Annotated in this window: 56 protein-coding genes (2 of these 56 running past the window's edge); 28 read left to right on the top strand and 28 right to left on the bottom strand. The window is 63.7% G+C overall.

All coding sequences use genetic code 11. The annotated features are described in order from the left end of the window. On the top strand, positions 1-236 hold the 3' end of the coding sequence (locus HGP13_RS02915) for a hypothetical protein (RefSeq protein ID WP_172221266.1). The gene continues 538 nt to the left of window position 1, outside the view; the window shows 236 of its 774 coding nt (coding positions 539-774); the start codon falls outside the window, past its left edge; its stop codon occupies positions 234-236. Here HGP13_RS02915 and HGP13_RS02910 read toward each other — a convergent pair. Continuing rightward, positions 139-1,179, bottom strand: coding sequence for a 2-dehydropantoate 2-reductase (locus HGP13_RS02910; RefSeq protein ID WP_172221263.1), 1,041 nt, complete (start codon positions 1,177-1,179; stop codon positions 139-141). The genes HGP13_RS02915 and HGP13_RS02910 overlap by 98 nt on opposite strands. A 125-nt stretch (positions 1,180-1,304) precedes the next feature. Here HGP13_RS02910 and dapE point away from each other — a divergent pair, with 125 nt between their 5' ends. After that, positions 1,305-2,498, top strand: coding sequence for a succinyl-diaminopimelate desuccinylase (gene dapE, locus HGP13_RS02905; protein WP_172221260.1), 1,194 nt, complete (start codon positions 1,305-1,307; stop codon positions 2,496-2,498). A 5-nt stretch (positions 2,499-2,503) separates the two neighbouring features. Further along, positions 2,504-3,136, top strand: coding sequence for a transporter (locus HGP13_RS02900; RefSeq protein ID WP_172221257.1), 633 nt, complete (start codon positions 2,504-2,506; stop codon positions 3,134-3,136). A 65-nt stretch (positions 3,137-3,201) separates the two neighbouring features. Here HGP13_RS02900 and truA read toward each other — a convergent pair whose 3' ends face one another. The 4 genes from truA to def all read right to left on the bottom strand — a co-directional run bounded on the left by truA (position 3,202) and on the right by def (position 6,064). Further along, the gene (gene truA / locus HGP13_RS02895; RefSeq protein WP_172221254.1) at positions 3,202-3,948 is read right to left on the bottom strand and encodes a tRNA pseudouridine(38-40) synthase TruA; all 747 of its coding nucleotides are present in this window, start codon (positions 3,946-3,948) and stop codon (positions 3,202-3,204) included. Between the two features lie 122 nt (positions 3,949-4,070). Beyond that, entirely contained in the window at positions 4,071-4,577 is a 507-nt protein-coding gene (locus HGP13_RS02890) for an N-acetyltransferase (RefSeq protein WP_172221251.1), read from the bottom strand. Next, positions 4,574-5,527, bottom strand: coding sequence for a methionyl-tRNA formyltransferase (gene fmt, locus HGP13_RS02885; protein ID WP_172221248.1), 954 nt, complete (start codon positions 5,525-5,527; stop codon positions 4,574-4,576). The genes HGP13_RS02890 and fmt overlap by 4 nt, the downstream gene beginning before the upstream one ends. Before the next feature lie 6 nt (positions 5,528-5,533). After that, entirely contained in the window at positions 5,534-6,064 is a 531-nt protein-coding gene (gene def / locus HGP13_RS02880; protein WP_172234597.1) for a peptide deformylase, read from the bottom strand. A gap of 103 nt (positions 6,065-6,167) precedes the next feature. Here def and HGP13_RS02875 point away from each other — a divergent pair, with 103 nt between their 5' ends. Continuing rightward, positions 6,168-7,439, top strand: coding sequence for a DNA recombination protein RmuC (locus HGP13_RS02875; RefSeq protein ID WP_172221245.1), 1,272 nt, complete (start codon positions 6,168-6,170; stop codon positions 7,437-7,439). 14 nt (positions 7,440-7,453) lie between these two features. Here the strand turns inward: HGP13_RS02875 and HGP13_RS02870 are convergent, their stop codons facing one another. The 4 genes from HGP13_RS02870 to HGP13_RS02855 all read right to left on the bottom strand — a co-directional run bounded on the left by HGP13_RS02870 (position 7,454) and on the right by HGP13_RS02855 (position 10,815). Continuing rightward, complete coding sequence (locus HGP13_RS02870) at positions 7,454-8,266, bottom strand: methyltransferase domain-containing protein (RefSeq protein ID WP_172221242.1); 813 nt, start codon at positions 8,264-8,266, stop codon at positions 7,454-7,456. A gap of 82 nt (positions 8,267-8,348) precedes the next feature. After that, the gene (locus HGP13_RS02865; RefSeq protein ID WP_172221239.1) at positions 8,349-8,753 is read right to left on the bottom strand and encodes a GFA family protein; all 405 of its coding nucleotides are present in this window, start codon (positions 8,751-8,753) and stop codon (positions 8,349-8,351) included. Between the two features lie 176 nt (positions 8,754-8,929). Further along, positions 8,930-9,883 (bottom strand): cation diffusion facilitator family transporter, encoded by a 954-nt coding sequence (locus HGP13_RS02860; RefSeq protein ID WP_172221236.1) that lies wholly within the window; start codon positions 9,881-9,883, stop codon positions 8,930-8,932. Between the two features lie 122 nt (positions 9,884-10,005). After that, positions 10,006-10,815 (bottom strand): transglutaminase family protein, encoded by an 810-nt coding sequence (locus HGP13_RS02855; RefSeq protein ID WP_172221233.1) that lies wholly within the window; start codon positions 10,813-10,815, stop codon positions 10,006-10,008. Positions 10,816-11,029: 214 nt separating this feature from the next. On the opposite strand from HGP13_RS02855, the gene HGP13_RS38505 reads away from it, so the two are divergent. Both HGP13_RS38505 and sugE read left to right on the top strand, forming a co-directional pair. Next, on the top strand, positions 11,030-11,155 hold the full coding sequence (locus tag HGP13_RS38505) for a hypothetical protein (protein WP_023772267.1): 126 nt from the start codon (positions 11,030-11,032) through the stop codon (positions 11,153-11,155). A gap of 197 nt (positions 11,156-11,352) precedes the next feature. Next, entirely contained in the window at positions 11,353-11,667 is a 315-nt protein-coding gene (gene sugE, locus HGP13_RS02850) for a quaternary ammonium compound efflux SMR transporter SugE (protein WP_064990686.1), read from the top strand. Positions 11,668-11,822: 155 nt separating this feature from the next. Here the strand turns inward: sugE and HGP13_RS02845 are convergent, their stop codons facing one another. Continuing rightward, positions 11,823-12,251: a DUF6481 family protein gene (locus HGP13_RS02845; RefSeq protein WP_027032379.1), complete on the bottom strand. Its 429-nt coding sequence runs from the start codon at positions 12,249-12,251 to the stop codon at positions 11,823-11,825. A gap of 221 nt (positions 12,252-12,472) precedes the next feature. Here HGP13_RS02845 and HGP13_RS02840 point away from each other — a divergent pair, with 221 nt between their 5' ends. The 5 genes from HGP13_RS02840 (at position 12,473) to HGP13_RS02820 (ending at position 17,608) form a co-directional block, all read left to right on the top strand. Beyond that, on the top strand, positions 12,473-13,534 hold the full coding sequence (locus HGP13_RS02840; RefSeq protein WP_172221230.1) for an LLM class flavin-dependent oxidoreductase: 1,062 nt from the start codon (positions 12,473-12,475) through the stop codon (positions 13,532-13,534). A gap of 121 nt (positions 13,535-13,655) precedes the next feature. Then, on the top strand, positions 13,656-14,825 hold the full coding sequence (locus HGP13_RS02835) for an AI-2E family transporter (protein WP_172221227.1): 1,170 nt from the start codon (positions 13,656-13,658) through the stop codon (positions 14,823-14,825). Further along, a complete protein-coding gene (locus tag HGP13_RS02830) occupies positions 14,743-15,732 on the top strand; it encodes an arylamine N-acetyltransferase (protein WP_246707264.1) in 990 nt (329 codons plus the stop codon). The genes HGP13_RS02835 and HGP13_RS02830 overlap by 83 nt, the downstream gene beginning before the upstream one ends. Next, entirely contained in the window at positions 15,729-16,730 is a 1,002-nt protein-coding gene (locus HGP13_RS02825) for an LLM class flavin-dependent oxidoreductase (RefSeq protein WP_172221221.1), read from the top strand. Before HGP13_RS02830 ends, HGP13_RS02825 begins: the two co-directional genes overlap by 4 nt. A gap of 83 nt (positions 16,731-16,813) precedes the next feature. Further along, positions 16,814-17,608 (top strand): inositol monophosphatase family protein, encoded by a 795-nt coding sequence (locus tag HGP13_RS02820; protein WP_172221218.1) that lies wholly within the window; start codon positions 16,814-16,816, stop codon positions 17,606-17,608. A gap of 62 nt (positions 17,609-17,670) precedes the next feature. Here the strand turns inward: HGP13_RS02820 and HGP13_RS02815 are convergent, their stop codons facing one another. Genes HGP13_RS02815 through HGP13_RS02790 form a run of 6 tightly spaced genes read right to left on the bottom strand, consistent with a single transcriptional unit; the run spans position 17,671 to position 24,840 of the window. Further along, positions 17,671-18,132, bottom strand: coding sequence for a MarR family transcriptional regulator (locus HGP13_RS02815; protein WP_172221215.1), 462 nt, complete (start codon positions 18,130-18,132; stop codon positions 17,671-17,673). After that, on the bottom strand, positions 18,129-18,713 hold the full coding sequence (locus HGP13_RS02810) for an amino acid synthesis family protein (RefSeq protein WP_172221213.1): 585 nt from the start codon (positions 18,711-18,713) through the stop codon (positions 18,129-18,131). Before HGP13_RS02810 ends, HGP13_RS02815 begins: the two co-directional genes overlap by 4 nt. After that, the gene (locus HGP13_RS02805) at positions 18,706-19,590 is read right to left on the bottom strand and encodes a UPF0280 family protein (RefSeq protein ID WP_172221211.1); all 885 of its coding nucleotides are present in this window, start codon (positions 19,588-19,590) and stop codon (positions 18,706-18,708) included. Before HGP13_RS02805 ends, HGP13_RS02810 begins: the two co-directional genes overlap by 8 nt. Then, positions 19,590-21,131, bottom strand: a complete 1,542-nt coding sequence (locus HGP13_RS02800; RefSeq protein ID WP_172221209.1) for a 6-hydroxynicotinate reductase — start codon at positions 21,129-21,131, stop codon at positions 19,590-19,592. Before HGP13_RS02800 ends, HGP13_RS02805 begins: the two co-directional genes overlap by 1 nt. Continuing rightward, positions 21,128-23,962 (bottom strand): molybdopterin-dependent oxidoreductase, encoded by a 2,835-nt coding sequence (locus tag HGP13_RS02795; protein ID WP_172234596.1) that lies wholly within the window; start codon positions 23,960-23,962, stop codon positions 21,128-21,130. The genes HGP13_RS02800 and HGP13_RS02795 overlap by 4 nt, the downstream gene beginning before the upstream one ends. Positions 23,963-23,979: 17 nt before the next feature. Then, positions 23,980-24,840, bottom strand: coding sequence for a xanthine dehydrogenase family protein subunit M (locus HGP13_RS02790; protein ID WP_172221207.1), 861 nt, complete (start codon positions 24,838-24,840; stop codon positions 23,980-23,982). A 288-nt stretch (positions 24,841-25,128) separates the two neighbouring features. Between HGP13_RS02790 and pncA the strand changes: the two genes are divergently transcribed. Together pncA and HGP13_RS02780 are read left to right on the top strand one after the other, a co-directional pair. Then, on the top strand, positions 25,129-25,743 hold the full coding sequence (gene pncA / locus HGP13_RS02785) for a bifunctional nicotinamidase/pyrazinamidase (RefSeq protein ID WP_172221205.1): 615 nt from the start codon (positions 25,129-25,131) through the stop codon (positions 25,741-25,743). Between the two features lie 49 nt (positions 25,744-25,792). Beyond that, on the top strand, positions 25,793-27,202 hold the full coding sequence (locus tag HGP13_RS02780) for a sodium:proton antiporter (RefSeq protein WP_172234595.1): 1,410 nt from the start codon (positions 25,793-25,795) through the stop codon (positions 27,200-27,202). Here HGP13_RS02780 and HGP13_RS02775 read toward each other — a convergent pair whose 3' ends face one another. The 8 genes from HGP13_RS02775 to gcvA form a co-directional block, all read right to left on the bottom strand. Next, positions 27,203-27,937: an ABC transporter ATP-binding protein gene (locus HGP13_RS02775; RefSeq protein ID WP_172221203.1), complete on the bottom strand. Its 735-nt coding sequence runs from the start codon at positions 27,935-27,937 to the stop codon at positions 27,203-27,205. Further along, positions 27,934-28,659 carry an ABC transporter ATP-binding protein gene (locus tag HGP13_RS02770; protein ID WP_172221201.1) on the bottom strand — a complete coding sequence of 242 codons (726 nt, stop codon included), beginning with the start codon at positions 28,657-28,659 and terminating at the stop codon, positions 27,934-27,936. Before HGP13_RS02770 ends, HGP13_RS02775 begins: the two co-directional genes overlap by 4 nt. Further along, a complete protein-coding gene (locus HGP13_RS02765) occupies positions 28,656-29,618 on the bottom strand; it encodes a branched-chain amino acid ABC transporter permease (protein ID WP_172221199.1) in 963 nt (320 codons plus the stop codon). The genes HGP13_RS02770 and HGP13_RS02765 overlap by 4 nt, the downstream gene beginning before the upstream one ends. Further along, positions 29,615-30,496 carry a branched-chain amino acid ABC transporter permease gene (locus tag HGP13_RS02760; protein ID WP_172221197.1) on the bottom strand — a complete coding sequence of 294 codons (882 nt, stop codon included), beginning with the start codon at positions 30,494-30,496 and terminating at the stop codon, positions 29,615-29,617. Before HGP13_RS02760 ends, HGP13_RS02765 begins: the two co-directional genes overlap by 4 nt. Positions 30,497-30,658: 162 nt before the next feature. Continuing rightward, positions 30,659-31,963 carry an ABC transporter substrate-binding protein gene (locus HGP13_RS02755; protein WP_172221195.1) on the bottom strand — a complete coding sequence of 435 codons (1,305 nt, stop codon included), beginning with the start codon at positions 31,961-31,963 and terminating at the stop codon, positions 30,659-30,661. A gap of 154 nt (positions 31,964-32,117) precedes the next feature. After that, on the bottom strand, positions 32,118-33,557 hold the full coding sequence (locus tag HGP13_RS02750; RefSeq protein ID WP_172221192.1) for a hypothetical protein: 1,440 nt from the start codon (positions 33,555-33,557) through the stop codon (positions 32,118-32,120). A 171-nt stretch (positions 33,558-33,728) separates the two neighbouring features. Further along, a complete protein-coding gene (gene pncB, locus HGP13_RS02745) occupies positions 33,729-35,033 on the bottom strand; it encodes a nicotinate phosphoribosyltransferase (protein WP_172221189.1) in 1,305 nt (434 codons plus the stop codon). Positions 35,034-35,169: 136 nt separating this feature from the next. After that, positions 35,170-36,144, bottom strand: a complete 975-nt coding sequence (gene gcvA, locus HGP13_RS02740) for a transcriptional regulator GcvA (protein ID WP_172221186.1) — start codon at positions 36,142-36,144, stop codon at positions 35,170-35,172. A gap of 198 nt (positions 36,145-36,342) precedes the next feature. Between gcvA and speB the strand changes: the two genes are divergently transcribed. The 6 genes from speB to HGP13_RS02710 all read left to right on the top strand — a co-directional run bounded on the left by speB (position 36,343) and on the right by HGP13_RS02710 (position 41,553). After that, a complete protein-coding gene (speB, locus tag HGP13_RS02735; RefSeq protein WP_172221183.1) occupies positions 36,343-37,404 on the top strand; it encodes an agmatinase in 1,062 nt (353 codons plus the stop codon). An 82-nt stretch (positions 37,405-37,486) separates the two neighbouring features. Further along, a complete protein-coding gene (locus HGP13_RS02730; RefSeq protein WP_172221180.1) occupies positions 37,487-38,296 on the top strand; it encodes a transporter substrate-binding domain-containing protein in 810 nt (269 codons plus the stop codon). Between the two features lie 6 nt (positions 38,297-38,302). Beyond that, positions 38,303-38,959 (top strand): amino acid ABC transporter permease, encoded by a 657-nt coding sequence (locus tag HGP13_RS02725; protein ID WP_172221177.1) that lies wholly within the window; start codon positions 38,303-38,305, stop codon positions 38,957-38,959. Beyond that, entirely contained in the window at positions 38,956-39,603 is a 648-nt protein-coding gene (locus tag HGP13_RS02720; protein ID WP_172221174.1) for an amino acid ABC transporter permease, read from the top strand. The genes HGP13_RS02725 and HGP13_RS02720 overlap by 4 nt, the downstream gene beginning before the upstream one ends. Positions 39,604-39,889: 286 nt before the next feature. Further along, positions 39,890-40,492, top strand: coding sequence for a sulfotransferase family protein (locus tag HGP13_RS02715; protein ID WP_172221171.1), 603 nt, complete (start codon positions 39,890-39,892; stop codon positions 40,490-40,492). Between the two features lie 197 nt (positions 40,493-40,689). Beyond that, a complete protein-coding gene (locus tag HGP13_RS02710; RefSeq protein ID WP_172221168.1) occupies positions 40,690-41,553 on the top strand; it encodes a dienelactone hydrolase family protein in 864 nt (287 codons plus the stop codon). A 53-nt stretch (positions 41,554-41,606) separates the two neighbouring features. Here HGP13_RS02710 and HGP13_RS02705 read toward each other — a convergent pair whose 3' ends face one another. Further along, positions 41,607-42,569: an AraC family transcriptional regulator gene (locus HGP13_RS02705; RefSeq protein ID WP_172221165.1), complete on the bottom strand. Its 963-nt coding sequence runs from the start codon at positions 42,567-42,569 to the stop codon at positions 41,607-41,609. A 209-nt stretch (positions 42,570-42,778) separates the two neighbouring features. On the opposite strand from HGP13_RS02705, the gene HGP13_RS02700 reads away from it, so the two are divergent. From HGP13_RS02700 to HGP13_RS02690, 3 genes are all read left to right on the top strand, one after another. Then, on the top strand, positions 42,779-43,549 hold the full coding sequence (locus HGP13_RS02700; protein WP_172221162.1) for an alpha/beta hydrolase: 771 nt from the start codon (positions 42,779-42,781) through the stop codon (positions 43,547-43,549). A 137-nt stretch (positions 43,550-43,686) separates the two neighbouring features. Continuing rightward, the gene (locus HGP13_RS02695) at positions 43,687-44,547 is read left to right on the top strand and encodes an alpha/beta hydrolase (RefSeq protein WP_172221159.1); all 861 of its coding nucleotides are present in this window, start codon (positions 43,687-43,689) and stop codon (positions 44,545-44,547) included. Positions 44,548-44,615: 68 nt separating this feature from the next. Next, positions 44,616-45,110, top strand: coding sequence for a DUF302 domain-containing protein (locus HGP13_RS02690; RefSeq protein ID WP_172221156.1), 495 nt, complete (start codon positions 44,616-44,618; stop codon positions 45,108-45,110). Between the two features lie 188 nt (positions 45,111-45,298). Here the strand turns inward: HGP13_RS02690 and HGP13_RS02685 are convergent, their stop codons facing one another. Next, positions 45,299-46,702: an MATE family efflux transporter gene (locus tag HGP13_RS02685; protein ID WP_172221153.1), complete on the bottom strand. Its 1,404-nt coding sequence runs from the start codon at positions 46,700-46,702 to the stop codon at positions 45,299-45,301. A gap of 251 nt (positions 46,703-46,953) precedes the next feature. Here HGP13_RS02685 and HGP13_RS02680 point away from each other — a divergent pair, with 251 nt between their 5' ends. From HGP13_RS02680 to ugpC, 6 genes are all read left to right on the top strand, one after another. Further along, positions 46,954-47,871: an AraC family transcriptional regulator gene (locus HGP13_RS02680; protein ID WP_172221150.1), complete on the top strand. Its 918-nt coding sequence runs from the start codon at positions 46,954-46,956 to the stop codon at positions 47,869-47,871. Positions 47,872-48,112: 241 nt separating this feature from the next. Continuing rightward, on the top strand, positions 48,113-49,387 hold the full coding sequence (locus tag HGP13_RS02675; protein WP_172221147.1) for a sugar ABC transporter substrate-binding protein: 1,275 nt from the start codon (positions 48,113-48,115) through the stop codon (positions 49,385-49,387). 195 nt (positions 49,388-49,582) lie between these two features. Further along, positions 49,583-50,449, top strand: coding sequence for a sugar ABC transporter permease (locus HGP13_RS02670; RefSeq protein ID WP_172221144.1), 867 nt, complete (start codon positions 49,583-49,585; stop codon positions 50,447-50,449). Further along, positions 50,446-51,258 (top strand): carbohydrate ABC transporter permease, encoded by an 813-nt coding sequence (locus HGP13_RS02665; protein ID WP_172221141.1) that lies wholly within the window; start codon positions 50,446-50,448, stop codon positions 51,256-51,258. The genes HGP13_RS02670 and HGP13_RS02665 overlap by 4 nt, the downstream gene beginning before the upstream one ends. A gap of 15 nt (positions 51,259-51,273) precedes the next feature. After that, on the top strand, positions 51,274-52,320 hold the full coding sequence (locus HGP13_RS02660; protein WP_172221138.1) for an NAD(P)-dependent alcohol dehydrogenase: 1,047 nt from the start codon (positions 51,274-51,276) through the stop codon (positions 52,318-52,320). 2 nt (positions 52,321-52,322) lie between these two features. Next, positions 52,323-53,408, top strand: coding sequence for a sn-glycerol-3-phosphate ABC transporter ATP-binding protein UgpC (gene ugpC, locus HGP13_RS02655; protein WP_172221135.1), 1,086 nt, complete (start codon positions 52,323-52,325; stop codon positions 53,406-53,408). A gap of 114 nt (positions 53,409-53,522) precedes the next feature. On the opposite strand, the gene HGP13_RS02650 is transcribed toward ugpC, so the two are convergent. Together HGP13_RS02650 and HGP13_RS02645 are read right to left on the bottom strand one after the other, a co-directional pair. Then, positions 53,523-55,109 (bottom strand): FGGY-family carbohydrate kinase, encoded by a 1,587-nt coding sequence (locus HGP13_RS02650; RefSeq protein ID WP_172221132.1) that lies wholly within the window; start codon positions 55,107-55,109, stop codon positions 53,523-53,525. Further along, positions 55,106-55,455 carry the 3' portion of an HAD-IA family hydrolase gene (locus HGP13_RS02645; protein WP_172221129.1) on the bottom strand. It continues 334 nt past the right edge of the window, so the window shows 350 of its 684 coding nt (coding positions 335-684); its start codon lies beyond the right edge, outside the window — the gene reads right to left on this strand; it ends in the stop codon at positions 55,106-55,108. The genes HGP13_RS02650 and HGP13_RS02645 overlap by 4 nt, the downstream gene beginning before the upstream one ends.

Below are 55,455 nucleotides of genomic sequence, written 5' to 3'. Positions count from 1 at the left end.
ATTGCTCCGAAATGCTGTCGATCACCGGCAAGATCGCCGCACTCTTCGCCCAGTCCGTCAATGACGACGTCGTCATCGACGGCGTCAACGACATCGAGAATTTGAGTTCAAACCTGTCGCGCAAGATCTGGCAGAAGATCACGCTGATCGAGAACCACCCTGCGGCGCTACCTGTTCCGACGCCAAGCCTGGCGAGCCCAGCCGCGCCGCTTCCGCCGCGCGCACCAAAGCGGTAACGCTTTTCAAGAGCGGCGCCGGCGTACCCGTTCTCTCGGCGAGGCCGATCACTGCCCCTTGCAGCTCGCCGATTTCCGTCGGCCGGCCGCGCTGCAGATCGTCCCACATCGACGAGCGTGCCTGAGGATCGATCGCCAGCATGCGTCGCGCCAGCAGTTTGAACAGCCAGTCCGGCAGCCGGAGCACTTTCGGCAACAGCGCCGGCCGCAGCCCGGCGATCCGCGCCGGCTCGATGCTGGAGGCTTTCATCGCCAGCAAGGCCTCGTCGATCTGGCCAGCCAGGATCAGCCGCCAGCGGCGGTCGGCGAGTTCGCTCGCCAGCGGCAGGCCGGAAAGCGCCACCAGCGCGTTGTTGAGGTTCATCAGAAGCTTGCCCCACAGCACGGCCTTCATGTCGCCATGGGCCTCGACAGCGAACCCTTCGACGGTGAGAAGGCGGACTAGGCCGGTGCCGCCGTCCTCGATCATCACCTTGCCGTCGCTGGCGCGGTGGACGTGCAGCGGCAACTCGCCGTCCGGTGACTGCACGACATTGAACGGCACCATGCCGGCCAGCACCGTTCGCGGGCCAAGCTCGGCGCGCAGCCTGTCGGCATTGTCGACGCCGTTCTGCAGGCTGATCACCACCGCATCGGGGCGGGCATGGGCGTCGATTAGCGCCGCCATCTCCTGCGTCGCGCCGCTCTTGACGGTGACCAGGATCAGGTCCGCTTCAGGCAAGGCGACAGCCGGATCGGCGGTGATCCCGAGCCCGTCCGGCTTGACCAGGCGATCACGGCCTTCAAGGTCGCTGATGCGCAATCCGCTTTGCCGCAGCGCGGCCTCGATGCGCGGCCGGGCGAGCAGAATCACCTGTCGCCCGGCAAGCGCCAGGCAGCCGCCGACATAGCAGCCAATGCTGCCGGCGCCGGCGATGACAATGCTTTTTCCCCCGTTTGCCATCTCTCACTCCGCACCGGCCCGACTATACGACATGAAAACCATAATGTCGGCGGCATCGTCTGCCATTGGCCTGGCCTCTATGTCGGGCCGTGACAGGCCCTCAGCTTTCGACTATCGCTTTTGCCATGACGCTGCCGACCGACCCCGCCGAAAACCTTGCCGCCCTCATCCGTTGCGCCTCGGTGACACCAGCCGAAGGCGGCGCGCTGAGCGCGCTGGAAACGATGCTGAAACCGCTCGGCTTCCTGGTCGACCGGCCGGTGTTTTCGGAAGACGGCACTCCCGACATCGAGAACCTCTATGCACGGCGGTCCGGCACTGGCCCGCATCTGATGTTCGCCGGCCATACCGACGTGGTGCCGGTCGGCGATGAAGCAGCCTGGACGCATCCGCCCTTCGCCGCCGAGATCGCCAATGGCGAGATGTATGGCCGTGGCGCGGTCGACATGAAGGGCGGCATTGCCTGCTTCATCGCCGCCGTGGCGCGCTGTGTCGAGACGCATGGCGGTCCCAAGGGTTCGGTCTCACTGCTGGTCACCGGCGATGAGGAAGGCCCGGCAATCAACGGCACGGTCAAGCTGCTCGAATGGGCCGCTTCGAGGGGCGAAAAATGGGATGCCTCGATCGTCGGCGAACCGACCAACCCGGATGCGCTCGGCGACATGATCAAGATCGGCCGCCGCGGCTCGATGTCCGGTTCGGTCACCGTCAATGGCCGCCAGGGCCATGCCGCCTATCCGCAACTTGCCGACAATCCGGTGCGCGGGCTGATGGGTCTCGTCGATGCCTTGCTGCACCCCGCCTTCGACAAGGGAACCAAGGATTTCCAGCCGACCAATCTGGAGGTGACCTCCATCGATGTCGGCAACCCGGCTACCAATGTCATTCCGGCAAAAGCCACTGCGATCTTCAACATCCGCTTCAACGATACCTGGACGGCCGAGACCGTGCAGGCCGAAATCCACAACCGGCTCGACCAGGCAGCCAAACGCAAGAAGTACCGGCCGGGCAAGAAGACGCCGGTCGACTATGATCTCATCTGGCGCGACCGGCCGAGCCATGTCTTCCTGACCCGTGACGACAAGCTGATCGAGACGCTTGCCGGCTCGATCAAGGCGGCGGTCGGCAAGGAGCCGACGCTGTCGACCTCCGGCGGCACGTCGGATGCGCGCTTCATCAAGGATTATTGTCCGGTGGTCGAGTTCGGCCTGGTCGGCAAGACCATGCACATGGTCGACGAGCGTGTCGCCATCGCCGATCTCGAAGCGCTGACGCGGATTTACCAGCGCTTCATCGAAGACTGGTTCGGACAGGGTTGAGCAGCATGCTTACGGCGGACGAGACCCAAGCTTCGCTGACCGGCGCCTGGCGACTGATGCTCGGCAAGGTCGACGGCCTGCGGCTGCTCGACCTTTCGGCCGATGGCTTCTGGAATTCCTTTTTCGCCATCGTCGTTGCCGCGCCAGCGCTGATCGTCGGCTGGGTCGGCATCGCCAACGAGATCGGCGATCCCGATGCCTTCGCCGGCCGCTTCAGCATGCTGATGCGGCTGGCGACGGTCGATATCGGCTCCTGGGTGCTGCCGCTGGTCGCGCTCGCTCTGGTCGCCCGGCGCGCCGGCATTGGCGGGCGCTTCGTCCACTATGTCGTCGCCAGCAACTGGGCCTCGGCCATCACCGCCTGGCTGATGCTGCCTTCGGCCCTGATCCGGCTTTTCCTGTCTTCGGCGAGCCAGGTCTCGAGCCTTGTGTCGCTGCTGCTGTTTGCCCTGTCGATGGTGCTGACCTGGCGCATGACCAACGCCACGATCGGCAAAGGCGCGGCAGTCGGCACCGCCGTTTTCGCCGGCATGTTCATCGCTTCGTTATTGGTGCTGTTCGGGTTGCAGATGCTCCTTGGCATCACTGTCCCCGACGATATCGGGGCTCAAAGCCTTTCCGGGCTGTCTCCGGGGTAGAGCCTCCAAACTCTATTCCGAATAGAGCCTTCATCTCTATTCCGAATAAAGCCTCCGGACTTTTTTCAGGGATAATCGACGTCAATGAGGAAAAGGCCGTCGGGCGGCGCCACCTGGCCGCAGGCGGCGCGGTCGCGTGCTTCGAGCGCCGCCTTGAGGTCGGCCTCGGTCCAGCCGCCATCGCCGACGCGCTTGAGCGAGCCGACCATGGAGCGCACCTGATTGTGCAGGAAGGAGCGCGCCGAAGCCCTTACTTCGATCAGATCACCGTGCCGGCTCACATCGAGCCGCTCCAGCGTCCGGATCGGACTGTTGGCCTGGCATTGGGTCGAACGGAAGGTGGTGAAATCATGCCGGCCAAGCAGGATTTTCGCTGCCTCATGCATGGCGCCGGCGTCGAGCCGCTTCGGCACCCACCACACCTTGCCCTTGTCCAGGGCCGCCGGCGCGCGGCGGTTGAGGATGCGGTAGAGGTAGTGGCGGCCGGTGGCCGAGAAGCGCGCATCGAAATCGTCCGGGACGATTGTCGCCTTCAGGATGGCGACATGCGCGGCGGCCGCCTGCAGATGCGCGTTGATCGCATCGCGCACCTTGTCTTCAGGCCACGCCTTGGCGAGGTCGACATGCGCCACCTGGGCGGTCGCATGCACGCCGGCGTCGGTGCGGCCGGCGGCGCGCATCCGCACCGCCTCGCCGCTGAATTTTTCGATCGCCTGCTCGATCGCCTGCTGCACCGAAGGCTGATCGGCCTGGTGCTGCCAGCCGGCAAACAGGCTGCCGTCATATTCGATGTCGAGGCGAAAACGCGGCATTTGCGGCTACAGCTCTCGCCTCGAGCAATTCCAGGAAAAGTGTGAAACGGGTTTCCGTCCGGAATTGCGTTAAAACAAAGAGGTAGAGCAGGTCACCGTTTCCATGAAAACGGTGGACTGCTCTACGCGGCGAGAGCGGTGAAGGCCGAAGCGTAGACCAGCCTGCCGGCCTCCGGAGCGTCGCCCCAGGCCAGCGCCTGCAGCGCCTCACCCTGGTATTCGCTCTCGAACTTTTCGGCACGCGCATGGCTGTAGCCGAAACGGCCGTAATAGGCCGGGTCGCCCAGCACCACGGCCAGCGTCTCGCCGGCATCCCTGAGACGGATATGCGCCTCGCGGATCAGCGCGCCGCCAATACCGCTGCCATGGAACGAAGGCTCCACAGCCAGCGGCGCCAGCGCCACGGCCGCAAAGCTCTTGCCGCCATTGCTGACGAACAGCCGCGAAAACAGGATGTGGCCGACCACCTGGCCGTCTTCTTCTGCCACCAGTTCGACGACCGCGTCGCCGCCGGTGACCAGCGCGTCGACCAGCCCGGCCTCCGCCTGCTGGCCGAAAGCGTGTTCTTCGACGAGGCGAATGGCCTCGCGATCCCGCGGCGTTGCCGCGCGTATCGACATCATGCTCATGAGAACTTCATTCCTTTTACGATCTTGGCTCCGCGCAGGAATTCCGACGCGGCGGCGGGCTTTCCACCCGCACGTTGAACTTCGACCAACCTGACCGCACCTGCCCCGCAGGCGACCGTCAGCCGGTCATCGAGAATTCCTCCCGACTCGCCCGAATCTTCCAAAGGCGACAGGCCTTGGGACAGCGTCGAGCGAAGCAGTTTCAGCCGCTCCATGCGGCCGCCAATGTCAATTTCGGACCAGGCGCCGGGAAAGGGCGACAGGCCGCGAATATGGTTATGGACCTCGGCCGCAGGCCGCGTCCAGTCCACATGCGTCTCGGATTTATCGATTTTTCTGGCGTAAGTCACCCCTTCCGCCGCTTGCGCGGTAAATGTCAGGGTGTTCCTTTCCAGCCGCGCCAGCGCTTCCACCATCAGGGCAGCACCGACACTCATCAACCGATCATGCAGATCGCCGGCTGTCATATCGGGGTCGACAGCGCATTTTTCAAGCAAGCCCACCGGTCCGGTGTCCAGGCCCTCTTCCATGCGCATCACCATCATGCCGCTTTCCAGGTCTCCAGCCATGATGGCGCGCTGCATGGGGGCGGCACCGCGCCAGCGTGGCAGAAGCGACGCATGGCCGTTGATGCAGCCAAGCCGGGGCGCGTCGAGAATAGCCTTCGGCAGCAGCAAACCATAGGCGACGACCACGGCGATATCGGCCTGCAGGGCATGGAACGCGGCCTGCTCGGCCTCGCTTTTCAGCGAAGTCGGCGTACGCACCTCGACGCCCAGCCGCTCGGCCTCGCGCTGCACCGGCGACGGCGTCAGCTCCAACCCGCGCCGTCCGGCGGCCCGCGGCGGCTGCGTGTAGACGCCGGAAATCTCATGTCCGGCTTCGGCGATGGCGCGCAACGTCGGCACCGAAAACTCCGGCGTGCCCATGAAGATGACGCGAAGGGGCATTTTCCCCTATCCCACCAGCTTGCCTTGCGCCTTGTCCTTGGCGAGCTTCTTGAATTTCTTCACCACCATGTCGCGCTTCAGCTTCGAGATGTGGTCGATGAACAGCACGCCGTTGAGATGGTCGATCTCGTGCTGCAGGCAGGTCGCCATCAGGCCCTCGGCCTCCATCTCCTGCAGCTTGCCGTCGCGATCGAGATATTTCACGCGAACGGAAGCCGGGCGTTCGACCTCGGCGTAATAGTCGGGGATCGACAGGCAGCCTTCCTCGTAAACCGAACGCGCGTCGGCGCTGCTCAGCACCTGCGGGTTGATGAAGACATGCGGCGCCGGCGTTTCGTCTTCCTTGGCGAGGTCGATCACCAGCATGCGCACAGGCTCGCCGATCTGGATCGCCGCCAGCCCGATGCCGGGCGCGTCATACATGGTCGCCAGCATGTCGTCGGCCAGCTTGCGCAAAGGCGCGTCGACGCGCTCCACCGGCTTGGAAAGCTGGCGCAGGATGGGATCGGGAAGGATGATGAGCGGCTTGATCGGCATGGCGTCCCACGTAAGACGTCCAGCGAAAAGCGTCAACCGGGGCATCCAAGCCGTGTTCTTGTTTTGATCTGTGCGATCAGGCCGAATCGGCTATGCTGTCCACATGAATGATCTGAGTAGCATCCTTTCGCAGCCCATCGCACGGCTTGGCGCCTCGACAATCACGCTCGGCCACGCGCTGGCCTTCGGCGCTTTGCTGTTTCTCGGCCTGTTCGTGGCGCTGGTCATCGCGCTGTGGCGGTCGGCCAAGGCGCGCGCGGTCGCTGCCGCGGAAGCCGCCGACCATGCCCGCGATGCCGAGGCACGGATGGCCGGCATATTGCAAAGCCAGGCCGAAATGCAGGGCCGCATGGGCGCCATCGCCGAAGTGTTCGGCGCACGCCAGGCGGAGCTGACGCAGTCGATCGGCCAGCGGCTCGACGCCATGACAGGCCGACTCGGCCAGACCATGACCGAGCAGACCAAATCCACGCATGAGAGCCTGGCCAAACTGCAGGAGCGGCTGGCGATCATCGATGTCGCACAAGGCAACATCCAGTCGCTTGCCGGCCAGGTCGTACAGCTGCAGGCCATACTCTCCAACAAGCAGACGCGCGGCGCCTTCGGTCAGTCGCGCATGGAGGCGATCGTCGCCGACGGCCTGCCGATGGGCGCATACGAATTCCAGGCGACCCTGTCGAACGGCAGCCGGCCGGATTGCCTGGTGAAGATGCCGAACGGCGCGCCGTCGCTGGCCATCGACGCAAAATTTCCGCTGGAAGCCTGGAATGCCATCCGCGCCGCCGATGGCGCCGACCTGCAGAAGGTTGCTTCGCAGGCCTTCCGCCGCGACATCGAGATCCATGTCCGCGATATCTCGGAAAAATATCTGATCCAGGGCGAGACGCAGGACACCGCTTTCATGTTCGTGCCCTCGGAATCGGTGTTCGCCGAGATCCACGAGAATTTCGAGGCTATCGTCCACAAGGCGCACCGCGCCCGCATCGTCATCGTCTCGCCGTCGCTGCTGATGCTGTCGATCCAGGTCATCCAGGCGATCCTCAAGGATGCCCGCATGCGCGAACAAGCGCATCTGATCCAGGGCGAGGTGATCCGGCTGATGGAGGATGTGCAACGTGTCGACGAGCGCGTGCGCAAGCTGCAGGTGCATTTCGGCCAGTCGGCCAAGGACATCGACGACATCCTCGTCTCGACCTCGAAGGTGACCAAGCGCGGCCAGAAGATCGAGGCGCTGGAGTTCGGCGTGCAAGTTGAAGGCGATGCGCATCCGGAGACGCCGTCACGTGCACCGGCCGCGAAACTCGAACCCGGCCCGCGCGTAGCCGATTCAAAGACCGGCCAGCTCAGGCTGCGGGTCGTTGAAGGCGACGACTAGAGGGCAGTTCCCACCTAGGCCACAGCCACGATGACATGTGCCTGAATTTTGGCGGCAACCGCGCCGCTGCCATGCCTGGCAGCAATCGCGGCTGCTGCATAGTCCGTTGCAGCGTCGAGTTTGCCCGGATCCCGGGCCTCGATTTCGGTGCGGAGCACTGTTCCCTGGCAATAGGCAACGGCCGGAATGCGCGGCGAGGGTGCCCGACTTTGTTCGGCCTTCGTCTCGATCGCCACACCGGAGAAACCTGCCTCCTCGAGGTCTCTGCGGATCAGTGCCGTATCGTGGTAGCCGTGCGGCGTGCGGGCCAGGAAGCGTGGTGGATCGTTCGGAAAAATCCTGGCCAGGGCATTGGTCACATCATCGGCAAACACATTCTCTTCGATGCGATCCCATACGTTGAACAGAAAATGCCCGCCGGGTTTCAGCACCCGCCTTGCTTCGCGGTAGGCGGAGGGGCGGCTGGGAAAGAACATCGCGCCGAACTGGCAGCAAACCAGATCGAAGGCCGCGTCTTCAAACGGCAGCGCCATTGCATCGGCCTGGCGCCATTGGATGCGACTGTCCTGCGCTTGTCGCGAAGCGGCGTAGTCGAGCATCGGCTGATTGAGGTCGGACACGACATAACTTGCGTCAGGGGATAATTTTGGCGCCAGGGCGCGGGTGACGACGCCGGTGCCGGCGGCCACTTCCAGGACGGCGCTGGGCGAGAAGGACGCGGCTCTGGGTGCAAGGTCCGCGGCGAACGGTTCGAAAATCAGCGGCACCATATAGCGGTCGTAGTTTTCCGGGATCGAGCCGGCAAACAACTTGTCCGTTTCCAACATGGCTATCACCCGCCTGTTTGATGGCAAGCCACGCTAGCACACAATTGTTTGTCCTGGGCGGCTTTCGACCGAGAGGCAGCTGCTACTGCTCTTCCACGATCTTGGTGCCCTCGAATTCAGGCAGCCAGTGCAGCGCCGAGCGATGCCAGTATTGCGTCTGCGGGACCAGTTCGTCACGCTGCCGTGCCGTACCGACCCGGATGCCGTAAACCTTTGGCCCGTCACCGACCGACGTCGCATAGAGATGCGAACCGCACTCGCCGCAAAAGCCCTGGGCGCGCTTGGCGCCGCTGGCTCCGGTCTTGATATAGACCTTGGGTGTGCCCCTGGTGATCCGGTAGTTCTCCTCCGGCACCCGCACCGAGACGCGAAAGGCCGTGCCCGTCAGTTGCTGGCAGTCCGTGCAATGACAGATCGAAGTCTTTGCCGGGTCGACTTCCGCTTCATAGGTGATGGCGCCGCAATGGCACCCGCCATCGATCTTCATGGTTGTTCCTCCGAAATCCATCGACTGATCTTAGCGGGACCAGGTGGTGGGGCCAACACTGCAGTGCTGGTCCAGGACTGGCAATTCCAGGAAAAGTGTGAGCGGTTTTCCGTCCGGAATTGCGTCAAAACCAGGAGTCAGAGCGGTTCGCCGTTTCCATGAAACGGTGAAGCGCTCTAGTTGGACGCCGCTTCGATCAGCTTGCGCCGCTGCTCCCAGGTGCCTGTCGTCTGCGGCTTGACGAACAGCCGCGTGATCTCCGGCATTTCCTGCTTCAACCGGGCCTCAATGCGCTCGACACAGGCCTCGATCTCCGGCGCCGTCAGATGGTCCTCGAATTCGATGCTCAAGCCGGCAACGATCTCTTGCGGTCCCATGTGGACGGTCAGCACGCCGTTGGCCCGCTGCACCGCCGGATCCTGCTGGGCGATCGCCAGCACCTTTTTCTGCACCTCGGGCGAGGCCGGCTCGCCGATGAGCAGGCCCTTGCTTTCGCGGGCCAGGAAGATCGCCGTTGCGCCCAGGATCAGCCCGATGCCGATCGAGGCGGCGCCATCGAGCTCCGGCATCTCCAGCAGCTCCGCCGCCAATATGCCGGCAAAGGCGACGATCAGGCCGAGGAGCGCCGCACTGTCCTCGAACAGCACTGTATAGACGCTCGGATCCTTGCTTGATTGCACCGCTTGCAGCCAGCTCTGGTTGCCTTTCTCTCGGCGGAATTCCTTCAGCGCCACCATCCAGGAACTGCCTTCGAACAGGAAGGACAGGCCGAGAACGACATAGTTCACCTTGACGTTGGCGACCGGCTCCGGCGCCATGATGTGGACGATGCCCTCGTAGAGCGACACGCCGGCGCCGAGCGCGAAGACCAGCAGGGCGACGATGAAGCTCCAGAAGTAAAGTTCGCGGCCGTGGCCGAGCGGATGCGTGCGGTCGGCCGGCCGCGCCGCTCGATGCATGCCGTAGAGCAGCAGGCCGCCATTGCCGGTATCGACCAGCGAGTGCACGCCTTCCGACAACATCGCCGAACTGCCGGTGAAGAATGCGGCGGCGAATTTGGTCAGCGCGATCGCCAGATTGCCGGCCAGCGCCGCGTAGATAACCGTTTTCGAGCCGCCACGCCCGGCCATGCAATCTTGCCCTCGTCAGGATACCCATTGTAACGGCCCTGCCGCCGAAGCTCCACAGGCAGCAAAACGCGCGAACCGCCCAGCCGCTCAGACGGTTGAAGACTTGCGAGCAGGAAAGCCTTCTACTCGACGATCTCGTCGGTCCACACCTTGAAACCGGCGAGTAGCCCTGGTCCGAAAATATGGGTCAGCGGCACATCCGCCGCGTCGCGTCCGGAGGCGATCAGGATACGGCCGATGCGCGGCGCATTGTTGCGCGGGTCGAAGACGTGCCAGCGGCCACCGAGATAGACTTCCATCCAGGCAGCAAAATCCATGCTCGACCACGGTTTCGGCATGCCGATATCGCTGATGTAACCGGTGCAGTAACGTGTCGGGATATTGAGCGCCCGGCAGAAGGTGACGGCGAGATGCGCGAAATCGCGGCACACGCCGCTCTGCTCGCGATAGGTTTCCGCCGCGGTGCGTGTCGGCCGCGCGTTGCCGTAGCTGAAGACGATGTGGTTGTGGACGAAATCGCACACCGCCTGCACGCGCGGGATGCCGAGCGGCGTATGGCCGAACAGCCGCCACGCTTCGCTGGCCAGAAGGTCGCTCTCGCAAAACCGGCTGGGCAGCAGGAACAGCAGCGTTTCCGCCGGCAGGTCGCGCACCTCGTGCTGCCATGCCATCAGCTCGCTCATCTCGAAGGTGCCGGGCGCGCGGATGACCGCATCGGTGCCGAATGTGAACCGGCCGGGCGGAGCCACGAAGCGGTTGCACCAATTGCCGAAACTGTCGCGATAGCTCTCGATCGGCACCGGCGGATTCGAGGTCAAAAAATCCGGGCGCTCGAGATCGGAGGCGCGGGAATAGTGGACATTGAGCATCGCGATAAGCGGCGTTTCCTGCGGGAAGTCGAAACTCATCTCGCAGCCGATGTGGATCCGCATTGTCGTCCTGACCGGCCTGCCTGACGATCACCCGGCGAATGCGCGGGTCGATGCTGCAGTGCGAAAATGAGAATGGCACGGACCGGGATGGTTTACGAGCAAATTAGAAACCGGTTGAAAGCCGTCGACCGGCAGTCGCGACAGACGCGCTGCCCCCTTGCAGCAAAGCGTTTCTCTTGTTTCACTCTGCATCCCGCAACTGGAGGAACGAATCATGGCTAAAGGTGCGATGAAGGCAGGCAAGGAAGCCCGCAAGCCGAAGAAGGATGCCAAGAAGCCTGTAGCCGCTCCCGCCCTGAAGGCGCCGCCGGTCAAGGCGATGCGCATCAAGGAAAAGTAGGCCTCGGCAGGTCACGAAATCCCACCGGCGGTGTCAGTCAATGCCGCCGGGTTGATCGGGCGTTTGGACAGCCCTATATTTGTGGTGCGGGGACGACCCCGCGCCACCCGGAAAATTCGGTCGGGACGACCCGCCACTATGATCAGCATCCGAGGAGCGGATTTGTCTCCGGACCGGTGCTGGATGGAGCGTTCCCGATGTCATGGATTCTTCTGTTTTTCGCCGGCTTGTTCGAAATCGGCTGGGCGATCGGCCTCAAATATACCGATGGTTTCTCGAAACTGGTGCCGACGGTCCTGACCGTCGCCTCGATGATCGTCAGCCTTACTTTGCTTGGACTGGCGCTAAAGGCGCTTCCCGTCGGCACCGCCTATGCGGTGTGGACCGGCATCGGCACCGTCGGCACGGCGCTGCTCGGCATCTGGCTGCTCGGCGAGCCCGCCACCGCGATCAGGCTGGCCTGCATCGCGCTGATCGTCTGCGGCATTATGGGGCTGAAGTTCGCGGCCTGAATGCGTCCAAGCGTCCGTCCTCGGACTTGGTCCGAGGGCGGGCCGCTGGCACGATCTGCCTCGGAGAGGCTCAGAGCCTTGCGTTCACGCAAACGCCTTCAGGGCCGCTGTAAGGCGACCCTGGTTCCAAATTTCGAAGCTTGGCCGCTAAGACGTTAGCGGGCTGAGAAGCCTGGGGGCGTTCTGCCGGTGCGCTGCTTGCGCGCCGCGTAGCGTGCGTCGCGTTTTGCCTTGCGCTCGGCTTCGTCGGCCAGCAAGCGAGCAATGCGCTCGGTCTCTTCGGCCTCCTTGATCTTCGCTTCAGCCTGTGCCGCCTCTTCGGCCGCAATGCGCGCCGCTTCGGCCGCTGCCTCGCGCTCGGCCTTCTCGACCGCCTCGCGTGCCAGCTTCTCCTGCTTCAGCCTTGCCTTTTCAGCTTCGCGAATCTCGCGGGCCTCGAGGATTGCCTTGCGTTCGGCCTGTCGCGCCACGACTGCAGGATCATCTGCCGCCGGCTTCGACTTGAAGCGCTCCAGAAGCGCCTTCTTTGCCTCGTTCGCGGCATTGCGCCGCTCGAAAATATCTTTTTCCCTGTAGATAGCCAAGTCCACTTCCCTGAAGTCAATTCGCGACGCTTACATACGCGCGAATGCCGAGAGTTCAAGCGCCAAAACGGTATGCCAGCCATGAAATTCCACGATGTTGCACGCGGGAGACGCCCTGACGGCCGAAATCCGACATGCACTGTTCACCGTCAGCCTCTCTGGCGGCGAGGCTGTACCGTCGCTACGTCTAGCGGCAAAACCCAACACCAGGATGACATCACATGGAACTCGGTCTCTACACTTTTGCCGACGTCAGCCCGCGGCCGGGCCCCGGTGCCATCGGGCCGCATGAGCGGCTGCGCAACCTGATCGAGGAGGTCGAACTGGCCGACCAGGTCGGTCTCGACGTCTTCGGCCTGGGCGAGCATCACCGGCCTGACTACGCCGCCTCAGCGCCGGTCGTGGCCCTGGCGGCGGCTGCCGAGCGCTCGAAACGCATCAAGCTGACCAGCGCGGTCACCGTGCTCTCCTCGGACGATCCGGTCCGCGTCTTCCAGCAGTTCGCCACGCTCGATCTTCTGTCGGGCGGCCGTGCCGAGATCATGGCCGGGCGCGGTTCGTTCATCGAATCCTTCCCGCTGTTCGGCTACAATCTCGAGGACTACGACGAACTCTTCGCCGAAAAGCTCGATCTGCTGCTCGTCATCCGCGATCAGGTGAACGTCACCTGGTCCGGCAATCTGCGCGCGCCGATCAACGATCGCGGCGTCTATCCCCGACCGTTTCAGGACAGGCTGCCGGTCTGGATCGCCATTGGTGGGACGCCACAGTCCGCCGCCCGCGCGGGCGCGCTGGGCCTGCCGTTGGCGCTCGCCATCATCGGCGGCGAGCCGGCGCGCTTCGCGCCGCTGTTCGACCTCTACCGCGAGGCGGCCAAACGCGCCGGCAGTGACCCGGCCGATCTCGCCACCAGCATCAACGTGCACGGCTTCATCGCCGAGACGACCGAGCAGGCGGCCGACGATTTTTACGGTCCGCAGGCCGAAGTGATGAACCGCATCGGCCGCGAGCGCGGCTGGGGCCCGACATCGCGGGCGCATTTCGACCAGTCGCGTGGTCCCAACGGCGCCCTGTTCGTCGGCGGTCCGGAGCAGGTGGCCGAAAAGATCGTCGCCCAGCACAAGATCTTCAACAATGATCGCTTCCTGCTGCAGATGGCGATCGGCACCATGCCGCACGCCAAGATCATGAAGGCGATCGAACTCTACGGGACCAAGGTGGCGCCGATCGTGCGCAAGGAAACGGCGAAATCCGCTCCTGTGGTAGCAGCGCCCGTAGCTTGAGTGAGATCAGCAACGGCTAGGCCCGCGGAAGCGGGCCCGCCGGCTAACGGAACCTTGCGGCCACGCCGGCGTTTTCGCTCAACGGTTTGCACCAATTGCGGTGCGCCGATGAGGGACCGTGATGAAAGCCGAACCCGCCGCTTTGGGCGCAGGCGTTGCCGAGGTTGAAGACGCGCGAACCGAAACGCGCGCGGACACGCATCTGATGCGCTCGCTGCTGGTCGGCATCTTCATTTTCATGACCATCTATGCGCTCTATTTCGCCCGCGCCTTCTTCATGCCGGTCATGCTGGCCTTCCTGCTGGCGCTGACATTGACGCCGATCGTGCGGCTGCTGCGCAAACGTGGCATTCCCGAAGTGGTGTCGGCGACCTTGCTGGTGCTGCTCTCCATTTGCGTCTTCGCCAGCGCCGGCTATTTGCTGTCAGGCCCGGTCATCGATCTGCTCAACAACACCTCGTCGATCGGCCAGCAGCTCACCGAGCGGCTGGCGCAATTGCGGCGTCCGCTGGAAAGGATCATGCAGGTCTCGCATCAGATCGAGCAAATGACCGAGACCTCGCAGGAGCCGGGCATCCAGAAGGTGGCGGTCGCCCAGTCCGGCATCCTGTCGGCGGCCGCCAGCAACATCCTTTCGGCGGGCACGAGCCTCACCATCATCTTCGTGCTGTCGCTGTTCCTGCTCGCCTCGGGCACGATGTTCTACGAGAAGATCATCCAGTCCTTCGCCAGCCTCAGCGAGAAGAAGCGGGCGCTGCGCGTCGTCTATGACGTCGAGCGCGAAATTTCGCACTATCTGCTCACCGTCACCATCATCAATGCCGGTCTCGGCACGGTCATCGGCCTTGGCTTGTGGGCGCTCGGCATGCCCAACCCGCTGGTCTGGGGTGTCGCCGCCGCCCTGTTCAACTTCCTGCCCTATGTCGGCGCGCTGCTGACCATCGTGCTGGTCGCGGTGATGGCGCTGATCAGCTTCGACACCATTTCCTACGCGCTGCTGGCGCCGGCCTTCGTACTTTTGTGCGATATTGTCGAAGGCCAGTTCGTGACACCGATGGTGGTCGGCAGGCGCCTGGAGATCAACGCCGTGGCGATCTTCATCGCCATTGCCTTCTGGTCATGGCTGTGGGGTTTCGTCGGCGCGCTGATGGCGGTGCCGCTGCTGGTCGTCATAAAAGTGTTCTGCGACCATTTCGAGGGGCTCGGCCATGTCGGCAATTTCCTCGCCGCGCAGCAAACCGCCGTGGTGGAGGACGAACCCGTCGAAGAGAACGGCAAGGCTGCCGCCTGACCGGCTCGCCGTGTTTGCGGCGCCCGGATCGAATGCCTATATCCGGCCGGACAATGGCCGGTGCCCCTTCCCGATGAACGACGTTCCCTTCGACCTCGACGCCTATCTCGCTCGCATCGGTTACGCCGGTTCGCGGGACCCGTCGCTGGATACGCTAAAGGCACTGCATTTCCTCCACCCGCAGGCGATCCCGTTCGAGAACATCGATCCTTTTCTTGGCCACCCGGTCCGGCTCGATCTTGCCGCGCTGCAGGACAAGATCGTCCTTGGCGGGCGTGGCGGCTATTGCTTCGAGCACAACCTCCTCTTCATGCATGCTCTGATTGCACTTGGTTTCGAGGTCGACGGCCTGGCCGCGCGCGTGCTCTGGGGCCAGAGCGAGGACGCCATCACCGCGCGCAGCCACATGCTGCTGCGCGTCGAGCTCGATGGTCGGACCTATATCGCCGATGTCGGCTTCGGCGGCCTGACCCTGACGGCGCCGCTGCTGCTGGTTTCCGGCGCGGAGCAAAAAACCCCGCACGAGACATTCCGCCTCGTCGAGGCCGACGATCATTTCCGCCTGCAGGCCGCCATCGGCGGCGACTGGCGCTCGCTCTACCGCTTCGATCTGCAGCCGCAATACGAGGTCGACTATTCCGTCACCAACTACTTCCTGTCGACCAGCCCGGCATCGCATTTCCTCTCCTCCGTCATAGCGGCACGCGCTACGCCCGACCGGCGTTACGCATTGCGCGGCGTCAGGCTGTCGATCCATCACCTTGGCGGCCGCACCGAGCAGACGGAGATAGCCACCGCCGCCCAACTCGCCGACACGCTGGAAGGCCAGCTCGGCATCATCATTCCCGACCGCACGGCCTTCGAGGCCAAAGTGCGTGAAAAGAAGATCGTGGAGACCAACGCATGACCGAACTGTCCGTTCTCGACCTGTCGCCGATCGTCGAAGGCAGCAATGCCTCGCAGTCGCTGGCCAACTCGCTCGATCTCGCCCGCCATGCCGAGCGGCTGGGCTACAAGCGCTATTGGCTGGCCGAGCACCACAACATGCCGGGCATCGCCAGTGCCGCCACATCCGTGGTCATCGCCCATGTCGCCGGCGGCACCAAAACCATTCGCGTCGGCGCCGGCGGCATCATGCTGCCCAACCATGCGCCGCTGGTCATTGCCGAGCAGTTCGGCACGCTGGCTGCCCTGTTTCCCGGCCGCATCGATCTCGGCCTCGGCCGGGCGCCCGGCACCGACATGAACACCGCGCGCGCCTTGCGCCGCAACCTTGAGGCCGGCGTCGACAATTTCCCGCAGGATGTCGTCGAGCTGATGGGCTATTTCCTGCCGGCCGAGGAAGGCCAGCGCCTCAGGGCTGTGCCCGGCGAGAGCCAGAACGTGCCGGTCTGGATTCTCGGCTCCAGCCTCTACGGCGCGCAGCTCGCCGCCATGCTCGGCCTGCCCTATGCCTTCGCCTCGCATTTCGCGCCGGCCGAACTCGATCACGCGCTGGACATCTACCGCTCGCGCTTCCAGCCGTCGGAACAGCTCGACAAGCCGCATGTCATGCTCGGCCTCAATGTCTTTGCCGCGCCCACCGATGCCGAGGCGCGGCTGCTGTTCACCTCGCTGCAGCAGGCCTTCGTAAATCTGCGCACCGGCCGGCCGGGACGACTGCCGCCGCCGGTCGAGAATTACGAGCGCGATCTCGACCCGATAGCGAAAACCATGCTCGGCCAGGCGCTGTCCTGCGCCGTCGTCGGCTCTCCCGAAACGGTCCGCCAGGGCATCGATGCCTTCGTGCGCCGCACCGGCGCCGACGAGCTGATGGTCACCGCGCAGATCTTCGATCACGCGGCGCGGGTGCGGTCGTTCGAGATCCTGGCCGACGCGCACAAATCGCTGTCGCAGGCGGCCTGACGTTTTGTGTCTCGCCGGGTCCTTTTGCCGGTAGCGATGCTCTGCTAAGTGCGGAGCATCCAGAGGCAAGAGCGAGCTTTCCCGTGACCCATGATCTTGACGCCCGTACGCAGTTTGCCATCGACCTGGCGCGGCGGGCCGGCGAACTCGGTCTCAAATATTTCCGCGATCTGGAAAGCCTGACCATCGAGAGCAAGGGCCATCAGGACCTGGTCTCGCAAGCCGATCGCGAAGTCGAGTTGTTCATCCGCGCGGCCATCGCCGCCGACTACCCGCAAGACGGCATCGTCGGCGAGGAACATGCCTCGGTCACTGGTTCGACCGGCTATGTCTGGGTCATCGATCCCATCGACGGCACCGCCAATTTCGTGCGCGGCATTCCGGCCTGGTGCGTGGTGATCGCTTGTGCACGGGACGGGGAGACGGTCGTCGGCGTCATCCACGAGCCATCGACCGGCGAAACCTTCCACGGCAGGCTCGGAGGCGGCGCCTTCGTCAACGGCAGGCCGATCAGGACAAGTGCCGCGACCAGCCTGGAAGAGGGCTCGGTGGGAACCGGATTTTCAAACCGGGCCGAGGCCGAGAATATCGCCGTGCTGATCAGCAGGATACTGGCCGAAGGCGGCGTCTTCTTTCGCAACGCGTCCGGCGCCCTGATGTTGGCCTATGTGGCCTCGGGCCGGCTGCTTGGCTATGTGGATGAGCATATGAACGCCTGGGACTGCCTGGCCGGCATGCTGTTGATCGAGGAGGCCGGCGGCACCGTTCTGAAGGCAGACCCAAAGACGGTGCTGCAGAGCGGGACACAGGTCATATCAGGCGGCAAGGGTGTCTTTTCGAAACTGCAGGCGCTTTGTTCGGGCGTGTTCGCGGCTTAAGCGCTCGCGCCCTGCGCTATTGCCGCGACCGGTCGGCACGAATTGCGGATCACCAACCGGCTCTACGCCAGCTTCGCCAGCAGCTTCGTGAAGGTGGCGATCTCCTTGGCCGAGAGCGGCGCCAGCGTTTCCCTGGTGATCTCGCGCGCCAGCGGGATCAGGCGCTCGATCGCATCGCGGCCTTCGGGGGTCAAATTGACCAGCAGCCGCCTTTTGTCGACCTCGTGCTTGGAAAGCTCGACCAGGCCGCGCGCCTTCAGCCGGTCGATGACGCCCTTCACCGTCGCCGCATCCATGGCGATCAGCGTGCCGAGCTGGTTCTGCGAGGTCTCGCCGACATCGCGCAGCTTGGCCAGTGCGGCGAATTGCGGCGGCGTCAGGTCGCCAATATGCGCGGCGAAGATCGAGACATGGCGCTGGTGCGCCTTGCGCAGGATGAAGCCGACCTGTTCCTGCAGGAGGTAATCCTGATCGTCCGGCGCCTCGACCTCGACCAGCTTGAGCAGATTGTCCTCGCCGCTCACCGCAGCCCATCCCAGGCTCTTATGCCATCGGCCGCAAGCCCACCCATGCGGTTGTGGATGCGCGGCCCGCAGGTCATGGCCAGACAAAAAAGAATCTCGTCGGGACGCGGCCCGTCGCTGATGCCGACTTCCATGGCGTCGAAATGGCTGCGCACATAGGCGGCGTTGATGTGGCCGAGCGGCACGTCGAGCTTCGAGCCGAAAGCACCGACCTTCTTGGCCGAGGGCACGATCGCCTTGGCGTCGCCGAGCCGCTCACGCATGGCGTAGCCACCCGGCACATGCCAGAGCGCGCCGTGCTCCAGTTCGCCCGCAATGCCGACAATGGCGCCCTTGCCATAGCCGTCGATCTGCTTCACGTTACCGCCTAAGGCGGCGATGAGCTTGTCAGAAAGCAGCAGGCCGAGCGGCTTCAGATCGTCCATGGCGCTCTGCAAATCCTCGACATAGCGCCCGGCGAACGGGTTCTTGACCACGGCCATGGCCGCGGCCCGCCGGCGCGGCACGTCCGCGACCGGCCCGCCCTCGTGAAATATCTCTTCGCTTAGCACCGCGACCTTGCGGATCGGGAACTCAGGCATGGGCAATTTCCTCTCTCGAATTCTTGTTGGGCGCGGAGAGCGCCACCGAACCACTGATGCGGGCCTCACCGCCAAGAAACAGCGCCGATGCGGCGATCAGGCCGCGTCGGCGAAAATCTTCGGCGACGGCAAGGCCATTGTCCAGCGCCCGCGCCACTTCGCCAAGTGCAAGCGTGCCGACGCCTTGCGTCACCAGCCGCGCGCCGAGATCGCTGTCGGGCGACAATTCGCGTGCGGGAATGCGCCTGATGGCGGGATTGCCGGGCAGGTCTACCGCGTTGGCAATAAGCGTCGCCGCCGCATCGGCCTCGGCGCCGGTCCGCGCCAGCACGGTGACGGCGTCGGCAATGCCGAGTGAAAACGAGCGGCCGCGCCAGCCGCTGGTGGCGACGCCGCCAACGCCGTCTTCGGCGCGGATCGTGATCCGGTCGGCCAGGCCGTTGCCGGTGCCGGCGACCGCCAGGCCCATCGACTGGCCCGTGCCGATATGGAGAGCGCTGTCGCCGCCATTGTTGACATAGGCGCGTTCGAGCCTGCGACCGGCAAGCAATGCGGCGAGCATTTCGTCGGCTACCGATCCGGCAACGGCGGCCATCGGTGTTATGAAACATTCCGCCAAAGGCATGACGGCTGCCTCCATGCGGCGCGCCGTCGGGCCGGCAAAGGTGCGTGGCGCCAGGAAGAACGCTGGGAGCCGCAATTCGGGGAGCTCCTCGACCAACTCGATCAGGATCGTCTGGAAGCGTGCAACCGCCTGCTCATAGGCCAGCCGGCATTCGTGCGCCTCGCCAAAAGCCTCGACGATCAGATCGATCGGCCCGTGGTTGAGATGCAGCCGCTTGCGATCCTGCAGCCAATGCGCTTGCGGGCCGTCCATTATCCCATCTCGTTCGAGGCGGCGCGCCGCAACTGCGCCAGCGGCGGCCATGGATTGTTGGCCGCGGCACCGGTGCCGCTGCGTGCATTGAGGTATTCGCCGCCCTTGGCGACGATATCCTCGACACTGCGGATCTCGGCTTCGTAGCCGCCGAGCCTGATATAGTCGTCGCGGCGCAAGGTGAATTCGATCGGCGCCACCAGCGCCGGCGTCGGCACATAGCCGAACGCGCCTACTGGCACGCGCGTGACATCGACCATCAGCGTGATGCCGCCGCCCGGCCAGACATAGACCGGCGCGCCGCCGACCGTGACATAGGTTTTCAGGCCTTGTACCGACCGGGTGAGATTGACCGGGTTTTCGGTGACGCCGGCGCGCAGCGAACCACCGGCGCCGCCGATAAACAGCACTGTGCACAAAGCCGGCTCGCAATTGTCCTCGATCAGGTTCACGGATTTCTGCAGCCGCTCCGGAAACGGTTTTTCGACCGGCTTCAATTCGTCGTCGAGTTCGTAATAGGCGAACTGCTCGCCGGTGGTCGAAACCATCAGCAGCGACAGGCCCGGCCGCGCGCCCTTCTTGGCGTTCCAGTCGCCAAGGATCGACAACGGGTCGGAAATCGAGGTGCCGCCCCAGCCGAGGCCGGGCTCGGAGACCTTGAAATAGCGGCCCGGCGTCGAACGGCGGCCGACGATTTTGATGCCGGTATCCTGCCAGCCCAGCACCTTGCCAGCTTGGTGCTCGGAAACCACGCCGGTGATGTGGTCGTCGACCACCACGACCTCGTCGACCAGCCCGCGCCATTGCGTGGCGAACATGCCGATGGTGGCGGAGCCGCAGCCGACGCGCATGCGGTGTTCCTGCTTGCCATCGATGACGGGTGGTTTGCCGGCTTCGACGATGATCGTGGCGCCACCGTCGATGGTGAGTTCCACCGGCTTGCGGTTGCACAGATTGAGCAGCGCATCGCAAGTCGCGCGGCCTTCCGACTTGGAGCCGCCGGTGAGGTGATGCACACCGCCCAGCGACAGCATCTGCGAGCCATATTCGCCTGTCGTGACATGGCCGATCGCTTCGCCTTGGGAGCGGACGACCGCCGTTTCGGGCCCGAGATGACGGTCGGTGTCGATCTTCACCTTGACGCCGCAATACGAGAAAATGCCCTCGGTGACGACGGTGACGAGATCGACGCCCTCAACCTCCTGGCTGACGATGAACGGCGCTGGCTTGTAGTCGGGATAGGTGGTGCCGGCGCCTATTGCGGTGACGAAGCGACGCCCGGTGTTGAACAACTCGCCGTCCCATGCCTCGCCCTCGGCGATGAAGGGCACCATTGTCCCGCCAGTCTCGGCCGCATGGTCGAGGATGGTCAGCGGGTCCATGCGCACGATGCGGCCACCGGCATTGCCATAGCGGTCGCAGGCGCCGGTGCGGCCTTCGGCAATGTAGCACATCACCGGGCAGGCATCGCAGCGGATCTTCTCTGCCACCAGCTTCTCGCCGGGATCATGGGTTTCGAAACGTTCGGCAAGCTCGCTCATTGGCGTGCCTCCTGTTCGCAGATGCCATTTTTTGCACGGATGCCAGCGCGGATACGCGTCGGCGTCGCCGGAACCTTGGTGACCAGCACGCCGGTGGCGTGGCGGATGGCGTTGAGGATCGCCGGCGCCGTCGGGATCAGCACATGCTCGCCCAGCCCCTTGGCGCCGAACGGCCCCTCGGGATCGGGAACCTCAACCAGAATGGTCTCGATCGGCGGCACGTCGCCGATGGTCGGGATGAGATAATCGTGCAAATTCTCGGTGCGGCCGGGAATGTATTCTTCCATCAGCGCCATTCCGATGCCTTGCGCGATGCCACCTTCGATCTGGCCTTCGACCAGCAGCGGGTTGATCGCCTTGCCGACATCGTGCGCCGCGGTGATCTTTAGCAGCTTCACCGTGCCGAGCTTGAGATCGACCTCGAGTTCGGCGATCTGCGCCCCATAGCCATAGAGCGCGTAGGGCTTGCCCTGGCCCTTGGCATCGAGCGGCAGCGTCGGAGGATCATAAGTCTCCTCGGCGCGGAAGACGAAGCCATCGGCATCCGCGTCGAGTGAGGCGAGATCGATGCGGCGGGCGGCATCACCCTCGCGGATGATGATCGCGGCGCCATCCAGCTGCAGGGTTGCTTTCTCGGAGACATTGGCAAAGCGGAGGATCTTTTCACGCAAGGCGCGGCCGGCCTTCTCCGCCGCCCTGCCGGTCACAAAAGTCTGGCGCGAGGCCGAGGTCTTGCCGGCGTCCGGGCTGATCGCCGTATCGGCGCTCTTCAGCCGGAATCGTTCCAGCGGCAGGCCAAGCGCATCGGCGCAGATCTGGGTGATGACGGTGTTGGAGCCCTGGCCGATATCGACGGCGCCCTGGTGCAGGACAACGTCACCCGAAGCCACGATGCCGACGCGAATGGTCGACGGGTTGGGCAGCGAAGTGTTGCCGCAGCCATACCAGCAGGACGCCACGCCGACGCCACGCTTTTTGTCCAAATGAGCACTGTTGAAAGCATCCACGTCGGCTGTCGCACGTGCCCAATGCGGCTGCAGCGCCTCAAGGCATTCGGCAATGCCGACGCCGGACTCCAGCCGCTGTCCGGTGACCGTTTCGGAACCGTTCCGAAGGCAGTTTCTCAGGCGGAAGTCGAGCCGGTCGATGCCAAGCTTGCCAGCCAACTCATCATAGAGCGTCTCCTGCATGATCGTCGCCTGCGGCACGCCGAAGCCACGGAAGGCGCCGGAGATCGGCCCATGCGTGTGGATGGCGCGGCCCTCGGCGCGGTAGTTCGGCGTTACATAGGGGCCGGACGCATGCACCGGCACGCGGTTGGCCACCGTCGGGCCCCAGCTGGCGTAGGCGCCGGTGTTGAAATCGCCTGAGAAGATCATGCCGGTGACATGGCCTTCGGCATCGGCGCCGATGGTCGCCTTCATCTCCGAGGGATGGCGCTTGGTGGTCGACATCATCGATTCGTTGCGGGTGTAGGTGAGCGCCGCCGGCCGCCCAGTCTTCAGCGCCACGAGGCCGATCAGCGGCTGCAGCGAAACGTCGAGTTTCGAGCCGAAGCCGCCGCCGGTCGCGGTCGGCACGATGCGCACCTTGTCGACGGCAAGGCCGAGCACCCTCGCCGTATCGTCGCGGTCCATATAGGGCGCCTGGGTGCAGGCGACGACGACCACCGTGTCGCCGTCCAGATAGGCATGGCCGGCCTCGGGCTCGATATAGGCGTGCTCGACATAGGAGGTATCGATGGCACCGGAAACCGTGATGGCGGCGGCAGCAAGGGCCGCCTCGGGATCGCCACGCTCGACAAAGCCGGAGGTCAGCAGGTTCGAGGGGCGATTTGCATGGATCAGCGCGGCGCCGTCAGCCTGGGCTTCGGCAGGTTGCAGAACATGCGGCAGTTCGGTCCAGCGAACCGGGAAATCCGACAGGTCGAGATCGAGCATCGCCTCGCGCTCGCCGGCGACGAGTGCCACCGCCTCGCCGCGCAGCCGCGCAAACCCTTCCGCGAGCGCTGGCTGGTCGGCGAACGGGCCGATGACGCCAAAGCAGTTTTTGCCCGGAATGTCGGCTGCGGTGAAGACACCGGCGATACCGGGATGCACCTTGGCCCAGCCGTCCAGGTCGCCGAAGGCGAAGCTGGCGTGATAATGCGGCGAACGGACCACCAGCACCGCCAGCGCATCGGCGGGAAAGGAATCGCCGCCGAATTTTTCACCGCCGGTGACTTTAGGCACGCCGTCGAGCCTGATGGGTGACGCGCCAACGGCGTGGCCGGACTCGGGCAGGCAGAAATCGAGGCTTGCTGCCTGCTGAGAAGCCTCCATCACCGCCGCGATGATCTTCCGGTAGCCGGTGCAGCGGCAGAGAATGCCGCCCAGCGCATCCTGCACCTCGGTCTCGGTCGGCCTGGGTTTCGTGTCCAGCAGCGCTGTCGCAGCAACCAGCAGCGCCGGCGTGCAGATGCCGCATTGCGCCGCGCCATGCGCAAGGAACGAGGCCTGCAGCGCCGACAGCCGGCCATTGGCCAGCCCCTCGACCGTCGTCACCGATGCGCCGGCGGCCGAGGCCGCCGGCATCAGGCAGGCGCAGACGGGGTCGCCGTCGACCAGCACCGTGCAGGCGCCGCAGTCCCCGGCGTCGCAGCCGACCTTGGTGCCGGACAACTGCAATTGGTCACGCAGCACTTGCGACAGCCGGCGAAGCGGCGGCACATTGACCGAGACGGCGGCGCCATTGACCACGAAGGTGATGTCAGCGCGGCCGAGGCCGAGGCCAGGCTGGTGACTGCCCGGATCGAGCAGAGCTTCACGGACTTCAGGCAGAACCTGGCTCATGTCAGGCTGAGCTTTGCTCATGCTGCCACCATATGGTCATTCATCGGTCCGGCGGCCATCAATACGGCCCGCGCAACAATCTCGCGCACGGCGTCGAGCCGGTATTCGGCGCTGCCGCGCACATCGGCGATCGGTGACAGCTCCGTCATTGGTGCGGACTGGATCGCGGCAGCAAGCCCGCCATCTGCCGGCAACCCGCGTATCGCGGCCTCGACGCCGGCAAGCCGCTTGGCGACAGCCGAACACGATCCAACGGCAATCGCCGCTTCAATGACAGTGCCGTTCTCCACGACCAGACGCGCCGCCACCATGGCAATGGAAATGACAAGATAGCGCCGCGCGCCAAGCTTGACGAAAGCCGATGTACCGGCCGCAGCAGACTTCGGCACGCGTATCGCCGTCACCATCTCACCGGCCTGCAAAGCCGTGCGGCGGTTGCCAAGAATGAAATCCGGCAAGGGCAGATGGCGCGTTGCCGTTGCCGAACGCAGTTCGACCTCGGCATCGAGCACGAGCAGCCCCGGCACGCCATCGGCGGCCGGCGAGGCGTTGCAGAGATTGCCGGCGACCGAAGCGACGTTCTGGATCTGCGGCGACCCGACCTCGCGCGCCGCCTGTTTCAGCGCGTCAAAAGCCGGCGGCAGGGGATGGCGGATGATATCGGTCCATGTCGTGCGCGCGCCGATGACAAAGTGGTCATTCGTCTCAGCGATGCCGCGCAGCGCCGCGAGGCCGTTGATGTCGAGGACATTGTCACGGAACGGTTTCGCGCCCTGCGTCGGATAGAAATCCGTGCCGCCGGCAAGGATGCGCCAGGCGCCCTCGCCAAGCAGCGTGAGCGCTTCGTCGACCGTGGTGGGTTTCGCGTAACGGATCACGCTTTGCCTTCCCAGAGATGGGGCCTTCGCCGAAATTGGCCCTCCCAAGGCGTCTACCCGGGGATCGTTTTGCCGGTTTCTGGCCGGAAATTCATTCGTATGCAAATGATATCAAGCCGGTGGAAATTGTCAAAGCCAGAGTTTTGGCTGTTGTCCTTGACGGGGTGCATGCAACGAGATTGTTACGCCTTAGGCGGTTGACGCGGCCGGCCATCTGGTCAAGTTTCTGCCTCCGGTCGCGTTCGCGGCATTTTCCACTGGAGCATGACGTACAGAAGAGGGAAGCCCATGGCCGACGAAGCGCTTGTTGTCATCGACCTGCAGAACGACTTTTGCCCGGGCGGCGCGTTGGCCGTGACCGGCGGCGACGAGATCGTGCCGCTGGTCAATGATATGATCCGCCACGCCGACCATGTCGTGCTGACGCAGGACTGGCATCCCGCCGGCCATTCCAGCTTCGCCTCCAGCCATCCGGGCGCGCAGCCCTTCACGATGATCGAGATGCCCTATGGCCAGCAGACTTTGTGGCCGGACCATTGCATCCAGGGCAGCCTCGGTTCGGATTTTCATTCCGGCCTTGCCTGGACCAAGGCCGAACTCGTCATCCGCAAGGGATTTCGCCCCGCCATCGACAGCTATTCGGCCTTCTTCGAGAACGACCACACGACGCCGACCGGCCTCGGTGGCTATCTCAGGGAGCGCGGCATCGACACCATCACCCTGGTCGGCTTGGCGACCGATTTCTGCATCGGCTTTTCGGCGCTGGACGCCGTCAGCCAGGGTTTTAAAACCAACGTCCGGCTCGATGCCTGCCGCGGCATCGATCTCAACGGCTCGCTCGATGCCATGCTGCAGCGTATGCGCGATGCCGGCGTGACGCTCGAAGACCATCTGTCGGACTGAACCGACGGTGTGGCATCAGGGGGGCTTTTCGCAGGTCACCGTGGGCGTGATGGCCGGCGCTGCCATCGCCGTCGCGATGCTGTTCCCGGGAGCAGCCTTCGCGGCCGAGGAACACGCGCTGCCCGGCGCCTCGATGTCGCTGTGGTGGGCGCTGCCTTTTGCTGGCCTGCTGCTGTCGATCGCCACCGGACCGCTGCTGTTCCATCATGTCTGGGAGCATCACTACGGCAAGATCGCGGCCCTATGGGCGGCGCTGGTGATTGTGCCGCTGGCACTTGCCTTCGGTATGCCCTCGGCGACCGAGGCGGTGTTGCATACACTGCTCACCGAATACATGTCATTCATCATCCTGCTGTTCGCGCTCTACACGATTTCAGGCGGCATCCTGCTTGCCGGCAACATCCACGGCACGCCGCTGGTCAATGCCGGGCTGCTGCTGGTCGGCGCGCTGCTGGCCTCGGTCATCGGCACCACCGGCGCCTCGATGATCCTGATCCGGCCGATCCTGCGCGCCAATGACAACAGGCCGTTCAACGCCCATGTCGTCATCTTCTTCATTTTCCTGGTTTCCAACATCGGTGGCTCGCTGACGCCGCTCGGCGATCCGCCGCTGTTCGTCGGCTTCCTGCGCGGCGTCGACTTCTTCTGGACGACCGCAAACCTCTGGCACGAGACGCTGTTCGTTGGCGGCTTGGTACTGGCGGTGTTCCTGGCGATCGACATCATCCTGCATCGGCGTGAGGCAGGCGCGCCGAAGATCAAGGACCCGACACCGGATTCGAAGGTGCGCCTGCGCGGCCTGGCCAATCTTCCATTGCTGGCCGGAGTTATTGGCGCGATCCTGCTGTCGGCGGCCTGGAAGCCCGGCGTGAGCTTTTCCGTGTTCGGTGTCGGTCTCGAACTGCAGAACCTGGTGCGCGACGCCATCATCCTGGCGCTGGCCCTGCTGTCGTTCCCCCTCTCATACAAGAGCCACCGCGAAGCGAACGGGTTCAACTGGGGTCCGATCGCGGAAGTGGCGAAATTGTTTGCCGGCATCTTCATCTGCATCGTGCCGGTCATCGCCATCCTGAGGGCCGGTCATGAGGGCGGACTGGCGCCGCTGGTATCCCTTGTCAGTTCTTCCTCGGGCACGCCCAACAATCTTGCCTATTTCTGGCTGACCGGGGCGCTGTCGTCCTTCCTCGACAATGCGCCGACCTATCTGGTGTTCTTCGAGCTTGCCGGCGGTGATGCTCACCATCTGATGACGGAGTTCGCCTCTACGCTTGCCGCGATCTCGGCGGGCGCCGTGTTCATGGGCGCCAACACCTATATCGGCAATGCCCCCAACTTTATGGTCTATGCCATCGCCAGGCATCGCGGCGTCAGGATGCCAGGCTTCTTCGGCTATATGCTGTGGTCCGGGCTGGTGCTGATCCCGACCTTTTTGATCGCGGGCCTTCTGTTCTTCGGCTGATCAGCCGACGCCCACATAGCGGCGCACCGCCGACGGATCGGCACGCAATTCCTCGACATCCACAGTCTCGCGGTTGCGGCCGTTCTCGATGAACGAGACCCGGTCGGCGACCGACAGCACCGCATCGACGCGTTGTTCGACCAGGATGGTCGAGACGCCCATGTCGCGCAGCTTCGACACCGTCTCACGGATTTTTGCGATCATCGACGGCATCAGACCTTCGGTCGGCTCATCGAGCAAAAGCACCTGCGGTTCGAGGCAGAGCGCCCGCGCCATGGCCAGCATCTGCTGCTCGCCGCCCGACAATGTGCCCGAGCGCTGCCTGAGCCGCTGGCGCAGCAATGGAAAAAGGTCGAGGACGTTTTCCCGCGCGGCCTTGCCCTTGCCGCGCGCCATCAGCCCGATCTCGATGTTTTCCGCCACCGTCATTTCGGCAAACAGCCGCCTGCCCTGCGGCACATAGGCAACGCCGGCCTTAGGCACCTCATGCGCCGGCAGCCCGGTCAATTCCTGGCCGGCGAGCTTGATCGAGCCGGCACTTGAGGGAACCAGGCCCATGATCGCCTTCAGCGTCGTCGTCTTGCCGGCGCCGTTGCGGCCGAACAGGCACAGCACCTCGCCCTGGTTCAGCACGAGGTCGAGGCCGTAGAGCACCTGGACCTCGCCATAGAAGCAGTCCAGCCCCGCGATAGTGAGTGCTTGAGTCTTCGCCTCGGTTGTCTTTGTTTCAATCATGGGGCGGTCCCCAGATAGGCTTCCTGGACCGCCGCGTTCTCGCGGATCGCCTCGGGCGTGCCTTCAGCCAGGATCCTGCCGGCATTTAAGACGGTGATGCGGTCGGCCAGCTGCATGACGACAGGCATGTTGTGTTCGATCAGGAGCACCGTGGCGTCGCCGGCGATCTCGCGCACCAGGGTGATGAAATTGTCGATCTCAGAGTCGGCCAGCCCTTGCGTCGGCTCGTCGAGGATCAAAAGGCGTGGCTTCAGCGCCAGGCCCATCGCTACCTCCAGCAGGCGCTGGTGGCCATAGGACAATTGCCCGGCAGGCATATGGGCGCGGTCGGCAAGGCCGGTGCGTTCGAGTGCCGCCATGACGCCGGCCCTGACCGCGCCTTTCGAGCGGCCATCGCTCAGCGTCCGCTGCACCGGCAGCGCGACATTGTCGTAAGCACTGAGGTTGGCAAAGACGCTGGTGATCTGGAAGGTGTAGGCGATGCCTTGGCGCACCCTGATATAGGCCGGCAGGCCGGTGATGTCGGCGCCGTCGAAGACGATAGCGCCCGACGAGGGTTGGATGCGTCCGCTGACCAGGCTGACGAAGGTGGTCTTCCCCGCCCCGTTGGGGCCGATGACAGCGCGGATCTCGCCCGGCATCAAGGTGAAGTCGACGCCATCGACGGCGCGCAGGCCGCCGAAATTGCGCGACAGGCCTTTCGTCGTCAAAAGCGGCGTCATGGCAGCCACCCGAGCCAGCGCTGGCGAATGCTGCCCAAAATGCCTTTCGGAAAGAACAGCACCAGCAGGATGAGCGCCACGCCGACGATCAGCAGATAGGCCGATGTGTAGCCGCTGGTGACGTCGATGACATAGTACATGAAGACCGTGCCGATCAGCGGCCCGAGCGTCGTGGCGGCACCGCCGAGCAAGACCCAGAGCAGCGGCAGGATCGAATACTGCACCGAGGCGAAGCTTGAGCCGACATAGCCAAACAGCAGCGCATAGGCCGCACCTGACGCCGCACAGATCGTGCCGGAGACGACGACGGCTATCAGCTTGTTGGAGAAGGTGTAGTAGCCCAGCATCTTCGTCCGTTCTTCGTTCTCGCGAATGGCGACCAGCACCCGGCCATAGCGGGAGCGAACGATCGCCAGGGTGATCAGCAGCACGATCGAGAACAGCGCCAGTGCGCTCATGTAGCGCACGGTCGGATTGGTGAGATCAAGCAAGGTCGCGCCGAAAGTGAGGACGCGCGCCGGCTGCGGCACGACCATGCCCTGGTCGCCGCCGGTCCAGGACGCAAAGTAGAGGATCAGCAGAGAAAACACCTGCGCGAACATCATGGTGACGATCATGAATGCGACACCCGTGGTGCGCAGCGCCAGCAGGCCGATCACCAGCGCCAGCACTGCGCCGCAGGCAATTCCAGCAGCGAATGCTGCCGGCACGCTCCAGCCGAGCTGGATGACGGCAAGACCGGCACCATAGAGCCCGGCGCCGAAGAACATGGCATGGCCGAGGCTGAGCAGGCCGACATAGCCGAACAGCATGTTGTAGCCCATGGCGAACACCGCCAGCACCATGATGCGGGCGAGCAGGCCGTGATAATAGTCCGGCAGCAGGAAGCTCAGCATGAAGAGCAGCGCGATGACGCCGAGATGCAGCGCATAGGCCTTTGCCGGCGAAGCTTCACTCATCGCGATGCCGTCCCGAACAGGCCTTGCGGCCGGAACACCAGCACCATGGCGACCAGCAAGGTAGCGATGATCTTGGCCAAGGTCGGCGAGAAGAACATCGAGACGATGCCGTCCGACATGCCGATCAGCACGGCGGCGACGACCGTGCCGCGCAGCGAGCCGAGGCCGCCGATGATGACGACGATGAAGGAGAGCAGCAGCGGGTCCTGCCCCATCAGGTAATGCGCTTGGCTGATCGGCACGATCAGCACGGCTGCGATCGCCGCCAGCATGGCGCCAAGCGCGAAGACGCCGCCATAGACGCGGCCGACCGGAATGCCGAAGGCCTGCGCCGTCTCGCTGTCATACTGCGTGGCGCGCATGACGAGGCCGATCCTGGTGCGCGTCAGCACCAACCAGGTCGCGATCAAGAGAAGCGCGGATGCGGCTATGATCGACAGCTTGTAGCCGGAATAGCCGAACCACGGCAAAAGGATGCGGTAGTTGAACGGCGGCTCCACGGGCCGCGCCTCCGGACCATAGAAGGTCAGCGCCAGCTGCTGGATGATGTAGAGCATGCCGATGGTGGCAACGATGGTGGCTTCCGGATTGTAGTTGAGCCGGCGCAGCACAAGCCGCTCGGCGACCAGCGCAACGGCGCCGACGATCAAGGGCGCGATCACCAGTGCCGCCAGGAAGCCGAGCGCCGGATGGCCGCCGATTGCTGTTGTGATCGCCCAGGCGAGCACGGCGCCTAGCATGAAGAACTCGCCATGGGCGACGTTGACGACGCGCATCACGCCGAACACCAGCGACAACCCAAGTGCCGTCAGCGCCAGCACGGCTGAGGTGACAAGGCCTTCGAGGGCGGCGAGGAGAAGGTGGGGTCCGAAGTGCATTCAAGGGCGCCCTTACCCTCCCCCCTCGTGGGGAGGGTGACCGCGAAGCGGTCGGGTGGGGGGGGGTGGGGCATGGGCCGTCGCAGCCCCCACCCCGTCTCACAGGCTTCGCAATGCGAAGCCTGTTCGCCGACCCTCCCCGCAATGGGGGAGGGTGAGGCCTCACAGCGCCTGCTTCGTATAATCCCCTTCGGCCTCGTAAAGCCCGTCCTCGATCTTGGTCTTGTGCACGACCTTCAGCTTGCCGCCTTCGACCTTCGAGATGTTCTGGATGCCAAAGCACTGGTGGATCTTGCCGTTGAAGGTCTTTGCACCCTGCGGATGCTCCGGGCCTTCGGCGAAGGCGGTCAGCGCCTCGGTGGCCTCGACCAGCTTGGCACGGTCTTCCGGGCCCTTGTAGCCGGCGTCTTCCATCGCCTTCTTGACGACATAGAGCGTCTCCCAGCAGCCGAACATGTGCGCGGCGGTGGAGACGTCCTTGGGGTCGCCGACGGCGGCGCCATTATCGTCGATGCCGACCGCGGCGCGATAGGCCTTCTGCGCCTCGGTGTCATCGGCCTGCGCGTAGCGTGGCGAGCCTTCCCAGAAATGGCTGCCGTCCAAAAATTCCAGGCCGGGGCTGTTGATGTCGGTGGCCTCGAGCGAATCGATGAAGCCGAACAGCTGTGGCCGGTTGGAGCCGTAGAATTCGCCGAGCTCCTTGACGAAGGTGAGCACCGCCGGACCGACCATGACATGGTAGATCACTTCGGTCTCGGGCGGTATCTGCGGGAAATATTTGGTGAAGGACGATTCCGTCGGCGGGATGGCGATCTGGGCGATGACCTCGGCGCCCTGCGCCTTCAGTGCCGGCGGCAGGTAGTCGCGATGGTCGTAGCCGAAGGCGAAATCGGGGAAGATCTGTGTCACCTTCTTGCCGGCATTGGCCGCGATCCACGGCGCCATCGACTGGATCTGGCTCTTGACGTCGGTGATGCCGGGCTGGAAGACGTAGCGGTTCAGCTTGGTCGAGGCGACGTGGTGGCCTTCGCTGACGACAAAATAGGGCATCTTGTTTTCGCCGGCGGCGGGCGCCGAGCCGATGACGACGTGCGAGAACAGCGTGCCGAAGACGATGTCGGTCTTGTGCTGGGTGGCGAACTTGCCGACCACTTCGGCGCCGCGGCCGGGGTCGGTGCCGTCATCCTCGATGATGACCTCGACCTGACGGCCATTGATGCCGCCGGCGGCGTTGATCGCCTTGACCGCCGCGGCGGTGGTCTTCTCATACCAGCGGCCATAGGCGGCACCGATGCCGGTGCGGTGCGATTGGAAGCCGATCTTGATAGGCGCCGAACTCTGCGCCTGCGAGTAGCGGACGAAACCTGGCGCGACGGCCAGGCCGGCGCCGGCGGCCAGGCCCTTCAGCGCCGTGCGGCGGGTAAGGGCAGTCTTGGACAGGTCGAAAAATCCGTTCTTGTCAGCCATGTTCGTTCCCCTGTTTTTCAGTCTTGACCAACGATAAGGCGGCTTCGGCATCCTCGCTCAGAGGAGGCGAAAAATTGCATGTGTACAAACTAAATCACCAAAGCCTTGATGTGGCAAGCGAGCTTTCCCCAACGATATCGGGGCCGCCCTTTTCTCATCCGGCGGTCGGTGTGGCAAGCAACCAAAGGCCGAACCCCGTATAGGCGATCATCAGCAGCGTGAGCGGAAACTGGCTGAGCGCGGCGCGGGCAGGCTGCGGATGCCGGCGCCAGGCGAAGCCGTGGGCGACGAGGACGGCGAGCACATGGCCCAGGATGATGGCGCCGGCCTGGATGTTCCACAGCCACCAGGCCGACTCCGCGCCGGCGACGATGCCGGCTTCGATTGGCATGTCGGCGGTACCGAACAGGTTCCAGCCCAGCGCGAACGGGTCGGACAGGGAGGCTGCCGCATATTGGCCATCGACCAGCAGCGCCGTTAGATAATGCGCGACATGATAGGCGAGCGCGATCGGCACGATCGACCACACCAGCAGGCCGGCTGCCCGGACGAGCGGCTGATCGCCGCCTGCCAGACGCTGGCCAAGGATGACGGCGAGAGGGAACACCGCCGCCAGCAAAAGGAATGTCAGCACGAGCCCGAAAGTGCCGCTGCCGATCACGGCGGTGCGGCCGGGGAATTCGAGCGGGTTGACGCCGAACAGGCCGAGCCAGAAGAAGGTTTTCGACAGGCCGTCGAAAGAGACCGAGGACAGGGCCAGCAGCAAGAAGGCGACGCCGCTGGGCGGCAAAGGCTCGCCGGCGAGCAGCTTGGCGCCTGGCCAGCACATCGCAAGCCGGCCTTCCTCATCGCGCTCGACCGGCGCGAAACGCGCCACCATCGCGAAGAAGATGGTCAGGAACTCGCCGCTGCGGCTCCACTGGGGATAGCCGAACGCCAGCATGGTGAGGAAAGAAAACAGCCAGTAGAGGCCGGCGGCCCATGCAAGGCGAGCCGGATCGTCGGGCGCCGGATCGATCAGCTCGAACCAGGCAAAGGCGAAAAAAAAGATGACCGCCGGCCAGCAGCCGATCCATTGGGGGAGGCGCCATGACCCCTCATCGCCTGTGCCGAGAAGGCGCTGCGCGAGGCGCCACGGCCCATACCAAGGGTTGAGCCACGACCAGAGGTCGCCGAAGACGCCTTGCAGCAAGGTGACGCCGGCCCACAGCAGCGTCCAGATCACCAGAGGCAGCGGGTTGGAGAGCGGGTCGCGGCTGCCGAAAAAGCCGGCAGCAATGAGGATTGCAAAGCCGGCAAAGGATATCAAGCTGACGGCGGCGCGGGCGCTGTCGCCGAGGGTGAAAAGCGGCAGTCGCCGGCGCCAGAAACGGTGAAGGGAAGCCGCAGGCAGCAGCGCCAGCACGAGGAAGCTGACCGCTACGGCGAATGCGCCGCCGGTGAGGTAGTAGCCGGTGGGCAGGAGCAGGACGTGGCCACGGTCGGAGGCATGGGCGAAGGCGGCAGTTGGTGAGAAGAGCCACAGCGCCACAGGTAGTATCGCCAACAGCGGACGACGGCGCTCTACGGCGCCCCCCTCTGTCCTGCCGGACATCTCCCCCACGAGGGGGGAGATTGAACTTCATCTCCGCCCTCACCAATCTCCAACGTCGCAAGAAAAGCGCCGATCGAGCGAGCTGCCAATCTCCCCCCTCGTGGGGGAGATGTCCGGCAGGACAGAGGGGGGCGTGAAGGAACTCGAACTATCTATGAGTCCCATGTCAGCTCAAACCTTGACCAGATGCTCCACGCGGTCCTTCGCCCCAAAAATCCTGAGATAGCGCTCGATCTCTTTCTCGTCCCCCGTCGCCTTGGCCGGGTTGTCGGAGAGCTTCACCGCCGGCCGGCCATTGGCCTCGGTGACCTTGCAGACCAGCGATATCGCGTCGAGGCTGTTGGTCTCGATCGGCGCGCAGCCTTCGAAATCATTGGTGAGGTTGGTGCCCCAACCGAAGGACATGCGCACCTTGCCCTTGAAATGCCGATAGGTCTCTTCGATGGTTTCCACTTCGAGCCCGTCGGAGAAGATCAGCAGCTTCTGCCTGGGGTCCTTGCCCTTCTCGCGCCACCAGGACAGGATTTTTTCGCCGCCCTCGATCGGCGGCGCGCTGTCGGGGCGGAAGCCCGTCCAGTCGGCCACCCAGTCCGGCGCGTCGCGCAGGAAGGAGGCGGTGCCGAAGGCGTCGGGCAGCACGATCAGCAAATTGCCGCCATAGTAGCGCTGCCAGTCCTGCAGCACCTTGTAGGGCGACTGCTTCAGCTCCTTCTCTGAGTTGGCCAGCGCAGCGAACACCATAGGCAATTCATGCGCGTTGGTGCCGAGCGCTTCGAGGTCGTTGTCCATCGCCAGAAGCACGTTGGAGGTGCCGGCAAAAGCCTCGCCGATGCCTTCCTTGAGCGACTCGACGCACCAGCGCTGCCAGAGGAAGGAATGGCGCCGGCGGGTGCCGAAGTCGGAAATGCGGATGCCGGGCAGCGCCTTCAGCCGCTCGGTCTTGGCCCACATCTTGGCCTTGGCGCGGGCATAGAGCACATCGAGCGCAAAGGGCCCGAACGCCCGCATGGCCGCGCGGGAACGGAGCTCATTGATAATAGCCAGCGCCGGAATTTCCCACAGCGTCGTGTACATCCACGGCCCGCTGAAGGTCAGCTCGTACTGGCCGTCGCGCCTGCACAGTTCGTACGCCGGCAACCGGAAATTCTCCAGCCAGGCCAGGAATTCCGGTTCGAAGATCTGCTTGCGGCCGTAGAAATTGTTACCGCCAAGCCAGATCATTTCCTTCTTCGAGAAGCGCAGCGTGCGGGCATGGTCGAGCTGTTCGCGCAGCTCGCCCTCGTCGATCTCGTCGGCCAGCCGCACCGAAGTGGTGCGGTTGATCAGCGAGAAGGTGGCCTCGACCTTGGGATACATGCCCCAGATCATCTGCAGCATCAGAAGCTTGTAGAAGTCCGTGTCGAGCAGGCTGCGCACGATCGGGTCGAGCTTCCAGGTGTGGTTGTAGACGCGCCGCGCAATATCGGTCTTTGCCATATCTGGTTACCGCCTTCGCTGCCTGCCACCCACAATCGCGACAGGCCTCATAGCATCGAATTGGCTAGAACGCTGCCCGCTTTCAAGCTGGCCCGACAAAAAGAACGGCCTGCATATGACCGTGGACAGGCCAATCTCAGCCTGCGGACTTGGCACCGATGACCTTAAGCTGCGGACGCTTGCGGCGGCTGATGATGCGCCCCGCCACGGGAGCGTCGGCGCGGCCGTCGTCCCCGGCCTTCTCGGCGAACAGCCAGTCGATGAACACCTGCACGATCGGTGTGGTCCGCATTTCGTTGCGGCAGACGATGTAGAATTCATCGACCGCCGGCACCGACAGGCTGAACGGCGCGACCAGCATGCCCCTGGCCAGCAGCGCGCTTGCCGTAACGGAATCGCCCAGCGCCACGCCATGGCCGTGCACCGCGGCTTCGGTCGCCATGCGTGCATCGCCCAGATAATGGCGGCGGCCGCGCTCGAGATCCAGTGCATCGGCGGTTGCCAGCCAGGTGTGCCATTCGCGGCCGTCATCGCCATGCAGGAAGACATGATCGGCGAGATCGCGAACGCTGCGGATCGGCCGGTTGTTGATCAAGGTCGGGCTGACGACGGGAAACAGTTCAAGGCCCGACCATTTGCGCATCCAGCAATCGGCCCAGCTGCCGTTGCCGTAGTGGACGCAGACATCGATATGCGGCGCGCGGATATCCCTGGGATCGTTGGAGGGGATGAGCGTCAGCTGGATGTCGGGATATTGCGCGGTGAAGCTGCCCAGCCTCGGCGTCATCCACAGAAGCAGCAGCGCCGGCACGCAGGACACCGACAGCGCGCCGCTGCTGGCCGGCCGCGTCAGCCGCTGCGTGGCGGCGGCGATGCCGTCGAAGGCTGTCGACACCGCCGGCAAAAGCTCCGCGCCATGCGGCGTCAGTTTGACCCTCTGGCCGACACGCTCGAACAGCTTGACGCCGAGCGACTGCTCCAGCGCCTTGATCTGGTGGCTGATGGCGCCATGCGTGACATTCAACTCACCCGCCGCCTTGGTCAGCGAGCCATGGCGCGCCGTAGCCTCGAAGGCGCGCAGCGGGTTCAGGGGTGGCAGGCGCTTGGCCATGATGCTCCACATCTTTGTGAGATTTTCTCACAGGAAACACCCTAACAATATCAATTGATTTTTCAATGCGGCTGCCGGACACTTCAGCTCGGAACAAGCATCAAGACGTGAAATTTGCAGGCAGCCCGCGGGACAGCGACCCGGCCAGTTCGCTTGAGGTCGCCGACGGTCGCACTGTATCAGCCAGGAGGAACGGATATGGGTTACGATCGCGGCAAGCTCGACGCGTTGCGTCGCAAATATGGCGAGAGCCATGGCGGCGAAATGTTCGACCCGAAGTTCCGCAAGGTCGCCGACAAGATCTTTTCCAAGAGCGGCACCAGGCTGGCGCCCTATTCCGGCATCCCGACCTTCCTTGCCGCGCCCTACCGTGAAATCGCCGCTGAGAACCCGGATTTCGGCGATCTGCAGGTGGCCATGATCGGCGTGCCGATGGATCTTGGCGTCACCAACCGCCCGGGTTCCCGCTTTGGGCCGAGGGCGCTGCGCGCCATCGAGCGCATCGGCCCCTACAATCACGTGCTGGAATGCGCCCCGACGCATGAGCTTCGCGTGGCCGACATCGGCGACACGCCGTTCCGCAGCCGCTACCGGCTGGAGATCAGCCATGAGGATATCGAGCGCCGCACCAACCAGATCGTCGATGCCGGCGTCATTCCGCTGTCGGTCGGCGGTGACCATTCGATCAGCCATCCGATCCTGAAGGCGGTCGGCAAGAAGGCTCCGGTCGGCCTCATCCACATCGACGCCCATTGCGACACCAGCGGCCTGTTCGACATGACCAAGTTCCACCATGGCGGGCCGTTCCGCAACGCGGTGCTCGACGGCGTGCTCGACCCCACCCGCACCATCCAGATCGGCATTCGCGGCTCGGCCGAATATCTGTGGGAGTTCACCTACGAGTCCGGGATGACCGTGGTCCACGCCGAAGAGGTGACCGGGTTGGGCATTCCCGCCATCATCGAGAAGGCGCGCAAGATCGTCGGTGACGGCCCGACCTATGTCTCCTTCGACATCGATAGCGTCGATCCGGCCTTCGCTCCGGGCACCGGCACGCCGGAAGTCGGCGGGCTGACGACGCGCGAAGTGCTCGAACTGCTGCGCGGCCTCAAGGGCCTCAACATCGTCGGCGGCGACGTCGTCGAGGTCGCGCCGCAATATGACGCCACCACCAACACGGCGCATGCCGGCGCCCAGGTGCTGTTCGAGATATTGAGCCTGATGGTGTTCAGCCCGGCTATCACAAGCAAGGGCGCCTGATTTTCACAAAGTAAAAGCGGCCACCGCGCTGGAGCCGGCGGCCGCTTCAAACAAATCAAAAGCTTCCAGAAGGGGAATACCAATGACAATCCAAAAAACATTGAAATCATCCATCGCCGCCATCCTGGTGCTGGGTGCCGCCGGCTTCGGCTTCGCGACGCAGGCCGCCAATGCCGACGCGCTGGCTGACATCACCAAGGCCGGCACCATCAATGTCGGCGTCTTCGCCGATTTCCCGCCCTTCTCCTCGGCCAGCGCCGATATGAGCCTCAAGGGCTACGATATGGATGTCGCGCAGTACATCGCCGACACGCTCAAGGTGAAGCTCAACCCGGTCGCCGTCACCGGCCAGAACCGCATCCCCTATCTGAACGACCATCGCGTCGACATATTGATGAGCGTCGGTTACTCGAAGGAGCGCGAGCAGGTCATCGACTTCGCCGCCGCCTACGCGCCCTACTACATCGCGGTGATCGGACCGGCGGCGATGACGGTCAAAGGCAAGGAAGATCTTGCCGACAAGTCGATCGCCGTCAACCGCGGCACGCTCGAGGACACCTCGCTCACCGAGGCCGCACCCGCATCGGCCGACATCAAGCGCTTCGACAACTACAATTCGGTCATCCAGGCCTTCATCTCCGGCCAGACCCAGCTGATGGTCGTCGGCAATGATGTCGGCGCCCAGGTGCTGGCCAAGCAGGATGCGCTGAAGCCGGAGCAGAAGTTCCAGCTTTTGACCTCGCCCTCGCATATCGGCCTCAACAAGAACGAGGACGCTCTGAAGAAGGCGGTCAACGAAGCCATCGCCAAGATGCTGGCCGACGGCAAGCTGGACGAAAGCTCGAAAGCCTGGCTGAAGACGCCGCTCAACCCTGACAACCTCAAGGATTGAGTTTCCGTGGCCTTTGCCTGGCTCCCGGGTGCCGTGGGCGACATCGCGCACGGCGCGGTGACGACGATCCTGCTGATCGCCGTCACCACGCTGGCCGGCACGCTGCTCAGCATCCTAGGTGCCGCCGGAAGGCGAAACGGCCCCGTGCTGCTCAAGCGGGGCATCGCCTGCTATGTCGAGGTGATGCGCAACACGCCATTCCTGGTGCAGTTGTTCTTCATCTTCTTCGGCCTGCCGAGCCTCGGCATAAGGCTCGACCCGATCCTGGCCGCCATGCTGGCGATGACGCTCAACATGGCAGCCTATACGATCGAAATCGTCGGCGCCGGCCTTGATGCCGTGCCGGGCGGGCAGACGGAAGCCGCCCTGGCGCTGGGCTTGAGGCCCCGCCAGGTGTTCATCAAGATCGTGCTGCCGCAGGCGCTCAAGATCATCTATCCGGCGCTGACCAGCCAGATCGTCATCATGATGCTGGAGTCCGCCGTGGTCTCGCAGATCGCGGTGCGCGAGCTGACCTATGAGGCCGACATGCTGCAGGCACGCACCTTCCGATCCTTCGAGACCTATTTCGTGGTGACGCTGGTCTACCTCGCTCTGTCGATGGCCTTGCGCCGGCTTCTGGTCACCGGCGGGCGCCGCGCGCTCGGAGCTGGCGTGTCATGATCGAATTCACCTTCTGGGACATCGTGCGCAACCTTCTGCTCGCCGCCCGCTGGACGGTGCTGTTGTCGCTGGCCGCCTTTGTCGGCGGTGCGCTGGTTGGATTGGCGGTGCTGTTTTTCAGGATCTCCAAGAATAAATGGAGCCGGCGCATCGCCTCCGGCTACATCGCCCTGTTCCAGGGAACGCCGCTGCTGATGCAGCTCTTCCTGATGTTCTTCGGCCTGCCGATGCTCGGCCTGCGCATCGAGCCCTGGACGGCGGCGGTGCTTGGCCTCACCTTCTTCGCCAGCGCCTATCTCGCCGAGATCTGGCGCTCCGGCGTCGACGCGCTGCCGCGTGGCCAATGGGATGCCGGCGCCAGCCTCGGCCTGCACTATCTCCAGGAGCTCAGGCTGATCATCCTGCCGCAAGCGTTCTCGATCACCCGAGCGCCGACGGTCGGCTTCCTGGTGCAGCTGATCAAGTCGACGGCGCTGACCTCGATCATCGGCTTCGAGGAGCTGGTGCGGACCTCCAACGCCATCAACAACGCCACCTTCGAACCGTTCAAGGTCTACGGGCTGGTGGCGCTGATCTTCTTCGTCATGTGCTTCCCGCTGACGCAATACGCCCGTTCGCTGGAGAAGCAGGCGGCGTCGCGCTGAGCCGAAGGCATCTTGTGTTCGGCACCATCGGCGGCGAGTAACGCCGGATATCGCAAATGACAGCAGGGCCGGCAACGACCCGACGACCACGGGCGAATACGCGCCCGGGACCGGTCGACCCGAACTATGCCCAAGACAGGCATATTATTCACAGTTAATGTTATCCCGCCGCAGGCAGACGACAGCCGATGAAGAGTGCGTCGGACCTTTCCGTCCCTGACGGAAACCGCCTGCGGATGGTGTTCGCAAGCGGCTGATCTGGCTGCGGCCTGAATCTGGGGGGACAATGGCGATAAGGGTAATTGGAACGGGCTTTGGCCGGACAGGAACGGATTCGATGCGCGAGGCCCTGACGATCCTTGGCTTCGGCCCCTGTCATCACATGTTCGAAGTCATGGCCAATGAAGACCAGAAGCGGCTTTGGCGCGCGCTGGCGAAGGGCGCGCCACCGGACTGGAATAGACTGTTTGCCGGCTACGTGTCCTGCATCGACTGGCCATCGGCGCACTATTGGCGCGATCTGATTGAGTTCTATCCGGACGCGCGGGTCGTCCTCACGTACCGTTCGCCCGAAAGTTGGTGGGAAAGCTTCGAGAAAACGATCCTTGCAGGCATCAGCCAGAGCACGGATCAGGAATCGCTGGGTCTTGCCTTGATCTCCAGGCAGGTCTTCGGCGGCCGCCCGCACGATCGCGCCAATGCCATAGCCGTCTACGAAGCCAATATAGGCGCGGTCATTGCGACAGTGCCGCCGGCTCGGCTGCTGGTCCACAATCTGGGAGATGGGTGGGAGCCGCTTTGCCTGCATCTCGGTGTGTCGGTGCCGGACCAGCCATACCCCAATCGCAACAACACCAAGGACTTTCAATCGACTCTCGCACTGAACTAGCATGATCGGTTTCAAGGGACGCTTTCGCCGTCTCTTCCTCCGTGGCGGCACCAGCTAGACCCTTCCGGATCTATCGCGCTCGACCGATCTTGCGATTTGACCTAGTCGGCCCTTTCGCCACGCAACCGTGATTTGCGAGAAGCCGGCCTGCGCCTCACTGTGAGCATAACGGCTTTCGGCAGGGAGGGGCTTCAGCGATGCAGGCGAAAAATCTTGTCGTTCTCGCGGGCCTGTTTGCCCTTTGGACGGCCCAGCCCGTCATAGCCGCCGAGCAGGCACCGGAAAGCGTCAGCATTCCGGCTGACGGCAAGGACGAGCCGGCGACGCTGGACGCAAGGCTGTTCAAGCCGCAGGGGCAAGGGCCATTTCCGGCAATCGTCGCCATGCATGGTTGCAGCGGCCTGTGGAGCAGCAAGAACGGCGCGGACCTCAGCCCGCGCCATGCCGATTGGGGCCAACGCCTGGCCGCGCTCGGCTATGTCGTGATCTTTCCGGACAGTTTCGGCTCGCGCGGACTGGGCCCGCAATGCACGAACGGCGACCGGGAGGTCGAGCCCTATCGCGAGCGGGTGGAGGACGCCAACGCCGCCCGCCGCTATTTGCAGACGCTGCCCTATGTGAAGCCTGCCGCCATCGCCTTGCTTGGTTGGTCGAACGGCGGCTCGACTGTCCTGTACACGGTTCGGCCGAAGGACAGACCGAAGGCTGGCTCACCGGACTTTCGCGCGGCGGTCGCCTTCTACCCGGGTTGCACGGCCCCGGCCGAAAAAGGCGATTGGGCGACCCGTGTGCCGCTCCTGATTGTGATGGGCGAGGCGGATGACTGGACTCCGGCCAAGCCTTGCAAAACGCTGGCGGACGCCAACCCCGACAGCGTGAAGCTCGTCCTCTATCCCGGCGCCTATCATGATTTCGACAATGAGGCGCAGAAACTGCACGAACTGCATGGGTTGGCCTACACCGCCAATGGCGACGGTGTGGCGCACACAGGACTGAATCCGGCTGCCCGTGCGGCAGCACTCAAGGACGTGCCCGATTTCCTCGCCGTGCTGAAGCAGTAGGGGGACATCAGATCTACCTGACAGTCGTCGGGCAGATGCCAGCTTGGTCGTGGTCAATCGGCGACTTCTGCTTCCAGAACGCCTCCTTGCCTTCGGCAGCCGTCAGACCGGCGAACTGCTCGATAGCGGCCAGGCGATAGGCCGTGATGTCGATGGAACAGCTTCGAAAACGCGGCCGGGGTCTCGTAGCCGACACGGGTCGCAATCCGTGCAATCCCCTCGTCGCTTGTTTCGAGCAGAAACGCGGCCTCCGACATCCGGCGTGCGATCAGATAGCGGTACATGGACTCGCCAACAAGCTTGGTGAAGCGAGCCGAAAACGCCGAACGACCAAGTCCCACGCTTTGCCCGAGATCGCCTAGCGTCCAGGGCCGCTCCGGCCGTTCGTGGATCAACTGAAGTGCCGGTCCTATGTGTGGGTCCGCCATCGCCCCCAGCCACCCGCCTTCTCCGGGGCCGAGCGACTTGATCCAGCTTCGCAAAACCTCGACGAAGAGCACTTCAGTCAGACGTGAGAGCGCGACGCCTTGTCCGGGACGCTCGAACGCCGCCTCGTTCACCATGCGTTGCAGAATCGCCTCGAGCCATCCTCCGTCTTCCGTCGGCTTCAGGAGAAGCAGGGGCGGAAGCAATTCCAAAACGCTACCGCGCGAAGGCCGTGCCACAGTGAAATTACCGCAGATCATCGTCGCAAGCGGCTGCTCGCCGCCTCCATGACGAATGAGGCCAAGACGCCCGTCTAGTCGATCGATGTCGAGTATCGGTAACGGCTCCGTCCGGCTATCCGAGTAGATCACATGGGGCTCGCCACGCGTGACGACAACAAAGTCGCCCTCGGTCATGTGGAGCTCTCGTCCCTGTTCGAGCGCGAGGGTAGCCGAGCCGCTGCTGAGATAGTGGAACAGGGCGTAGGGGCGCTTTGGCAACGCGAGATTCCAGGGATGGCCGAGTTCGAAGTGGAACAGCAAGGTCCCGCCAAGACGAACGCGATCCAGCACTTCAGCGAGGATATCCATCCTCCCGATGTTAATACGACGGACGGTCAGACACAATATTCGGACGATTGATGCCTAACGTCCGAACGCTCCATGTACTAACTGATCGCAAGTCGAGCCAACAAGTCACGCGGCAAAGCTCAAACGGCAGATGGAAGAACCGCGACTTTTGCCGACACGCCTGCCCTTCCTCGGACCCGCGTCGTCCGTCATCTCAACAGGAGCAATCAATGCGAAATCTTCTACTTTCCGTCGCCACCGTCCTCATGGCCGGAGCAACAATTTCCGCCCCCGCCCAATCGGCTCAACTGCCCAAGGGAGCGGCTCATAATATCGTGCTCGTCCATGGCGCTTTCGTCGACCAGACGAGTTGGAAGCCGGTTGCCGATATCCTCACGAAGAAGGGCTACAACGTAACGCTCGTCGAAAACCCGCTCACCTCCCTCGCAGCGGACGTCGATGCCACCAAACAGGCGCTCGCGAAACAGAAGGGCAAGACCGTTCTCGTTGGTCACTCCTGGGGCGGCGTTGTGATCACGCAAGCAGGTGACGATCCGAAGGTCTCGGCGCTCGTCTATGTCTCCGCATTCGCCCCCGAAGTAGGACAATCCCTGGCCACCCTGGCCAAGAGCGGTCCAGCAACCGAAGGCGGCGTGGCTATTCATCCCGACGAAAAGGGCGACCTCTACATCGATCCCAAAGTGTTCCCTTCGGCAGTCGCGGCCGACCTTCCGCCGGAGATCGCCGAATCCCTGGCAAACCATCAACTCCCGTTGAACCACACCGCATTCGAGGCTCCCGTCGATACGGCAGCTTGGCACGATAAGCCGACATTCTATGTGATCAGCACGAAGGACAAGGTCATCGCCCCCGAGGTCCAGAAGATGTTCGCCAACAGGATGAAGGCCCAGACGACCGAGGTCGCCGGCAGCCACGCCTCCCTCGTCGTCCACGCGAAGGAAGTCGCCGCGGTGATAGAAAAGGCCGCACTCGTGAAGTGAGGATACCGCTCCCGGCACTTTCGTGCCGGGAGCATCGCGCGTGCTCGGCGGACTACGCAATGCCTTGGACCGCGAGCGGCTCAGACCTGGCAAAAAACCGCACCAGTTTATTTTACGCCAAGCATCCGGAGGATGACATGACTGAACTCGACACCGCGAGCCAGGACGACGCCACGCTAGAAACGGCGCCCACCCGTTACATCGAAGGCAGCGGGATCCGCTTTGCCTATCGCCGCCTCGGCCCATCGTCCGGAACGCCGCTGGTTCTCCTGCAGCATTTTTCGGGCAACATCGATGCATGGGATCCCGCGGTCGTGAATGTCCTGGCCGCCGATCGCCCGGTGATCGCCTTTGACAACGCCGGGGTCGGCCGCTCGACAGGCCAAACGCCCGACAATATCGAGGCGATGGCCCGAGACGCGGTCGCCTTGATCAATCTGCTCGGCCTCTCCCAAGTCGACCTGCTGGGCTTTTCTCTCGGCGGCTGCGTCGCGCAGCAGATCGCCGCCAAGCAGGGAACGCTGGTCCGCAAGCTCATCCTCGTAGGCACCGCTCCGAAAGGCGGAGAGGAACACCTATTGGCGGTTCTGCAGGACGCGTTTTCCCAAACCGAGGCGCCGGACCCCCGCCTGCCGCTGTTCTTCACGAAGTCGTCCGCCAGCCAGTCGGCCGGCCTGGCGTTTCTGAAGCGGGCGAAGGTGCGCAAGGAAGATCGGGATACCGATAACGGCAGCACGGTGACCGATCCGCAGGCCAAGGCGCTGATTACCTGGTGCGCCACTCCTGATCCCGAGCACGCCACTCTGCGCGCCATCCAGCAGCCCGCCCTTGTGGTCAGCGGCAGCCACGACACCATGCTGCCGGCGGACAACGCCTACGCAATGTTCAAGGCCCTAAGCAACGCCCAGTTGGTCCTCTATCCCGATTCAGGCCACGGCTCGCTGTTTCAGTACCCCGAATTGTTCGTCAGCCACGCCCGAACCTTCCTGGAAGCGTAATCGGTGCTTGCATAATCGCGGCGCGATCGGTTGCACTTTTATTCTTGAGAGCTGTTGCGGAGACAGAAATGACAATTGCAAAGGTCGAGGTTGAGCGCTTCAGCCTGACGTGTTCCAAACCATTCGACGCCGTTGTGGCCGCGCTCAAGTCAGCGGTCGGGCAACCTGACATGGTCGAATTTTTCAAGTCGACGAGGGCTGCAAATTCCTTCTCGGATTTGGAGCGCGTTGTGCAAAACGGCCTGGGCCGCACAGGTCTCATGCTCTTCACGGAATTCGACTTGGGCGCCATTCTGCGCCGCGAAACTGGGCTCGACACTCCTAAAAGCATGCGGTTTTTGGTGGGCAATCCACTCATCATGAAAGAAATGGTCAAACACGTTCCCGATGCTGGATCTTACGCTCCAGTCACAGTCCTTGTTGATGAACGTCCCGATGGCGTGCATGTCTCCTATGACAAAATGGAGAGTTGTCTGCTCCCTTATGGTAGTTTGGAGGCCCTTGCTGTCGCCCGCAATCTTGATGCGAAAATCACAACCTTGCTACACGAATGCGCAAGCTAAACTCTCCTGATGACGCTTCTGACGGATGGAAGGGAGAGTCCGTCCCGAAAACGCATGGGCGCGGCGACCACCACTTCGAACGACCGGCATGCGGCGCTTAGCGGACGTTTCGCAGCACTCCTAAAGGCTCCATTCAATGAGCCGCAACGTCAGGACATGACGGCCGCCAAACCGGCGGCCGTTCTATTTCAATGCCCAACTGCCAGCGGCGTCGCGATCCTATCCCGTCGCAGCCAGCGCCCCAGCAGCAGCGCCGCCACCACGGCCAGCCCCGTCGACAGGCCCATCCAGATGCCGACGCCGTGGAAACCGAAATGGAAGGCGAGCAGCACGCCGAGCGGCAGGCCGACGCCCCAATAGCCGATCGCGGCATAGATCATCGGCACCTTGGTGTCGTGCAGGCCGCGCAGCATGCCGGCGGCGACCGCTTGCGCGCCGTCGAAGACCTGGAAAAGTGCTGCAAAGGCCAGGAACGAGACGGCAAGCGCGATCACCCTGGCATTAGCCGGGTTGGCGAGATCGATGAAGGCGCTGATCAGCGGATGCGGCCACAGGATCATCACCAGCCCCATCAGCGCCATGAACGAGACGCCGATGACGAAGGCGGTCCAGCCGGCGCGCGACACGCCTTCCTGATTGCCGGCGCCATGGGCAAGCCCGACGCGCACCGTCACCGCTTGGTTGAGGCCGAGCGGCACCATGAAGGAGATCGAAGCGATCTGGATCGCGATCGCGTGCGCGGCGAGCGAATCCGCGTCGATCAGGCCCATCAGTAACGCCGCCGCGTTAAAGATCGTCACTTCGAAAGCCAGGATGCCCGCGATCGGCAGGCCAAGCCGCAGCAGGCCCTTGAAGCGCGGCCAGTCGGATCGCCAGAAGCGACCGATGAGATGATAGCGCCGGAACTTCTTCTCCAGCATCACCACGACAGCCATGCCGACGAACATCAGTGTGCTGGACAGCGAGGTCGCAAGGCCCGAGCCTGAGATGCCCATGGCCGGCACGCCGAGATTGCCGAACATGAACACCCAGTTGAAGAAGACGTTGCAGGCAACGGCGACGAAGACAATGACCAGTGCCCAGCCCGGCCGTTCCAGTGCCGAAATGAACGAGCGCAGCACGATATAGCCGTAGAAAGGCAGCACCGCCCATTCGAGCCAGCGCAGATAGATGCCGGCCTGGTGCGCCAGATCAGGCTCCTGGCCCATCGCCAGCAGGATCGCCTCGCCGTGCCAGAGCACGAGCCAGATCGGGATCGAGATCAGGATCGCCAGCCACAGGCCCTGGCGCACGGTGCGGCGCAAATCACGCACCGAATGGCGGCGGCGGCCGAGCTCGGTCGCGATCATCGGTGACGTCGCCAGCATCAGGCCAAGGCCGAAGATCAGCGGCATGAAATAGAGGTTGGCGCCAAGGGCGCCGCTGGCCAGCGTATCGGCTCCGAGACGTCCCATCATCATGACGTCGGTGGCCGTCATCGCGGTCTGGCCGAGATTGGTCAGCACCATCGGCCAGGCCAGCGCCAGCGTTGCCCTGATTTCCTGACGCCAAAGATTTTCCGGCGCGCGAGCGCCGGCTTCGATCGCAGACATTGTTCCGCTCTTTCCAGATACGGCACGTCGGCAAAGCGCCGGAAGCCGCATGTCAAACGGCAAAACCTTCGGTTTCGCGGCGTTTGCGTCAGCTTTTGGACGAAACGCGACATGAAGGCAAGGGAGGAGGAGCGGGCACCAATTGAGCCAGCACCCTTCCAGGGGTGCCGTTGCCTCGTTCCCTTGCCGGCCCTGGGCTGTTACGGATTGCCTTGGAGATCGGCAGCCAGCGAACCCGCCGGGAGGAGAGGATGGCGTTCAGACAGCGAAAAAACCCGGCCGCTATCCCGCGCACAGCACCGGCCTTCGAACACATCGTCACCGAGGCGAGCGACAGTTTCCTGTGGCGGCTGGACGACTATCCCTGGGAACGCAATGTCTGGAACTTCCATCCGGAATACGAAATCCATCTGCTGCGAAAATCCTCCGGCGTCGTCCTGGTCGGCGATCACATCGGCGAGTTCGGGCCCGGCTACCTGACCATCGTCGGCGGCGGGCTGCCGCATGACTGGGTGACGGCGGTGCAGCCGGGCGAGCTGATCGAAGGCCGCGACATAGTGCTGCAATTCGATGCACAGAGGCTGCGTGGCTCGGCGGGGCTGTTGCCGGAACTGCGCGAACTCGAGCCTTTCCTCGAACGGTCGCTGCGCGGGATGGTCTTCCATGACCGCACGGCGCTGGAAGGTGCCGAACTGATGGAGCGGATGGGCACGGTGCATGGCCTCGCCCGCCTCTGCCTGTTCCTCGAACTGGTCGACCTCCTGGCCAGGACCGACGAATACCAGCTCTTGTCGTCGCCGGATTTCTCGCCGGCTCTCGACGCCGCCTCGCTCGACATCATCCAGCGCACGCTGACCTATCTGTTCCAGCATTTCGCCGAAGATCTGAAACTGCCTGACGTGGCCGAACTTGCCGGAATGACCGAGAGCACATTCTCGCGCTTCTTCCAGAGGAACACCGGCAACTCCTTCAGCGACCACCTCGCCAAGCTCCGGCTCTGGCAGGCCTGCAAGCTCTTGGCCGACACCGATGTTGCGATCACCGACATCTGTTTCCAGGTAGGCTACATGAACATTTCCAACTTCAACCGCGCCTTCCTGCGCAAGCACAAGATGACGCCGTCCTCCTATCGCAAACTGTCGCGGCAGCGGCTGACGCTGCGCGCTTAAGCGCGCTCTAAAATCAACGGCTTAGGCGGGATCGATACTCGTGTGAAAGACTTCGCCACGAGTTGCCGCATTTTGCGCTGCACAATGCATAAAAGTACAGGTTTTCTGCAACGGGGCTTCTAGCTTGCCCTGATTGAACTCCTCATTTTGGCGATGGGTGGCATGTCGTTCGGGCGATAGTGAGGATCGCGTAACCCGAGGACTTGCGCTTCCTGGGACATATTCTGGAGGAGACAAGATCATGAAACCAGTTAGGCTCGCTGCCAGCCTCGGCGCAGCTTTCGTGCTTTCCGCTACAGTTTCAACCATCGCTCTGGCACAGGCGCCGGTCTGCTCGGCCCCGGTCAAGGTGCTGGCGCAGCCACGTGACGGCCTGACGCTTCTGGAGGACTCCAAGGCCGAGTTCCAGAAGCTTGCCGGGGCCAGCTTCCAGATCGATTATCTCAACGAGAACGACCGCCGGGCAAAATCGCGCGCCGATGCGTCCACCGTCGGCAACTACAATGTCTACTATGTCGACGAAGCCAACGTCGCTTTGTTCGCCTCGTCGAAATGGATCGTCCCGCTGACCGATTATTACCCGGCTGACTATGACTATGCCGACTTCGATCCCGGCCGCCAGAAGGTCGCGACCTATGACGGCAAGGTCTGGTTCGCGCCGCTGACCGGCGGCGGCGACCTGATGGTCTACCGCAAGGATGTGCTCGAGGCCGCCGGCATCCAGCCGCCGAAGACGCTGGACGAGCTGATCGCCGACGTGCCGAAACTCACCAATGCGGACAAGGGCATGTATGGCATCGCACTGCGCGGCGCACGCGGCTCGGGCGCCAATGTCTGGCGCTGGATGCCCTTCTTCAAGGCCTATGGCGGCAAGTGGTTCGACGGCGACAAACCGGCCTTCAATTCGGAAGCGGCGGTCAAGGCGACCGAGACCTATCTTAAGCTGTTCAAGGATTCGGCGCCCGGCACGCAGACCGGCAGCTGGGATGAATCGACGGGCGCCTTCCTGTCGGGCCAGGTCGCCATCCTCGTCGAATCGACGCCGCTGTCCGGCATGGCGGTCGACCCGAAGACCTCGCAAGTGGTCGGCAAGATCGGCTTCCTGCCACCGCCGGCGCCGCTCACCGGCGGCGGTTACGGCCATGGCCTCGCCATCGCGTCGAAAGCCAATGCCGACGACGCTTCGAAGAAATGCGCCGGCCTGTTCATCGCCTGGGCGACATCGAAGGAAAATGAGAAGCGCCGGCTCGACGCCCACCAGTTCGGTGAGCTGAACCGCACCAGCATCCTCTCCAGCAAGGAATTCGCCGACATCTATGGCGCCGATCTCGGCCAGGCGCTGGCCGAAACCGGCAAGGTCACGGCGGTGAACTTCTGGCAGGATCCGCGCTGGCCGGATCTCGGCGACCGCTGGGGCATCATCCTCGAGGAACTGGTCACCGGCACCCGCACCGACGTCAAGGGCGGCCTCAACGAGCTCGAGGCCTATGCGACAGAGCTGACGAAGAAGAAATAGAGCCATCCTCCCGCCCGTGGTGCGCGGGCCGCGGCATTGCCGGCAATGCCGGGACCTGCGCGCCACGGGACCGTTTGCTCCCTAGAGCAATTCCAGGAAAAGTGTGACCGGTTTTCCGTCCGGAATTGCGTCAGAACAAGGAGTCTAGGAGAAACCATGCCGACACGATCGAGACGCAAGCGAGGATAGATGCCAATGGCCCGACGCACGTCGCTCCCTGTCACCTTCGTCGTTCCGACCATCGCCATTCTTCTGGTGCTGTCGATGGTGCCGACGCTCTACGCCATTGTCATCGCCTTGCAGAATCGCGAGTTGAGCACGCCTGATTATTCCTGGGTCTGGCTGTCGAATTTCGTCGACCTGTTCCTCGACCGCCGCTTCCTCAACGCGGTCTGGGTGTCGGTGAAATGGGAGATCGTCACCGTGGTTGCGACCATGGTGGTGGCGGTCGGACTTGGCGTGCTGATGTTTGAGGTCGCCAGCCCACGCCTGCGCAATGTCTACTGCCTGCTGTTCATCATCCCGGTGCTTTTGCCGCGCGTCTCGGCGGCCTTCGTCTGGAAATTCGCCTATCACCCGCTCTACGGCATCGCCACCTACCCGTACCGGCTGCTGACCGGCGGGCTGATCTTCGACCCGCTGTCGAAGCCGGCGACGGCCTTGTTCGCCGTCGCGTCGGTCGATGTCTGGCAATGGGGGCTGTTCTTTGCCGTCATCGTGCTGAAGCTGCTCGAAACCCTGCCGCCGCAGCCGATCGAGGCGGCGCGGCTCGACCACGCCAAGCGCTGGCAGATCCACGCCTATGTCACCTTGCCGATGTTGAAGGCGCCGCTGATCAGCCTGATGTTCGTCAAGATGATCGAATCGCTGCGCTCCTTCGACCTGATCTATGTCATGACCCGCGGTGGACCGGGCGTGGCCACCGAAACGCTCGACATGTACGCCTTCTCGCAAGGCTTCATCGAGTCCGGCAAGGTCTCCTACGCCTCAGCCATGGCCGTGCTGATGATGATCGCCACCGTCATCACCTTCACCATGCTGTGGAAGCGGGTGCAGGCATGAGGCCGGGGCGTCTGATCGGCAGGATCGTGCTGGCATTTGCCGGCTTCATGGCGGTGTTTCCGCTGCTGTGGACGGCGCTCAATGCGCTGAAGAACAATGTCGACATCATCACCCGCGTGCCGCGCCTGGTGTTCACGCCGACACTGGCCAACATCAGCTATATTATCGGCCGCGACAGCGTGCTCACCGGACTCTACAACTCGGTCGTCGCCTGCGGTTCGGCGGTGCTGATCGGCGTCGTGCTCGGCCTGCCTGCGGCTTACGCGGTGGCGCGCTATCCCAACCGCTGGGCCGGCGACATCCAGTTTTTCGTGCTGTCGCTGCGCTTCCTGCCGCCTGTGGCGGTCGCCATTCCGCTGATGGTGATCTGGCTGCAGGTCGGCCTCTACGACACTTTGCCGGCGCTGATCATCACCTATTCACTGCTCACCATCTCGGTGATCATGTGGCTCGCCATCCCCGCCTTCCAAAGCGTGCCGAAGGAGATCGAGGAAGCCGCCTTCGTCGATGGCTACGGCGCCTATTCGGTGTTCTGGCGGATCGCGCTGCCCGTCGCCGCCCGCTCCCTGGCAGGGGCGGTTGCCTTCAGCTTCGTCCTGGTCTGGAACGAGTTCCTGATCGCGCTGATGCTGTCGAGTTCCAACGCCAAGACCTTGCCGATCGTTGCCTCGGAACTCTCCCAGCAAGGCATGAACGTGCCCTGGGGGATCCTGAATGCCTCGGTCGTGCTGCTGTCGCTGCCGCCGCTGCTGTTCCTCGGTGTGCTCAGCGGCTTCCTGAATTCCGTTTTCCGGCAAAAAAAGACTTGATGCGAGGATTACCCGATGCGGGCATTGGTGCTTGAGAAAAAAGGCGAACTGTCGCTGCGCGAGATTGCGTTGCCGCTCGACGTCGGGCCGGACGATGTCAAGATCGCCATCCACACGGTCGGCGTCTGCGGCAGCGACGTGCACTATTACACGCATGGTGCCATCGGCAGCTATGTCGTGCGCGCGCCGATGGTGCTCGGCCACGAAGCCGCGGGAACGGTGATCGAGACCGGCGCCAATGTCGAGGCGTTCAAGGTCGGTGACCGAGTCTGCATGGAACCTGGCGTGCCGAACCTGTCGTCGCGCGCGACAAAGCTCGGCATTTACAATGTCGACCCCGACGTCAGCTTCTGGGCGACGCCGCCGGTGCATGGCGTGCTCGCGCCCTACGCCGTGCATCCGGCCGCCTTCACCTACAAACTGCCGGACAATGTCTCGTTCGCCGAAGGCGCCATGGTCGAGCCCTTCGCCATCGGCATGCAGGCGGCAAGCCGCGCGCGCATCGTTCCGGGCGATGTCGCCGTCGTCGTCGGCTGCGGCCCGATCGGCATCATGATCGCGCTTGCCGCCCTTGCCGGCGGCTGTTCGAAAGTGTTGATCTCCGATTTTTCCGCGCCCAAGCTCAAGATCGCCGCGCAGTATGCCGGCATCGTGCCGGTCAATATCGGCGAGCAGTCACTGGCCGATGCAGTCGCTGCCGCGACCGACAATTGGGGTGCCGACATCGTCTTCGAGGCCAGCGGCAGCCCAAAGGCCTTCGCCAATCTGTTCGATGTCGTGCGGCCGGGTGGCGCGGTGGTGCTGGTCGGGCTGCCGGTGGAGCCGGTGGTCCTCAACGTGCCGGCGGCAATCTCGAAGGAGGTGCGCATCGAGACGGTGTTCCGCTACGCCAACATCTTCGACCGTGCCTTGCAGCTCATCGCCTCCGGCAAGGTCGATCTCAAGCCGCTGATCACCGGCACCTATGATTTCTCCGACAGCATCAAGGCATTCGAGCGGGCTGCCGAAGGCAAGCCGGAAGACGTCAAGCTGCAGATCCTGCTGACCGGCGAGAAGGGCTGACCATGTCCGCGATCGTTTGCTCCCATGTCGACAAGGCCTATGGCGCCACCACGGTCATCCGCGACCTCAACCTCTCAATCGAGGAGCACGAATTCGTCGTGTTCCTCGGCCCGTCCGGTTGCGGCAAGTCGACCTTGCTGCGCATGCTGGCGGGGCTGGAGGATATCAGTGGCGGCGAGGTCTCGATCGGCGGCAAGGTGGTCAACGATCTCGATCCGGGCGACCGCGGCATCGCCATGGTGTTCCAGAACTACGCGCTCTATCCGCACATGACGATCTTCGACAACATCGCCTTCGGGCTGCGGCGCCAGAAGGTGCCGGCGGTGGAGATAAAGAAGCGGGTCGAAGCGGTGTCGGGGACGCTCGGGCTGGAGCCCTATCTCGGCCGCAAGCCGGCGGAGCTGTCCGGCGGCCAGCAGCAGCGCGTGGCGATCGCCCGGGCGATGATCAAGACGCCCAAAGTGTTCCTGTTCGACGAGCCGTTGTCCAATCTCGACGCCAAGCTGCGCAACCATATGCGCGTCGAGATCGCGCGGCTGCACCAGTCGCTGAAGACCACCACCGTCTACGTCACGCATGACCAGCTGGAGGCGATGACGCTGGCCGATCGCATCGTGCTGCTAAAGGACGGCGTCATCGAGCAGATCGGCTCGCCGGCGGAAATCTACCGTCGGCCCGGCAACATGTTCGTGGCCGGCTTCATCGGCACGCCGAACATGAACTTCGTCGAGGTCACGGTCAGTCGGGCCGGCAAAGGCTGGACACTGACCGGCGCCGGAACGGTGCTTTCGATAGACGGCTCCGGCTTTCATCTCGAGGCAGGCTATCGCGCCGTGCTGGGCATCCGGCCTCCGGACCTGAAGACGGCCGGTGCCGGCACCGCCGGCATATTGCAAGGCACTGCCGATCTCATCGAATTCCACGGCAATGATGCGCTGGTGACATTCGGCTCCGGCGGCAAGGAGGTCAGTGCGCTGGTTCCGGCGCGCGAATGCCCGGTGCTGAATGCCCCCGTCCGTTACACCTTCGAGGAGGAAAGCATCCACCTTTTCGACGCGACGTCGGGCGCGTCGCTGCGCAAGCAATAGCGCAAAAAAAGCCTAGAGCGTTTCACCGTTTCATGGGAAACGGCGAACCGCTCTAACTCTTTGTTTTGACGCAATTCCTGACGGAAAACCGCTCACACTTTTCCTGGAATTGCTCTAGCGCATCGCGTCGAGCGCCTGCCGCTGCCTGTGCATCTCGAGGAATATCCGGTAATCGCGATCAAAGCGGGCGCCGGCGGCCGGGTTGGCGGCGCGCCTCTTGCCGCCCTGCTGCATGGCAAGGCAGGCGGCGTTGAGGTCGGGGAACAACCCGGCGGCGGTCGCCGCCACCATGCCGGTGCCGAGCAGCACCGCCTCGTCGGCCAGCGGCTCGACCACCGTGCAGCCCGTGGCGTCGGCATAGAGCTCCATCAGCAGCGGGTTCTTGGTGTGGCCGCCGGTGACATGCAGCGTATCGATCAGGTAACCATTCTCGTTCAGCGCCTCCAGCACATGGCGCACGCCGAGCGCGATGCCAACGGCGGTGCGCCAATAGAGCTTGCACAGGCTGTCGAAGGAGGAATCCAGCGTCAGCCCGCTGACAACGCCGACGGCATGCGGGTCGGCAAGCGGTGAGCGGTTGCCGTGAAAGTCAGGCAGCACATGCAGGCGTGCGGCAAGGGTTTCCCCTTCGGCAGCGCGCAGTTCGGCGACACGCCTGGCGATTTTGGCATGCATGGCGGCGTCCGGTTCGCCGCCGGCGCCGTGCCAGCGGATGATGTGGTCGAGCAGGGCGCCGGTGGCCGATTGGCCGCCTTCCGACAGCCACAGCTTCGGCAGCGCCGCGCCATAATAGGGTCCCCAGACCCCGGCAAAAGGCTGCGGATCGGGCGACATCGCCATGACGCAGCTCGACGTTCCGGCGATCAACGCCAGATGCCGGCCGATGTCCTGCTCGTCGCCGGCAAAGCCGCCAAGCACGCCAAGCGCACCGGCATAGGCATCGATGACACCGGCGCCGACCCGGCAGTTTTCCGTCAGGCCGAGCTCCGCCGCCGCTTGCGCCGTCAGCGGGCCAATGTCGGCGCCGACCGGACTGGCGCGCTCCGGCAAATTGCCGTGCTCAAAAAGGTCATCGAGGCCGACGATTTCGAAGAAATCGCGCTGCCAGGCGGTATCTTCATGCGCGAGGTAAGTCCATTTGGCGGTCAACGTGCATTGCGAGCGGGCCAGCGAGCCGGTTGCCTGCCAGGTCAGGAAATCGGTCAGGTCAAAAAGATAGCCGGCTTCATTCCAGGTCTTGGGCAGGTTACGCTTCAGCCACATCAGCTTCGGCGTCGCCATCTCCGGCGACATGACGCCGCCGATGTAGTTAAGCACCTCGTGGCTGCTCGCCGTGCATTCGTCGGCTTCGGCAATGGCGCGGTGGTCGAGCCAGACGATGGTGTCCCAGCGCTTGTCGCCGGTGGTCGAAACGCTGAGCTGGTCGCCTTGGCGGTCGCGCACCACCAGCGAACAGGTGGCATCAAACGAGATGCCGACAATATCTTGCGCCGCAACGCCGGCTTTTTCACGGGCGGCACGTACGGCGATGCAGACCGCCGACCAGATATCGCGCGAATCATGCTCCGCGTGATCGGGCCTTGGCTGGTTCATGGCGATCGGCCGATCGGCACGGCCGAGCAAGCTGCCACTGGCGTCGAGAATGCCCGCGCGAGCGCTCCCGGTGCCGACATCGACCGCGCAAACAAACTGTTTCGTCAAGATGCTCTAACTCTCGCTCCCAGGCCTGCAATCAGATCGGGCAATTGCAGCATGTCAGCGAATATAAAGTCCGGTTCGGTCGACGCAAGCCGCGCTTTCAGTGCGGGGTTGCCGGCATGCGAGCCGCCGGTGAAGGCAAAGACGCGCATGCCTGCCGCGCGCGCCGCCGCGACGCCGGCCGGACTGTCCTCGATGACGAGGCATTTGCGCGGATGCGCCCGCATGGTGGCGGCGGCGTGGAGGAAAAGGTCGGGCGCCGGCTTTCCCTTTGCGACCATGGCGGCACTGAACAGATGCGGCTCCATCAGCCCCAGCAGGCCGGTGACATCGAGCGCATAGCGGATGC

Source organism: Mesorhizobium sp. NZP2077, assembly GCF_013170805.1.
Lineage (GTDB): Bacteria > Pseudomonadota > Alphaproteobacteria > Rhizobiales > Rhizobiaceae > Mesorhizobium.
The sequence above is the reverse complement of the archived record's forward strand: the minus strand, read 5'-3'. Positions and strand labels throughout refer to the sequence as shown.

What these genes read in the sequence shown, in the direction of transcription:
- HGP13_RS02910 (WP_172221263.1), bottom strand. Translation starts at nt 1,179, where the DNA reads ATGGCAAACGGGGGAAAAAGCATTGTCATCGCCGGCGCCGGCAGCATT.
- dapE (WP_172221260.1), top strand. Translation starts at nt 1,305, where the DNA reads ATGACGCTGCCGACCGACCCCGCCGAAAACCTTGCCGCCCTCATCCGT.
- HGP13_RS02900 (WP_172221257.1), top strand. Translation starts at nt 2,504, where the DNA reads ATGCTTACGGCGGACGAGACCCAAGCTTCGCTGACCGGCGCCTGGCGA.
- truA (WP_172221254.1), bottom strand. Translation starts at nt 3,948, where the DNA reads ATGCCGCGTTTTCGCCTCGACATCGAATATGACGGCAGCCTGTTTGCC.
- HGP13_RS02890 (WP_172221251.1), bottom strand. Translation starts at nt 4,577, where the DNA reads ATGAGCATGATGTCGATACGCGCGGCAACGCCGCGGGATCGCGAGGCC.
- fmt (WP_172221248.1), bottom strand. Translation starts at nt 5,527, where the DNA reads ATGCCCCTTCGCGTCATCTTCATGGGCACGCCGGAGTTTTCGGTGCCG.
- def (WP_172234597.1), bottom strand. Translation starts at nt 6,064, where the DNA reads ATGCCGATCAAGCCGCTCATCATCCTTCCCGATCCCATCCTGCGCCAG.
- HGP13_RS02875 (WP_172221245.1), top strand. Translation starts at nt 6,168, where the DNA reads ATGAATGATCTGAGTAGCATCCTTTCGCAGCCCATCGCACGGCTTGGC.
- HGP13_RS02870 (WP_172221242.1), bottom strand. Translation starts at nt 8,266, where the DNA reads ATGTTGGAAACGGACAAGTTGTTTGCCGGCTCGATCCCGGAAAACTAC.
- HGP13_RS02865 (WP_172221239.1), bottom strand. Translation starts at nt 8,753, where the DNA reads ATGAAGATCGATGGCGGGTGCCATTGCGGCGCCATCACCTATGAAGCG.
- HGP13_RS02860 (WP_172221236.1), bottom strand. Translation starts at nt 9,883, where the DNA reads ATGGCCGGGCGTGGCGGCTCGAAAACGGTTATCTACGCGGCGCTGGCC.
- HGP13_RS02855 (WP_172221233.1), bottom strand. Translation starts at nt 10,815, where the DNA reads ATGCGGATCCACATCGGCTGCGAGATGAGTTTCGACTTCCCGCAGGAA.
- HGP13_RS38505 (WP_023772267.1), top strand. Translation starts at nt 11,030, where the DNA reads ATGGCTAAAGGTGCGATGAAGGCAGGCAAGGAAGCCCGCAAGCCGAAG.
- sugE (WP_064990686.1), top strand. Translation starts at nt 11,353, where the DNA reads ATGTCATGGATTCTTCTGTTTTTCGCCGGCTTGTTCGAAATCGGCTGG.
- HGP13_RS02840 (WP_172221230.1), top strand. Translation starts at nt 12,473, where the DNA reads ATGGAACTCGGTCTCTACACTTTTGCCGACGTCAGCCCGCGGCCGGGC.
- HGP13_RS02835 (WP_172221227.1), top strand. Translation starts at nt 13,656, where the DNA reads ATGAAAGCCGAACCCGCCGCTTTGGGCGCAGGCGTTGCCGAGGTTGAA.
- HGP13_RS02830 (WP_246707264.1), top strand. Translation starts at nt 14,743, where the DNA reads ATGTCGGCAATTTCCTCGCCGCGCAGCAAACCGCCGTGGTGGAGGACG.
- HGP13_RS02825 (WP_172221221.1), top strand. Translation starts at nt 15,729, where the DNA reads ATGACCGAACTGTCCGTTCTCGACCTGTCGCCGATCGTCGAAGGCAGC.
- HGP13_RS02810 (WP_172221213.1), bottom strand. Translation starts at nt 18,713, where the DNA reads ATGCCTGAGTTCCCGATCCGCAAGGTCGCGGTGCTAAGCGAAGAGATA.
- HGP13_RS02805 (WP_172221211.1), bottom strand. Translation starts at nt 19,590, where the DNA reads ATGGACGGCCCGCAAGCGCATTGGCTGCAGGATCGCAAGCGGCTGCAT.
- HGP13_RS02800 (WP_172221209.1), bottom strand. Translation starts at nt 21,131, where the DNA reads ATGAGCGAGCTTGCCGAACGTTTCGAAACCCATGATCCCGGCGAGAAG.
- HGP13_RS02795 (WP_172234596.1), bottom strand. Translation starts at nt 23,962, where the DNA reads ATGAGCCAGGTTCTGCCTGAAGTCCGTGAAGCTCTGCTCGATCCGGGC.
- pncA (WP_172221205.1), top strand. Translation starts at nt 25,129, where the DNA reads ATGGCCGACGAAGCGCTTGTTGTCATCGACCTGCAGAACGACTTTTGC.
- HGP13_RS02780 (WP_172234595.1), top strand. Translation starts at nt 25,793, where the DNA reads ATGGCCGGCGCTGCCATCGCCGTCGCGATGCTGTTCCCGGGAGCAGCC.
- HGP13_RS02775 (WP_172221203.1), bottom strand. Translation starts at nt 27,937, where the DNA reads ATGATTGAAACAAAGACAACCGAGGCGAAGACTCAAGCACTCACTATC.
- HGP13_RS02770 (WP_172221201.1), bottom strand. Translation starts at nt 28,659, where the DNA reads ATGACGCCGCTTTTGACGACGAAAGGCCTGTCGCGCAATTTCGGCGGC.
- HGP13_RS02765 (WP_172221199.1), bottom strand. Translation starts at nt 29,618, where the DNA reads ATGAGTGAAGCTTCGCCGGCAAAGGCCTATGCGCTGCATCTCGGCGTC.
- HGP13_RS02760 (WP_172221197.1), bottom strand. Translation starts at nt 30,496, where the DNA reads ATGCACTTCGGACCCCACCTTCTCCTCGCCGCCCTCGAAGGCCTTGTC.
- HGP13_RS02755 (WP_172221195.1), bottom strand. Translation starts at nt 31,963, where the DNA reads ATGGCTGACAAGAACGGATTTTTCGACCTGTCCAAGACTGCCCTTACC.
- HGP13_RS02750 (WP_172221192.1), bottom strand. Translation starts at nt 33,557, where the DNA reads ATGTCCGGCAGGACAGAGGGGGGCGCCGTAGAGCGCCGTCGTCCGCTG.
- pncB (WP_172221189.1), bottom strand. Translation starts at nt 35,033, where the DNA reads ATGGCAAAGACCGATATTGCGCGGCGCGTCTACAACCACACCTGGAAG.
- gcvA (WP_172221186.1), bottom strand. Translation starts at nt 36,144, where the DNA reads ATGGCCAAGCGCCTGCCACCCCTGAACCCGCTGCGCGCCTTCGAGGCT.
- speB (WP_172221183.1), top strand. Translation starts at nt 36,343, where the DNA reads ATGGGTTACGATCGCGGCAAGCTCGACGCGTTGCGTCGCAAATATGGC.
- HGP13_RS02730 (WP_172221180.1), top strand. Translation starts at nt 37,487, where the DNA reads ATGACAATCCAAAAAACATTGAAATCATCCATCGCCGCCATCCTGGTG.
- HGP13_RS02720 (WP_172221174.1), top strand. Translation starts at nt 38,956, where the DNA reads ATGATCGAATTCACCTTCTGGGACATCGTGCGCAACCTTCTGCTCGCC.
- HGP13_RS02715 (WP_172221171.1), top strand. Translation starts at nt 39,890, where the DNA reads ATGGCGATAAGGGTAATTGGAACGGGCTTTGGCCGGACAGGAACGGAT.
- HGP13_RS02710 (WP_172221168.1), top strand. Translation starts at nt 40,690, where the DNA reads ATGCAGGCGAAAAATCTTGTCGTTCTCGCGGGCCTGTTTGCCCTTTGG.
- HGP13_RS02705 (WP_172221165.1), bottom strand. Translation starts at nt 42,569, where the DNA reads ATGGATATCCTCGCTGAAGTGCTGGATCGCGTTCGTCTTGGCGGGACC.
- HGP13_RS02700 (WP_172221162.1), top strand. Translation starts at nt 42,779, where the DNA reads ATGCGAAATCTTCTACTTTCCGTCGCCACCGTCCTCATGGCCGGAGCA.
- HGP13_RS02695 (WP_172221159.1), top strand. Translation starts at nt 43,687, where the DNA reads ATGACTGAACTCGACACCGCGAGCCAGGACGACGCCACGCTAGAAACG.
- HGP13_RS02690 (WP_172221156.1), top strand. Translation starts at nt 44,616, where the DNA reads ATGACAATTGCAAAGGTCGAGGTTGAGCGCTTCAGCCTGACGTGTTCC.
- HGP13_RS02685 (WP_172221153.1), bottom strand. Translation starts at nt 46,702, where the DNA reads ATGTCTGCGATCGAAGCCGGCGCTCGCGCGCCGGAAAATCTTTGGCGT.
- HGP13_RS02680 (WP_172221150.1), top strand. Translation starts at nt 46,954, where the DNA reads ATGGCGTTCAGACAGCGAAAAAACCCGGCCGCTATCCCGCGCACAGCA.
- HGP13_RS02675 (WP_172221147.1), top strand. Translation starts at nt 48,113, where the DNA reads ATGAAACCAGTTAGGCTCGCTGCCAGCCTCGGCGCAGCTTTCGTGCTT.
- HGP13_RS02670 (WP_172221144.1), top strand. Translation starts at nt 49,583, where the DNA reads ATGGCCCGACGCACGTCGCTCCCTGTCACCTTCGTCGTTCCGACCATC.
- HGP13_RS02665 (WP_172221141.1), top strand. Translation starts at nt 50,446, where the DNA reads ATGAGGCCGGGGCGTCTGATCGGCAGGATCGTGCTGGCATTTGCCGGC.
- HGP13_RS02660 (WP_172221138.1), top strand. Translation starts at nt 51,274, where the DNA reads ATGCGGGCATTGGTGCTTGAGAAAAAAGGCGAACTGTCGCTGCGCGAG.
- ugpC (WP_172221135.1), top strand. Translation starts at nt 52,323, where the DNA reads ATGTCCGCGATCGTTTGCTCCCATGTCGACAAGGCCTATGGCGCCACC.